Origin of the sequence: Citrobacter sp. Cb023, assembly GCF_030336805.1 — a bacterium.
Classification (GTDB): Bacteria; Pseudomonadota; Gammaproteobacteria; order Enterobacterales; family Enterobacteriaceae; genus Citrobacter; species Citrobacter braakii.
In genome coordinates this window covers 115,343-163,253 of the sequence record NZ_JAOWCV010000038.1, presented here as the reverse complement: position 1 = coordinate 163,253, position 47,911 = coordinate 115,343, and the positions used below count along the sequence as shown (strand labels likewise).

Here is a 47,911-nt window from a genome sequence, read left to right as displayed (position 1 = left end):
AGGAACAGGTTTTCCCACGGTTGCCATGCGACGCTGCTCATGCCGCTTTACCATGGCATTTTATTTTCTGGATCTCAGATTCCAGATCCGCAAGAAAGCTCTTAACTTCAGATTCGATTTCTCGCGCAAGTTCTTCATCGAAATTAATACGCTTCTTGAAATACGCGAGATCAGGCGGCAAGCGATCATCGAAACTAACGAAATCACACCATTTCCGCCCGGTGCACATCATCTGTGCATGCATTTGCAGCATGTACTGGCGCTTTGGCTCACCTGTTTTCAGCGTTTCAAGATGGGTCCAAGTGTTGGGGCATTTGATTTCGATAAGCCCGTCGTCGTTAACAAGTCCGTCCGGGCTGGCTGCGAATCCATAGATGGCTGGGTGATCGATGAGTCCAACTTCAGTGATTTCAGCATCGAACTCATTTAGCGCATACATCTCACGGGCTACTGGCTCCAGTTCGGTACCTCGCATCATCGCGGCATTCGAAAACCCTTCCTCCATCTTCCCGGTCAGCCGTTGGCAAATCAGATCTGCCATGTAGTTCTGGCGGCTGGCGGAGTAGCCAGACTTAGTACGGGCCATGACATCAGCCAGGCGACTGGCTGTGACCTTGCCGCAGCGCGCAGCAAACCATTCAGGGGTGCGTTGTTCCATCATTCAGCCTCCATCTCTGCGACATTGACAGGTTCGGCACTGTCGACTGCAAGACTCATGTCATACATGCGGCGCTTCTCAACTGCGCCGATCACCTGTTTCTCTTCTCCGCTTAACGCCACCCAGAACTCCTGATACTTGACGGTACCAAGACGCGCGGCAGACTCACCTTTTGCGATTAGTTCCGGGCGACGGCTATCTGATTCATGGCCCACGTGAACCTCTGCCGTTGTTCCTTCAATAACTCTCTCTGCCTCGTCCTGATCGAAGATGCCAGCGAAACCAAAGGCCAGGCGCGCGCACTGGATAAGCGTCTTGTGGCGAAGCATGCGGGTAGGGTGGGACTGCCAGGGTTGAGTATTACGTTTACATTCGCCCATGTACTCGGTGACGATGGTCGGGTGCTTACGGTCTTTGCGGTAAATCTTGCAGGTGCATGCGCCTTCTTCTTTGTCGTAAGAGAATTCCATGCCGTCAAACTGCGGGTGCTCGTTGATAATACGCGCCCATCCATCGACGCCGACTACCGGGACAATCCCGCCTTTATCGGGGAAGGCGTAAATCTCTTTGGTCCATGGGTTCAGACCGTACTGGTTGGCGACGATCAGCAGGGCTGTAAACTGTTCGTCCGTTACGTTGCCACCTTTAAACGCTGTATTCTTCAGCGTATTCATCAGGTCTGTACCGGCATCCATTCCGAGGCGTGCTGCCAGTTTCCCGGCCATGGTGGAAAGTGCAGTGCTCATTGTTAATCCCCTCAAAAATTAAAACGGGCAGCCGGTACGGTGTTCCCAGTCGTGCTCCGCCTGGGCGTAAGCAACTGCCGAAATGAAATCGTTGTAGACCTCGCCAGCTTTATCGCTGCGAAGTCCTTCGTATGGGCTGGAATCAATCGGGACCGTGAAGTGGAAGAGGCCGGACGGCTCTTTTGGCATCATGTCAATGATTTGCTGCGCCCGGTCGTCGATCCACTTCTCTTTCTCTTCGGTGAGTTTCTGCTCAACCCATCGCCGATCTTCGATGCGGTCGTAAGTGAGGAATGCGTTCATGATTGCCTCAGTAATGGATTTTCGCGCAAGGGATCAGGTCATCTTTCAGAGCGGTAAGCACTTCGATAGCCTGTTCGCGGGTTAAGCTGGTGTGGCTGGTGAGCGCGTTAACGATGTTGGTGCCGACCGTCTTGCGGTGCTTCACGTCAGCTTCACGCTTTGCCTTCTCATCAGCGATGCGCTTCTCTTCGGCCTGGCGGGCTTCTTCTGCCTGTTTTGCTTTGAGGCGTTCAGCTTCAACTGCCGCGGCCTTTTCACGTTCCGCCCTGGCTTCTGTTTCCTGCTTCTCCCGCGCCGCCCGCTGCTCCGCTTCAATGCGCTGGCGTTCCGCAGCTTCAGCACGTGCTTTTTCTTCAGCTTCGCGGCGTGCCGCAGCTTCAATCTCTGCTTTGTGCTTCGCTTCGGCATCGCGGCGGGCCTGTTCTGCCGCTTCCTGCTTCAGTCGCTCGTCACGCTCACGTTGAGCCTGTTCCGCCAGTCTGCGCTGCTCTTCGCGGTCACGGTCAAACTTGTCATTCATCAGCAGAGCCATTTCGTGGTCTGCTTCGATTTTCGCGGCTCGCTGGCGGTCAAACTCTTCGTTCATTTCCAGCGCTTCGGCGTGCAGCGCGTTCATGGCTTCTTCTGACTTAATGCGTTCCTGTTCTGCTTCCCATTCGGTTAGTGGACGACGGGTCGCGTCGCGCAGCTCGTCACAGGCATCAACGAACCGCTTAATCTCGGCCTCAGCAGGGCGCACAGCCTCTTTCAGACGCTTCAGGTACTCGCGCCCCGGCTTTTCGATTGCCGTCTTGCTGCGTGATACCGACGCCGCCAGAGATGCCACGCGGTCACGACCTTTCTTCGTGCTCAGATCCGGTACTTCGTTAACAGCCTGGCGGATCTGCTCAAGGTAAGCATCAAGGCCGCCCGCTACGTAAAGCACTGGAGCCTGCTCTGGCTTGATTTCGATGACAGTTAAATCCGTTACTTCACTCATGGTCTCTCCTGAAATTTGGTTGTGCGCTTCCCGTCTGCGATAGCTGGACGAGTAGGGGGATGTGTTTGGAATTAGTGTTGGATAGGGTTTCCGTGACCGTCTAGAAGTACGTCAATCACGCAGTCAGTGAGCCGGATAATCTCTGCATCTGTGTGCAGGTACACCCATTTTCGCTCCTGGATGACTGCTGATACGCGATAAGTTCGGCCCTCATGCAATGCCATCATTCCAGGCATCACGCACTGGCGAATCATTGGTGTCGTTCCGTAGTGTGAAATCATGATTTACCCTCCACCTGCTGCAATAACCCGGCAATGCGCATCTGCCAGCGGTTCATTGTGATTTTCTCGCGAGGTTTATCGACTGATGAGAGTTGCCACTCGTTGTCGTTGAGTTTTGATGCGTGGTACTGCTTGCCGTTGTGGGTGACTGTCATGATTCAGCCTCCAGATGACCTTTCCTGCGAAGCCACTCAATTACTTCATCAGCGTCAAGGCGCTCCAGAATGTCTCTGGTATGCCCAGCTTCCTCTGCCGAATCTATGTAGTCATCAAGCTCAATGCTTTCGAAAACCGTCTTATCACCAATAGCTTCGAGAAGTTCATGTACGTCAACTGAGTCAATCTCGACGTTAACCACGTCCCACTTGCTACCGCTTATCGTGGCGCTTTTACATTTAAATTCGATATCAATTGTCATAATCATCTCCGCGCTTAAGCCGCGCCGCTGAGCTAAAGACCTCTGCATGCAATTTTCATCGCTGCAAGAAATTAAGCGGTGGATAGCCGCCATTCATAACTGAGCGTCCTCTGAGAAGCCGCTGAGGTATGAAAAAAGCCGCTTGTTAGGCGGCTCTGAGTTTTTTGACAAAATTCATACAGGCGGTGGGACTGCAAGTCTTCCATGTTGTTTTATGCTGCATCCTCCTGCTTGGCGGGTAATAAGCCACAGTTCCATTCGGTGTCCTGAATATCAGAGTGTTTTCGCCTTCCTCAAACTCAACCCCATTGCGCTGAAAGAACGATTTCATCCCATCGTGAGCAGAGTTTCTCGCAATCCTTCTCCGCTCTTTTAGCTCTGGCTTCATGTCGCGCCAAAACTCTCCCATCGTGTAATCATCGTCTTCCATCGCCTTACCCTCTGTTTGTATCGTGAGCTAATAAAAAGGCCGCCTAAGCGACCTGTGAATAATCTGATGGAGATAAGCTATCTTTGCTTACCATCTCGTAACGCTTGCCGAGAAAGTCCGAGCGCTCTTCAATGGAAAGCTCCCAAACCGGAATGAGTATTTTCTGGCAGAACAGACCGGTATCCATCGCATCCTGAGCTTTAGCAAAATACATAAAGCTACCAGCCAACTCATTTTTTACCCGCGATACCTGATCTGCTGTGCGGTAGCAGACCTTATAATTTGGAGCCAGAACCTTTCCCATTGCCTCACCTCATAAGTTAATTAACGCGCCGTAACCGATTTGCTGCTGCGATGACCCGCGGCGTAAAGCGCCACATCTGGCAAGCATGCAGATCCGCCTGTGTTGCTGTCACGAAGACTACCGAGCGAAGTGGCGCGGTCTACTCGTGACGGACATCCGCTAAGAATTTCACCAATGCGATTAGCGAAGTGTTTCTCAGCTGCTTTCTTTGCATTGAACGCCGCAAGGCGACGCGCCTGATTTCTGTTCATGATGGTTCCCCTTGTGAGTTCTTTGGTGGTGTGGCGGTCGATGCTTATCTTCGACTTGTCTCGCTGGACTGCACTTCACCACACCCCGAAGAACTCTCTCCGGCCTCAGATTCTGAGGACTAAATTGTTAATGAGCAGCCTGACTTCCTGTCTGGCGCGGCGGGTAACTCTTGTTGCCGCATCGATGTTTCGTTTCGATGGGGTAACTATAAAACTATGGTTGTATCGCTGTCAACAACTAGGGTTGTAATATTTTGTGGGTTGGTTGTTTTGTGGTTGTAATTTAAAGGAAAATAATTTTATTGAGGTAATAAAAAAGCCCCATGAAGGGGCTTTAGAATGGGGAAATATCAGTTACCAGAGTGTAGACGACCAGAATACGCGACCTATTATTTCCACGCTTGCTATCTCAGCTTCCTCGTCAGGCCACTCAGCAGAGTTATAACTACGAATAGTTAATGTCTCTGGTCCGGTTCTGTAGAGAAGTTTCAGGCGCTTCCAGCCGCCCTGGTTAATTGCATACAGCTTCCCATCGACAATCTTTTTGTCGTTGCAGTTTACAGCTACTGTTGTTCCTTCTGGGATCACCGGCTCCATGCTATTCCCATGAGCAGGAAAGCAGAGAACGCCAGATCCATCAGAATTGATGCCTTTGCGTCTTAATGTTGACTTAGAAAAACGAAGCATAAATCCGTTGTAGTCCTCATCAGATAAGCTTCCGTCACCACACGCAAATTCAATATCTTTGAGGAATGGCACTTCCACTTCATCACGGCTAAGAGGGGTTTCATTGTCCCATGGATCAACGGGCTTCCAATCCATTTCTGGAGGGATATCTGAATCAGGATGATGTGGCGTACTTCCATCGCCCTTCATCGGCCCAACTTCCTCTGCGAGCCATTCAGGGCGCACACCTAAAGCTCGAGAGATCTCGATAATCTTAGTTGAGCTTTTGGCGTTCCCAGACGTTAGCTTTTGAATTGCGGCTTGGCTCACACCAGCCAACTTAGCCAGATTCATCTGAGTCATGCCAGCTTCGCGCATGGCAACTTTTAAGCGTTCTGCAAGTGTCATTTTCATGCCGTGAAAATACAACCTAGGTTTTGTTAGGTCAAACAACCAAAGTAGTTGCAAAATAACAACCAAGGTTTTATATTGTTTAACAGGATACAACGGAGGTGGTTTTATGAATCCTGTAATTAAAACCGCCATTGCCATTGTCGGCACGCAGAAGGAATTAGCCAAAGCGTGCGGAGTTAGTCAGGCAGCTGTTCAGAAATGGCTGCACGGCAAGGCAAAGGTGGCCCCACAAAATGTTGCATCCCTTGTTGATGCAACTGGAGGGAAGGTTAAGGCGTATCAAATTCGACCAGACCTTCCAGGCTTGTTCCCAAATCCGGAAAAAGCCGCTTAGTAATACCGCTCTTTAAAAATCAGCCCCTCAGAAGCTGAGGAAAACTACAAAAGCGCATCGCATGGTGCGCACCTATTTAACTATTTCAACACCAAGGAATTTAACAAATGGATGACTTAACAACACGCAACAAAACCAGCGCTCGCAACATTGAGAGTTGGATCTTAGACCGCATCGCCATTCTTGGCACAACACGTGTAGCTGAGCACATGGGCGTAAACAAATCATCGGTATCTCAGTGGAAGCAACACTACATACCGCGCATGGCTGCACTACTCGAATTCATCGGTTACTCGATTACTGACGACGACATTTCACGCGTGGTTGTGGGATTGGCTGACTTGCTGGAAGAGAGAATGTGCGGAAAGAAAAATCGCCCGGCGGCAACCGAGCGATCAGAACAGCTAACGATTGATTTTTAACGTCTCAATCAGGAGTTAATTATACATGAAACAGTTCAGTCCTGACCAGGATAAACCACACAAAAACATACTGCGTGATCGCTATCTTTCCAGCTTCAAACAGCCTGGTCGATTTCGGGCTGAATTGGAGAAGGTAAAGCAAATGCTGAAGGATAAAGGTCATGAGTAACGTATCCAACTTAGCCGAAGCCAGAGAGGCCAGAAGGCTCCAGCAGCCGCGTACACAAGGCGGTAAGGGGTTTGCCTTGCTGCACCGTAAAATCATGGATGTGCCGTTCTACAAAGACCCCGAGGCGGCCCATTTGTGGATTCATCTTCTTCTTCGCGCCAACCATGAGCAAACAGAAGTATCAACTGATGTAGGCAATGTTATTTGTGAGCGCGGAGAATTTATAACTGGAAGGAATTCACTTGCTTCTGAAACTGGATTGTCTGCTGATCGCGTCAAAGCGCTGCTCAGAAAGTTTCAGAATTTAGGCATGATAACCACCAAGTCAAACAACCGTTTTACTGTTTTGAGAGTGGTTAAATACGACGAATATCAGTCAAATTTTTGTCCAGCCAGTGTCCAGCCAGTGTCCAGCGCAAAGCCAGTAGCATCAACGCCTAGCGGCGATATATGTCCAGCCGATGTCCAGCCAGTGTCCACAGATAACAATATATTAAATAACTTACTACCTAACGGTAGTAAGTATGTCGCCCCCGCCAAGGAGAAAACTGATGAAAAGACAAACCGTCTTTCCTGTGAAGAAGTCTGGAACACCTTGCGGGAATGTGTACCGGATGCAAGAGGCTGGAATGCCATCACCCCTAAGCGCCGTCAGCTGATCCAGAAGTTCTGGAGAGAGGCAAAACCTATTGCTAAGCAATTTGGTGATGCTGAGCCATTCGGCATGACAGCATTCCGCCAGTATCTGAACTACCTGCATACATCCTGCAGGTGGATGTTCGAATCTCGACCTGACCAGAAGACTGGCAAAACCTGGCAGAAGCGTAATTACGAATTCATCCTGAACTCAGAGCTTTACGCACAGGTTCGAGAAGGAGATCGCGATGACCGCTGACCTAATGACAATTCCTCACAACCCAGAAGCCGAGCAAAGCGTTATCGGTGGACTGTTACTGGATGACGACAGTAGCGAGCGTGTCCAGAGAGTTCTTACAATGCTCAAGCCCGAGTCGTTTTACAACAGAGCTCACCAGATTCTCTTCGCTGAAATGCGTCAGATGTTCCGCGATAACAAGCCGGTAGATGGCCTGACAGTTTTCGATTCACTGGAAAGCAAGGGACTTACCGAGCAGGTAGGTGGTTTCGCTTACATCGCTCAGATCGCCAAGAACACACCAAGCGCCGCAAACATCGTTGCTTACGCCGCATCGGTTCGTGAATCAGCCATGGAGCGTTACGGCATCCAGCGCATGAACGAGGCTACAGAATTGCTCTACGCCAGAAACGGCATGAGCGCTACGGAGAAGTACGAAGCCATCCAGAGCATATTCACCCAACTGACTGACCATTCAAAGACCGGTAGTCGCAGAGGGCTTCGCTCATTTGGTGATGTCATGGAGGACTGGGTAACAGATCTGGAAAAACGCTTCGACCCATCCGGAGAGCAGCGCGGAATGAGTACCGGTATCCCATCACTCGATCGGATGCTTGCACCGAAAGGACTGGTTAAAGGTTCGCTATTCGTCATCGGTGCCCGTCCGAAGATGGGTAAGACGACGCTTTACGGTCAGATGGCTATCAACTGCGCCGTGAGAGAACGCAAGCCAGCCCTGATGTTCAGCCTTGAAATGCCAGGCGATCAGATTCTTGAAAAGCTTGTCGGTCAGAAGTCAGGGGTTAACCCGAGCATTTTCTATATGCCGGTAACCGACGATGCTGACGATCAATACCAGGGTGATTATGACGGTGATTTCAAGAAAGCCATGGCGACCGCCGGGAGACTAAGTGAAATCGACATGCTCTACATCGACGACACGCCCGGTTTATCACTGGCGCACATCGTTAGCGAAAGCCGCCGAATCAAGCGAGAGAAAGGCGTTGTCGGGATGATTCTTGTGGATTACCTGACGCTCATGACCGCCGAGAAAGCCGACCGTAACGACCTTGCATACGGGATGATCACCAAAGGCCTCAAGAACCTCGCCAAAGAGCTTGGCTGCGTCGTTGTGCTGCTAACTCAGCTGAACCGTGAACTCGAGAAGCGCGTCAACAAGCGGCCTTTACCAAGCGATTCCAGAGACACAGGCCAGATTGAGCAGGATTGTGATTACTGGGTAGGTATTCACCGAGAAGGCGCATTTGATGACAGCGTTCCGGCAGGTGAAACCGAGTTAATTCTGAGGCTAAACCGTCATGGAAATACCGGAACCGTCTACTGCAACCAATACAACGGCGCTATCTACGACACTGACCAGCAATCCGCAGCAGCAATGAGGCGCGGACGAGAAACCCAACCGAAAAAGAAAGGTGGCTTCTGATGGAAAAAGAATTACGCAACACCCGGGAAATCATCGAGCAAGAGTACGGAGAATTTCCTGAAACCATCCTCCACGCCGAACTATGCCGCGCATGTGCTCGTGTAGACGGTCGCAGCATCAAGAAATCACTCAAGGCCTTTGCTATGGCCCGTATCGAAAAGGTTGAGAGCAAGCCACTCAAAGGCGCACTGGAGCAGATGGCATCCAGCATGTTCCCAGAGACAGAGATAGCCCGTATACGCTCCTGCGTAGGTCGCATGGAGTCGGCACTGGTTAAGACATTCGGAGTGAAGAGAGCATGAGCTGCATTCGAATACCTAACGGAATTATCTGCACGTATCCAACTTACCGTTTGCGCCTTGAAGACGGAACCTGCGTTTTCATGTCATGGCATGGCTGCTGCGGACCAGAGTTTTATCGAGACAAAAATGAGCGTCGTTGGATTGATGAATGGTGGGAAAACCCACTCATTGTAAAAGCACTCGATTGGTTTACTGGCAGAGGAAATCGAGCATGACTGAAGCCTACATAGCAGAGCTATCTGCAAGCGTGGCCGTGATAGTCGGTCTTTTTTATGCAATACGCAAAAACATCGATTAACAGGCCTGCTTAGCGGGCCTTTTTTATGAGGGTAGGATTATGAGCGTTAAACGTTATTGGTCATACGCTGGCGGTGATTCCTCAATGCAGGAAACTGAAACTGGCAACTACGTAAAGTATGAAGACTACGCATCACTTGAAAGAAAAAACATTGAACTGGCAGTACAGCTCGCTAACTCCGAGAGTAAGTGCGGGGAGCTGTCTGTGGTAGTTGCTGAGAACGCGGCGCTGAAGACTGCGGCAAAAGAAACTCTGGCTCATTGGGCTGCTGCTGAAGCAGGGGAAATGGAGCTGATGATGGATAAGTGCATGCCAGCCTTGCGTGATGCCTACTGCGAAACCCCAGCGACCGACACTTTCCTGGCTGAAGTGCGGGCCCGTGAACTTGATAGCTTGGCTGGCGTGGCTGAAACAATGTTGGTCAAGCTCTCCAATCAGCGGTGTTCATCAGATATGCATGAAGTCGTTGGCTGGAAAATGGTTCTCCAGCAGGCCAGCAATCGCGCCGCCCAACTTCGCAAAGGAGCCGCGCTATGAGCACTGGAATTGAACTCATGCAGCATGCGCTGGGCATCAGTGAGCGTAATCGCACGCCATACCGTAATTATTTCCTCGCAGGCGAAGGGCATACGGATAACGAGAAGTGGGAAGAACTGGTATCTGATGGTTTAGCTACCTCCCGTCCCGCGCCTGATTTCGTAGGCGGCGGAACGCTTTATCACGTCACAGAAAAAGGTGAAGCAACGGCAATTTCTGCACTGCCAGAGCCAAAGAAACGTACTCGATACGAAGAATATCTTGATGCTGATAGCTGCCAGCCCTTCAGTGAATGGTTGTTGGGATATCGACTTCCTGAAGTCGAATACAGCCGTGATGGAAAATGCCGAATGTTTCGCTGCTCATACGACACGGCTTATGGCTACCCACGACGTGATATTGAAGGTGAGTGGTGCGACACCAAAAAAGCAGCGAAGGCCAGCTACAAAGAAGCGCTGCGCAAATCGAAACTGGAGGCAGCCCAATGACAGCACTCAACAAACAGGCGCTGCGTGAAGCGGCAGAGAATGCGACAGCAGGGCAATGGGTTGTTGAACTCGGCGATGAGGTTTACGCCGTTGATGGCGATGACAGCGAGCAAATCGCCATGGTGTTCAGTGACAACGGACGGAGTGATGCTGCATTCATAGCCGCAGCAAGTCCCGTAGCAGTGCTGTCTCTGCTGGATGAAAACCTCCAACTACAGCGCGACAAGGGTTCCCTTGAAGCAGTTGCGATTGCTATGCGTGACGATATGAGGGAAGCGCGTGAAAAGCTGGAAGCAGCAGAGAACAACCTCATTGATAGCGAATGTCATGCTGCTGAACTGGAAGAATCTCTACGTGATAAACAGGCGTTACTTGAGGCGCTGGATAACTCCCTCTGCGAACTCCTACCCGGTACTCAGTACATGGACCCTCCAGATGGTGGCAGCGTTACGCCGCTGGAGCAAGTGCGACGGATGGTTGATGACTATCGGGACAGGATTGCAGTGCTGTCTGCCAGTCATAGCAAGCTGAGAGATACGATGGCGGGCATACACAACACAATCCGAATGGATGGCGGCTATACGCCACTGGCAGCAATCCTTAACGCCGCTAAACGCGCACATGAAGAATCAGCCACCGCCGCTGGCATTGGCGTGAAGGGGGAGTGAGATGGCACTGACGAAAAAACAACGCGCAGAGCTACGCATGAAGTTTGGCGGACGATGCGCTTATTGCGGATGCGCACTTGGCGATAAGTGGCATGCTGACCATGTGAAGCCAGTGTTGCGCCACATGAATGGAAGCGGAATGATTCATGCGGAGAACGACACTGAAGAGAATATGGTTCCGGCGTGTCATCCATGCAATCTGCACAAGCACTGCAATAGCCTGGAGGACTATCGGAGAATTATCGGCGATGGTCGTCGCGAGTTCCTTGTATCCGGGAAAGGAAAAGCGCTGGTTCGTATGGGATTGGTTGAAATGAAATCTGACCCAGTGGTGTTCTGGTTTGAAAAATATCAAGAAGGGGCTACGGCATGACAACTAACCACCCGGCGAACGGTCCTGTATCACTCGATCGCCTGCACCAGATAAGCGAAATACTCAGCAAAGCAGCAGCACAAAGCGATGGCAGCAATCTCGGCTACGCAATGGCTGATGCTGTGAAGGTGATTGATGGGGCGATTGCAGCGAGGAATGTAGAGACTATCTATCAGGTAATGTATGGAGAGTGCTGGCGCGATATTACCGAGGAGCAATACCACGACCATGCTATTCACGAATCACCGATTCGTATTGTCTACACCGCCCCGCCAGCGCAGTTAGTGCCGGAAGAAGTTAGCTGGGAAGATGTCCCGGAGGAAATAACAGAAGACAACATGGAGGTTGCTCTGGCATGGGCTCATGGGTTCAACCACTGCCGCACCGCCATGCTTCAGGCTGGCAACTCTCCGGTAGCTCCGGATACATGGATTCCAGTAAGTGAGCGGATGCCTGAGCGAGATATTGACGTTCAGGTTTACTGCGCTGATAAGAAAGAGCAGATGGTTGGATACATGGAGCGCAATGAAGCAGATGGATGGTTTAGGTTTGCATCGCTTCCGAATGGTGGTGGCGTTTATTGCAAACCAACTCACTGGATGGAACTGCCAGCAGCACCGAAGCAGGAGGTGAATCATGGCTAACCTTCAACTGGCTGTTAACGGTGAATACTTCGACCAGATGAAGTCAGGCGAGAAGACGGAAGAGTATCGACTGGTTAATAAATACTGGTGTCGCAGGCTATCGCATGGTCACAACCAAAAGCTACCTCGACGATTTGATCGCCTTATTATCACCCGCGGATACCCAAAGCGTGATGATATGAGTAGGCGTATCGATGTCCCATATTCTGGATATGAAGTGAAGGTGATAACTCACCCTCACTTCGGGCCGGAGCCGGTTAAAGTGTTCGCTATCAAGGTGAATATTTAATACTGGCGCAACGTCAAGCAACATTACTCACCCTCAAAATTAGTGTTATAATTAGGTCGCAGTCGGATTGAGCACCCGGTTGTGACCTCTGCATCTGATTGGGAAATTAGATGCGAAACACAAAGAGTACGACCTACCTTATGCCGTCAGCGTTATCCAATGCTGAGGGTTTTCTGCATTCTGCGCAACCTCTCGGAGGTGGCGTATGAACCTGCAAAAAGACGGCATCAAGCTACATCGTGGCAATCTGAATGCTATCACCCAGCATCTGCGCCCACTCCTGAACGACGGGCAATGCTTCCGTCTTCAACTCAAGCCGTGGCGTGAAAAGCGCAGCCTTTCGCAAAATAGCCTTAGCCACGTTTGGTACGAGGAAATTAGTGCGTATCTGATCGCTTCCGGCCGCACCGACGCCACCAAGGAATGGGTAAAGCGCAACCTCAAAAAGACCTTTCTCGGGTACGAAGACGTTGAATACACCGACTTCACTACCGGAGAGAAAACGGTAGAGCGCCAGCTCCGCCACACCTCCGATCTTGATACTGGCGACATGCACCATTTCATGTGCCAGGTGGAGCGGTGGTGCGCGCAATTCGGCCTCGTCCTGACCATCCCTCAAAGCAGCGAGTTTCAGGTGCTGCGCGAAAAACAAGACCAGTAAGGAAAGCATATGGCACTCAAAAGAGATAAACACGACTCCATTTTTTCTGAGCTGGTTCGCGAGCGCGCTAACTGGTGCTGTGAAAGTTGCGGACGTGATTTCAGCACTAACCGCGCATCACTCCATTGCTCACACATCAACGGACGCCGCCATACCTCTACCCGCTGGCATCCCCTCAATGCGTTGGCCCACTGCGTTGGCTGTCATCGTCGTCTGGGAGAGGAGCCTATCCAGTTCGCCCGCCACGCTGAGTATGAATACGGCGTAATGACGGTGGAGCAGGTGGCCCGCGCCGCTCTACACCCGATGAAGATTAAACCGTGGCAGAAAGAGGAGATGTATCAGCACTACAAGCAGGAGCTGGCAAGACTGAAAGCCCTCCGCATCACCGGCATGCTTGGCCGTATCGAGTTCACCGCGCCTGACTGGTATCAGCAGGGGATTACTTTGCGTATGGGAGAGGCAGCATGAACAAAATCCATTACCCATGTGAAACGGCAGCGATCTTCCAGGACGTTCTGTTTGTCATGCGAGTTAACCATTACTCAGAGCTTCTGTGCGCAGCTGACAGAGCTGCAGAGTTCTATCTCAACTACTTCCCTTACGCGACGCTCGAAAACATCCGTGACGGCATCCTGTATAGCTTCGGTGGCCTGTATCTGAATGACTACGAGCTGATCAGGGAGGCAGCATGAGCTTTGAATTGATATTCAACCTCGCAATCTGGATGGGACTTTTATTTGGTTGGCTGCCCTATATGCACTTGAAGCACCTAAAGAGGATGAGGGCTTACAGAGCGATAAATAAGGGCCGGCGTTTTTCCGAAAAGTATCGGCTGCTGAAGAGGATTAGCTGACATGCGCCTCTCAGAGTTTCAGAAATACCAGGCCGAAAGCGTCATGCGCGCCAAACAGCCTCCAGTGGCAAAGCACAGCCAGACTAAACAACCTCAGAAGGAAGCCGCTTAATGAACGTTCAATATCTGCAGTATGTGCGTGAACAGCTGATCGTTGCGACTGCCGATCTGAGTGGTGCCACTAAAGGCCAGCTGGTCGCCTTTGCTGAAAACGCCATGTTCACTGCCACGCCCCGTAGCCGCTCCCGTGTGAAGGTGATTAACCCAGAGAACGGTAAGCTGATCAACCCTAGTAATCCGCCGATCCCAGGGCAGCAGTCCCGCGCTAAGGGGTCACACATTCCTCTGGTTCAGCCGGTCGAATACTCCACCGCGTCGTGGCGTCGGGCGGTCCTGTCGCTTGAGGAACACCAGAAAGCGTGGCTGCTCTGGAATTACAGCGAGAACGTGCGCTGGGAGAACCAGGTGGCAATTACTCAGTGGGCATGGGGTGAGTTCAGGGCGCGGCTGGGCGTGAAGAAGGTGGCCGGCAAGACGATGGACAGGTTGAAGGCTCTGATCTGGCTGGCGGCGCAGGATGTTAAGGCTGAACTGGCCGGACGTGACGTTTACGAGTACCAGGCGTTGGCCGAACTGGTAGGCGTGGCTAAATCAACCTTTACGGAAACCTATCTGCCGCACTGGCTGGCAATGCGGAGCAGTTTCACACGGCTCGATAGTCAGTCTCTCATTTCGGTAACGCGATCACGTTCACAACAAAAGGCGACAAATTACGACCAAAGTATTGCAAAACCGAACTGAAACGCATATATTTCATGTAAATCTGATATCGTCGCCATAGCTTTGGTTGTCGACTGAATTACACAAAAGAGCCTCGGTTAATAGCCGGGGCTTTTTCGTATCTGGAATACCCACTATCTGGGACTATAAGCGCATAGCGCAACGCAGCACCCATCGATTGGCGGACCAGAACCCGCCTTTTTTACTCAGGCCGCAGACAATCACCCTCAGATGCCACGTAGCCCTCGTGTCTGACGGCCTTCTCTACACATGGACCACCTATGTCTGAACCTCTAACCATTGCTGGCGGTGTAACGTCCGCAACAATCGGAGTGACGTTCGCATCTCTGTTCCCCGAGGCAACGCCCGGCGTAATGCTGTGCGCGCTGGCTGGCGCAGCAATGTACGTTCTGACATCCGATCCACACCAACTGTGGAAGCAGTTCCTGTTCGCCGTCATCAGCTTTGTCGGTGGGGTGTTCTTCTCGGTACCGATGGCGAAGATACTGGCCGGGGTGATTAACACCGCCCTTGGCCTGTTGCAGCCTCCGGTGAGCATCGAAGTATCCCCGAATATTGGCGCGCTGGTTTCCGCTTCCATCTCTGTCGCAGTCCTGCTTCGCATCCTCGCCAAATCAAAACGGGGGAAAATGCCGGGACTGGAGGAGGAAGGTAAATGACATGGCAAGCCATCGTTCTTGATGTAAACGCCATTATCTGCGCGCTTATCGCCATCAGGCTGCTGTTCTTCAGTAAGAACGGAAAGCGACACCGTCCTGCCGTGGCATGGATGGCGTACATGATGATCCTCGCCGCCGGTTTTACGGCATTCCGCATCCTCTACGGGAAATACCTGCAGGTTGACCCGGGCGAGCTGATGCTGAACATCGCTATCTGCATCGCCGTGTGGCGCTCCGGCGGCAATCTCGCAAAAGTATTCCAGAAGGCCGGGCAATGACTAAAAATTTCAAATTCTCTCAGCGCAGCGAGAACAACCTTAAAGGCGTCAATCCTGACCTGGTGAAAGTGATTCGCCGCGCGCTGGAAATCACACCGGTAGACTTCATCGTTATTGAAGGGCTGAGAACTCAGGCCCGGCAGAAAGAGCTGGTCGCTACCGGGAAATCTCAGACGATGAACAGCCGTCACCTGACCGGTCACGCCGTCGACATCATCCCGGTCAACACCACCTGGAAGATTGAAGAGTTCCACCCTCTGCTCAAAGCGGTTAAGCAGGCAGCTGACGAGCAGGGCCTGAAACTCCGCTTCGGCATCAACTGGAAGAATGACCCGGCGCTGCCTATCGAAACCAAATTCATCGACGCGCCTCACGTTGAGATCCCCGCATGAACATCAGCCTGAAGTCGCTGATAGTACCGGGAGTGATTCTCCTGCTGGCTCTGGCGTCGTGGCTGTCGTATGCCAGCTACAAAAGCGAGAAGAAACGCGCTGATGATGCAGAGCAAAGTCTGTCACTGGCAAACGCCACCATCACCGATATGACAACCCGACAGCGCGATGTTGCTGCTCTGGATGCCAAATACACTCAGGACTTAGCTGATGCGAAAAAGCAGCTTGATGATTTGCAGCGTTGCGTTAGCGATGGCAAGTGTGGGCTGCGCATCAACGCAAAATGTCCCTCGAACGGAGCGACCGGCTCCGGCAGCCTGGGCGATGCTTCCGGCCCCAGACTTACAGACTCCGCTCAACGGGATTATTTCACCCTCAGAGAGCGAATCGAAATAGTGACAAAGCAGGTTGGCTATTTGCAGGACTACATCAATACGCAGTGCAAATGATTTGTGTAACCCCGAAAGGATGGTGATCACATCTTGCTGGCGGGTAAGCCGTAAGTGGCGTAGCAACATCGTGAGATGGTGGCGACCGCTGCGACAAGAATTCACCCCATGCGCTGTATCGTCGCAGTATCCCCCACATTAACCATGACCGCTGGCTGACGGGCCTCTCCTTAGCGCGAGTGTGTGGAGATAATCAATAACGATGCATACCGGGTTTTTCGGCGACTGTTCGCTGGTTTATCCCTCATTGCTCGCCATCTCGATGCGGGGGTAGAAGAAATCGAGAGTGTTTTACAGAGTTTTCTACCAAGAAGGCTCGATAAAGCAGAGTTTATTTTATGTGCGCCTACGGGCGGGATATCAACTAACCAGTGGAATATTCCAATATGGCAGAGATAGAAGAAAAAAGGCCATATCCTCCGGTTAACTTCATCGCCTCCGACAACTGGCAGCCATACACGCGACTTATTCCTGCCAATGAGGTACATGAGTGGATAAACCGGCAAATCCTCAGCGATACCGGCAGCATCCACAACCCTGACCATGAGCATTTGCTTGAAGCTGACCTCTGCTTTATGTGGGCGTCTGAATCATTCGCGAAGAAAGGGCGGTATGTCCTCGGTCAAGCCGAGCAAGTAATGCTCCGCGCCGGTGGATGGCAGAAGGCAAGAATGGAACAGCAGATGTATGAATGGTTTGGGCGCATCCCGAAGTTCATCATCACGTTGGCCGCCGATTATTGTTCACAATGCAGCGACCTCGAGTTCTGCGCATTGGTAGAGCATGAGCTTTACCACATTGCCCAGTCCACTGATGATTTCGGCGCACCTAAGTTCAATAAGGAGACTGGGCAGCCAGTTCTCACATTGCGCGGCCACGATGTTGAAGAGTTCGTTGGTGTCGTACGTAGATACGGGGCGAGCACTGAAGTGAAAGAGCTGGTTGACGCAGCCAATCAACCTGCAGAGGTGGCAAAACTTAACATCGCCAGAGCGTGCGGGACGTGCATGCTGAAACTGGCTTAAATACTGGACTGTATAAGACGAGTGGTGATTTATGGCTTCATTAAAACCTGATGTGAAAGCCTTCATCATTCAGTCGCTTGCGTGTTATGACACGCCATCGCAGGTGGTCGAGGCTGTCCAAAAAGAATTCGGGATCAATATAACCCGGCAACAGGCCGAATCTCACGACCATACGAAGGCCAGCGGTAAGACGCTCGCAAAAAAGTGGGTCGAACTTTTCAACGCAACTCGCGAACGATTCCAGAATGAGATTTCAGATATTCCAATCGCCAATAAGGCGTATCGCCTTCGCGTGCTCGACCGTATGGCTACGCGCGCCGAGGGCATGAAGAACCTCGCGCTAACTGCCGAGATTATCGAGCAGGCGGCGAAAGAATGCGGCGACGCTTATACCAATAAGCATAAGTTTGAACATTCCGGACCGAATGGTGGCGCTATCCAGACGATCACCATGAGCAAAGAGGAATACAAATCCGCACGGCAGGAGATGATGGAGGATGACGACTGCTGAGCAAAGGGCATTTGCCCGTAAGGTTGAATGCGAAGAGGACGGGCTCTATTACGCTCGCTACTTCTTCAAGCAGCGCACCGGCGGCAAGATGATTGTCGCGCCACACCACAAGGTGATTCAGCAAACACTGGATCGCGTCATTGATGGTGAGATTCAACGCCTGATCATTAACGTTCCACCTGGCTACACGAAAACGGAACTGGCGACCATCAATATGATGGGCCGAGGGCTGGCGCTGAACTGCCGGGCCCGTTTCATGCACCTGTCCTATTCGCATAACCTGGCGCTGCTGAACTCATCCACAGCGCGCGGCATGATTAAGTCGCAGGCGTACCAGTCCATGTGGCCGATGTTGTTGCGCGATGACGCCGACAGCAAGGCGATGTGGTGGACTGAGAATGGCGGGGGCGTTTATGCGTCGTCAGCTGCCGGGCAGGTTACCGGGTTCCGTGCTGGCCATATGGAGCCAGGCTGGCAGGGCGCACTGATTATCGATGACCCCGTCAAGCCGGATGATGCTTATTCCGAGATCGTCCGCGACGGCGTCAACAACCGTTTCAACGAGACAATCAAATCACGACTGGCGATCGAGACGACGCCGATGATAGTCATCATGCAGCGGATCCACTATCACGACCTGAGCGGCTACTTGCTGCGAGGCGGGAGTGGTGAGAAGTGGCATCATCTGAATCTGCCGGTGATTATCGACAATAGTCAGCCATACGCTGCGCAGTATCCTGAAAACACCCACGCCATACCGATTGACCATGGTCTGCCTGATGGCTGGTTGTGGCCGTTTAAGCACAATGAATCGCATCGCGTATCTCTGTTCTCTCACCGACGGACTGCTGAAGCGCAGTACATGCAGAAGCCTCGAAGGTTTAATGCTGAAGGCGCTCTGTGGACAGAAGTGATGATCAGCGCAGCACGCGAGCTGCAAATTCATTACGACAAAGTTCGCACCGTCGTAGCTATCGACCCGCAGGCGACCAACAGTGATGAAAGCGATGAAACCGGGATTGTTGTTGCCAGTTCATATGGCGCTGGTGACAAAAAACAATTTTCTGTGGATGGCGATTACAGTGGCAAATATTCTCCTGCAGGATGGGCCAAGAAAGCCATATCGGCTTATGAGCAACACGAAGCTGACGCGATAGTTATTGAGACTAACCAGGGCGGCGATATGGCGGAGGAGACACTCCGCAACGCCGGGTTCAAAGGTCGCATCATCCGTGTCCATGCCAGCAAAGGGAAATATGCTCGAGCTGAACCAATCTCAGCGCTATACGAACAGGGCCGCGTGGCAAACCATGGCAATCTCTACGTGCTGGAGAACCAGCTGATGGAATACATCCCCGCCACCGCGAAGAAATCACCTGACCGCCTCGATGCGATGGTTTACGCACTGACTGAACTGAATGGATCGCAACCTGTGGGGATGATGATTCCGAAACGCCTTCGCTAACCAAACGGACAAACCATGACTGACAAATTAACTCTCGCCGTCAACCATGCGTTGAACGATGCGCGGATGGCGCGCGCCCGTATGGGGCTGATGGCTCCGACGATGGGGCTGGACAATAAGCGCCATTCTGCATGGTGCGAGTATGGCTTCCCTGAGCAGGTAACCTACGAAAACCTCTATGCCCTGTACCGGCGCGGTGGTATCGCTCACGGTGCCGTTGAGAAGCTGGTGGGAAAATGCTGGCAGACTAACCCGGAAATCATCGAGGGTGACGATGCCGACGAGAGCGAAAACGAAACCGCCTGGGAAAACAAGTCAAAGCAGGTATTCAACAACCGGTTCTGGCGCTCATTTGCCGAGGCGGATCGTCGTCGCCTTGTCGGTCGTTATGCAGGCATCCTTCTGCACGTCCGCGATGAAAAAGACTGGAACCTTCCAGTTACCAAAGGGCGAGGGTTGCAGAAGGTTTCCGTGGCATGGGCCGGATCGCTAACGGTGAGCGAGTGGGACACTGGGCTGAACTCGAAGACTTACGGTCAGCCGAAAATGTGGCAGTACGCCGAACGCTTGCCGAATGGTTCAAGTCGCCGCGTCAACATCCACCCCGATCGCGTTTTCATCCTTGGTGATTACTCAGACGATGCTATTGGCTTCCTTGAGCCAGCATATAACGCCTTTGTGAGCCTGGAGAAGGTAGAGGGCGGTTCAGGTGAGTCATTCCTGAAGAACGCCGCTCGCCAGCTTAATGTCAATTTTGAGAAGGAAATCGACTTCAACAATCTTGCGTCTCTATATGGCGTGAGCATTGACGAGCTGCAGGATAAGTTTAACGACGTTGCCGGGGAAATGAACCGTGGTAACGATGTTCTGATGACAACCCAGGGGGCCACAGTCACACCGCTGGTCACTGCCGTTGCTGATCCGTCAGCGACCTATAACGTAAACCTGCAGACCGCCGCCGCCGGAGTTGATATCCCGACGCGCATACTGGTTGGTAACCAGCAGGCTGAGCGCTCCAGCACCGAAGACCAGAAATATTTCAATGCCCGCTGTCAGTCTCGCAGGGGGGGATTGTCCTTCGAAATAGAGGACTTCTGCGACAAGCTCATTGAGCTACAGGTTATTGATGCAGTGGTCCAGAAGGCAGTCATCTGGGATGACCTGAGCGCGCAAAGCGACTCCGAGAAACTTGATGCAGCCATCAAGATGGCGCAGATCAACAGTGCTTCAATCGCTACTGGCGAGCAGCCATTCACGGGAGAAGAAATCCGTACAGTGGCTGGGTATGAGGGATCTCCTGAGCCACTTCCAGAGGTAGATGATGACGAAGAAGAAAGCGAAGTCACCGATACTACCCAGCAACCTTAAAGATCCAACAGGCGCCGACCGCCTTGAGCGCGGAGCAATGAGTGAGTTCGCCAGGCGAATGAAGCGCATTGGTAAGGCCTACAACGATATTCTCGACCGCATCCCTGTATCACCATCAGTAAACCAGCGCTACACCTTCGACCTTGATTCCACTCAGCTATCAATGCTCCTCAGCAATGCTTCATTGCTGGTTGATGAGATTTTGGGCGCAGATAGCGAGACGGGGTTCTGGTTCTGGACTGAATACGTTAACCCGGCTTATCAGCGCGGCACTGCGCAGGAGTTCGCCAATCTGTCACAGCAGTCTGCCGTGTACGCAGCTGGACAGGAAAGCGTATCGACAATCCTCCTGAGTGAGCCGTACCGGCGCAGGCTGATTCTGGTTCGGGCGCGAACCTTCGAGGAAATGAAGAACCTCAGCGCCACTGTGAAAGCCGACATGGCGAGGATACTGACCGATGGGCTTGGGCGCGGACAGAACCCGCTGGAAATAGCGAAACGCATCACTGAGCAGACGGGAATTGAGTCTCGTCGGGCTAATCGTATTGCCCGGACGGAGATTACCACCGCGCTGCGCCGTGGGCGCCTGGACGAGGACGACGAAGCCAGGGAGCAATATGGCATCCGTACAAAGCAGATGCATATATCAGCGCTAAGCCCGACGACCCGTAGCACGCATGCCGCGCGCCACGCTCACCTGTACACCGCAGAAGAACAGCGGGAGTGGTGGGCTAAGGATGCAAACAGCGTGAACTGCAAATGCTCCACGATCGCGGTACTGGTCGATGAAAACGGCAAGCCGCTAAGCGACACCATCATCGATAAAGCTCAGAAAACATTTAACACAATGAAAGCCCGTGGCTACCAATGGGCTAAGGGTTAACACATGCCAATGCAGGTCAACATCACCACTAAGGTGAACAGCCAGTCTATCCGGCGCGAAACATACAACGGGCGTGAGCATCTTGTGTTGCCGAGCTATACGCTGCCGGCGAACGTCGTCATGAATGGCGGGCTGTACACAGAAGATGAAATCAACGCGCACTATCAGGGGCTGGAAGGCACTCTTGCGCCTCTGGGGCATCCTCAGGTTAACGGCCAGTTCGTGTCTGCATTCTCTCCTGAAGGGCTTTGCACCGGATTCGTAGGTGCGTGGAACCGCAACGTTAAAAAGTCCGGCAATCGGATCTACGTAGAGAAATGGGTGGATGTGGCCCGCGCTGAAGAGTCGGAAGGCGGGCGAGAGCTGCTTGAGCGAGTAGCAGCTATAGAGCGTGGCGATGACGTACCGCCCATTCATACCAGCGTGGCCGCTTTCCTCGACCAGCTTGAACCGAACGAACAGCAACGCGCTACCGGCGCTGACTGGGTGGCGAAAATTCACAGCATGGACCACGACGCGATCCTGCTGCACGAAGTTGGAGCCGCTACGCCGGAGCAGGGCGTTGGCCTGATGGTTAACGCAGATCTGGCGCAGCCGCTTAAGGCGAACTCCGGCGCGCTGGTGGGTGAATCCTACCGGGAGCGCGAACAGCGTCTCGATCGCGCAGCCAAAGCGAAGTTTGCGGCGGGCACGGATGAATACGCCTGGGTTGCTGACTTCACTGACTCGCAAGCGGTAATCATCCGCAACGGGGGCACCGCTGAGGTGTTTGGCTACAAGTCGGAGGGCGGAGTTATCACCTTCGACGATAGCGGCACCGCAGTAGCGCGCCAGGAATCGTGGGTGGCCGTCGTGGCCAACAAATTCAAAGCTCTATTCACACCGCAGGAACAGCCTGCACCAAACCACAAAACGGAGGGCGACATGCCTTTAACCAAAGAAGAACTGGAACAAATCGGCAGCATGATCGGCCAGGCTGTTGCGACCAACACGGAAGCGGCTATTAAGCCTCTCGCGGAGAAGGTTGATGCGCTACAGGCAAACCATCAGCAACTGGCAGACACCCTCACGGCGAATTCCCGCGCTGAAGAGAAAGCAAAGCGTGAAGCTGTAGCCGCCAAGCATGGCGATATCGTCGCTAACGCACTTTCAGGCGATGCGCTGGATGCGATGTTCAAGACGCTGGGCGAAGCTGCACCGCTGGGCACCAACAATGCTCAGCAGCACAAAGAAACCGGCGCACCTGCCGCAGACGAACACTTCAAGTAAGGAGCCGGAATAATGCCTCGTTATCGTCGCGTTAATATCGACGGTCAGTCTCTGTACAAGACCGAAACCCGCACTACGGCCGCCGCGCTGCTTCCGGGCACCGCCGCAACCATCAACTCATCCGATAAATTCGCTCAGGCCACCGCGCTAACCGGCCGCCTGTACATCATCGATGTCGGTTATCACCAGGGATTAACCATCACCGAATCAATCCCTGCCGGGGATTCGGCAGTAGGTAACTACGTCGAAGAAGGTCGTGAGCTGGCGCTGCGCTGCCTGCCTGGTGCGTATAAAAAAGACAGCCCGATCAAGCTGGGCACTGCCGGTCAGTTTACCCTGGCAACCGATGACACTGATTCAGTGATCGGATACAGCCAGGATGAATACACCATCGCGGCCAGCACCACCGACTTCATCCGCGTGCGCATGCGCGTTGGCACTGCCGCCGCAGCTGGCGCGTAACAAAAGGACAAAAACATATGTACTTCTCAAAAGAGACGCTGGCGACTAACTCCCGCCTTGGCGGGCACTGGAGTGAGCTGTGGGCAAACCGCAACATGTGGAACCTACAGAACGATTCCATCATTGCAGCTAACCGCGCGATGATGACTGCTGACATGCTGGCCTGTAACGCAGTTGGCGGTTTCTCCCGTGACTTCTGGGCTGAGATTGACCGTCAGGTTCTCCAACTGCGCGATCAAGAAATCGGCATGGAAATCGTGAACGACCTGATCGGCGTTCAGACGGTGCTGCCGGTCGGTAAAACCGCCAAGCTGTATAACGTGGTTGGCGACATCGCTGATGACGTGTCAGTAAGCATCGATGGCCAGGCTCCGTTCTCCTTCGACCACACTGACTACGCGAGCGACGGTGACCCGATTCCGGTGTTCACTGCTGGCTACGGTGTTAACTGGCGTCATGCTGCTGGCCTTAACTCTGTAGGCATTGATCTGGTGCTGGATTCGCAGATGGCGAAGATGCGCAAGTTCAACCAGAAGCGCGTCAACTACTACCTGAACGGCGATTCAAAAATTCAGGTTCAGTCCTATCCTGCGCAGGGCATCAAGAACCACCGAAACACCAAGAAGATCAACCTCGGCTCCGGTGCTGGTGGCGCGAATATCGACCTTACTACTGCCGACATGACGGCGCTCTTTGCGTTCTTCGGTAAAGGCGCATTCGGTACTACCGCCCGCACGAACAAAGTCGCCGCATACGATGTGATGTGGGTTTCTCCGGAAATCTGGGCAAATCTGGCTCAGCCGTACGTGGTTAACGGCGTTGTAAGCGGAACTGTATTGCAGGCGGTGCTGCCGTTCGCACCGGTGAAAGAAATCCGTATGAGCTTCGCGTTGTCCGGTAACGAGTTTATCGCGTACGTTCGTCGCCGTGACGTGATCTCTCCACTGGTGGGTATGGCCGTAGGTGTTGTTCCGCTGCCGCGCCAACTGCCTAACGTTAACTACAACTTCCAGATCATGTCTGCTGAAGGTCTGCAAATTACCGCAGACGATCAGGGCCTGTCTGGCGTTGTCTACGGCGCTAACCTGGCGTAAGGAAACAGCATGGCTAAATACGAAGTAGTGCGCCCATGGTTCGGCGTGAAGGTAGGGCAGGTGGTGGAGTTGAAAGAACTGCACCCGGCGCTGAAGTCTAACGTCCGTCTCATGAATGGCGAGGCAGGCGGAGAACTTACCCCGTCGACGCCTGATGCCGGTACTGGTGAGAAATCTCGCAAAGAGATTATTCAGGACCGCCTTACTGAGCTGGGCATTGAGTTCAAGGGCACCTTGGGCGCTGAAAAGCTCAGTGAGCTGTTGCCAGATGGCGAGCTCGAAAAGCTGTTCCCTGCTGAATAACAGCCGCCTCTAAGGCGGTTTTTTTATGCCCTCTTCGGAGGGCTTATCAGAGGCTCGCATGATTACCACAGTACAGGCCAAGGAATATCTGGAGTCAGTCGGTATCACGCTGCCTGATTTCATCCTGCAGGCTCTTTTAGAGCAGGCTGGCAGCATTCAGGAGTGTCTGGATGCGCATTACCGTCCCGCAACCGCTCTGCTAATACAGTCCTACCTGCTGGGGCTAATGGCGCTGGGTCAGGGTGACAAGTACATCAGTTCTCAGACAGGGCCCAACGGCGCATCACGCTCATTTCGGTACCTGTCTTTTGCTGACCGATGGAAAGCCTCTCTGGGGCTTCTGAGGGGACTAGATAAGTATGGATGCGCTACAAGCCTGATCCCGCCTGATCCGACTAACACCGCTTTTGCTGGCATCTGGATTGGCAAGGGTGGCTGTTTTTGCCGAAATAACGACTAATTTGCTGTTTATGTATACAGTGAGTGGTAAAATAAACAAGCCGAATCATGCGCTAACATGAGTTCGGCTCTAACCACATCGTCGTTATGGAGGTAACGAGCATGGCTGAATCTATTCTATCTGAATACTTCTCATATGACCCGAGTTCGCCATCATTTCTTAGGTGGAAAATAAATATTGGCCTAAGAATAAAGGCTGGTGATGAAGTGGGTTGCATTAGTTCTTATGGTTATTACCGGACAAAGCTTCACGGAAAGGAAATTGCCGCCCATCGCATTGTTTGGCAGCTCCACAATGGAGAAATACCTGTGGGTATGCAGATTGATCACATTGATGGGGTAAGGACAAATAATGATATTGAAAACTTAAGGCTAGCCAGCGTCTCAGAGAACCTTCAAAACCAAAAGCGCAGCTCCAAAAACACAACCGGCGTTAAGGGGTTGAGTTGGAACAAGGCCGATAGAGCGTGGCGTGGAAGTATTCAAGTGAAGGGTGTGAGAAATCATTTTTCATCTAAATCACGCAGCGAAGTAGAGGAGTGGCTCAGCAAAACCAGGTCATCACTTCACGGAGAGTTCGCTAGAGAATTTTGATACTAAATAATCCCGCTTCGGCGGGTTTTTTGTTGGAGACCGCTGATGTGGATATCCGTTAAGCAGCGATTGCCTGAGCCGTTCGTTAAGGTCTGGGTGATGACCAACAGTGGTAAGCGCGTTACCGGCTATGTCAAAAGCAACGGTGACTGGTATCTGTTGTGCAGGAAGGTGGCAGCGGAGAACCCGGAGGTGATCCGGTGGGAGGATAATAATGTCAGTTACGGCTAATTGGTGTTACACAAACATCGCGACTGTTTATCCTCGCGTCTATGACGACTGGAACAACACCTGGACAAACGGAACTCCATACCTGATTGACTGCACCTGGACGGCAAACAATGAAGTTGCTGTAGATGCCAGTGGGAAAGAGTTCACCACGAACCTGATTTTCTTCACTGAACTGAAGCGTAACGGTGTCGATGCGACCATGCCGAAGCGCGACTGGTACATCGCAAGAGGTGACACAACAGCGCAGGCCGATCCGCTGAAGGCTGGCGCCAATGTCATCAAAGCGGTGACCGAATGGGATATGTCGCCATTCGGCGAGGAGCCGGATTATAAGGTTATGACGTGAGGTGATTTATGTTCTCGCTTGGATTAGCTTGTTTTGCCCTGGGTTTTTCTTGCTGCGCTGCATTTATTCAAATAATCAGGTGGTGGTATGCCCGTTAAAGGTATCAAGCGTGTTCAGATGAACACCCGCAAGGTGCTGGCAGAAATTGCCGGGCCACGCACAGAAAGAGTGCTGACCGAGGTCATGATTGTAGGATCGTCTCATGCAGCACTACTTACTCCCATTGACACCTCCACGCTCATCAACAGCCAGTACAGAAAGCTTGAACCTATATCTGGAGGGATGCAGGGAAAGGTTGGGTACACGGCTGCATACGCTGCCGCCGTTCATGGCATGTCAGGGAAGCTAAAAGGTCAGCCACGTGAACATTTTGGCAGAACTCGCGCCGGAAAAGAATTCGGTGGTGGAACGGGGAAAGGCAATTATTGGGATCCTGATGCTGAACCTGGGTTCCTGACCAAAGGCTTCGAGCGTGACGGCCTCAACGAGATTAAGGCCATCATCAAGCAAGGATACAAAGTATGACGCGTAGCGAAGTGTATGATGCGCTGAGGGCGTGGCTGCAGTCGCATGGCTTTGATGTTGGTTATCGTGTTCAGAAGCGTTTCTGGAACGAGCTGGAGAATACAGAGGGGGAAAGATATCTTGTCATCCAGCAGAACGGGGGCGGTAAGCCAGAAGAAGCGATAACCCGCGATTATTTCCGCATCCTCCTCCTGTCAGGTCAGAACGACAGCAATATTAACCAGGTTGAAGACCGCGCCGACGCCATCCGCCAGGCGATGATCGACGACTACAAAACTGAGTGCATCATCTCGATGCAGCCAATCGGCGGCATCACCGCCATCAAAACAGAAGAGGGTCGTTACCTCTTCGACATTCCTTTTCAAACCATCATTTCCCGATAACACGGAGATAATTAATTATGGCCGGATGTGAATCAGGTGCATTCACAGGGCGCGATGTCGTCGTTTATTACGCGATTGGCTGCCCGGAACTACAACCCACCGCAAGCGCTTACCGTCGACTCGGCATGATGCGCGGCAAAACAGTAAATGCTGAATGGGAAACCGCAGATGCAACCGGCGATATGAGCGCCGCATTTACTCAGGAAAATCTTGTTACCTATAAGAATATTTCGTTCTCAGGTGACGGTGTTACCCGCAAAGAAGATGTGTACGCGCAGAATGCACTGAAGCGTCATGTCTATAATCCGCCGGCAGAGACCAGCAACCAGCCGTATGTGTGGTTCAAAATCATCTCCCCTAACGATATCACCGAAGGTCCGTTCATGGTGACGTCATGGGGCGATGAAGCGCCGCACGACGATGTCGCCACCTGGTCTATCGAAGCATCTAGTGCGGGCCAGGTGGATGTACGTGATGTCGGCGCCGTAATCACTATCACTACGCAGCCGCAGAACCGCACGCTCACGGTGGGCGATGCGCTCAATCTTTCGGTGGCAGCCAATGTCTCTGACAGCTCCACTCTGACCTATCAGTGGAAGAAGGGCGGAACTGACATCTCAGGTGCGACGAACGCTACCTACACGAAGGCCAGCGTCGTTACGGGTGATGCGGGTTCTTACTCCTGTCAGGTTACATCCTCAACCGCCGGCTCGGTAACCTCCAGCCCAGCTACTGTAACCGTGAACGCAGCCTAAACCCATGGGAGGCTTGGCCTCCCTCTTATTGAGAGTTTCCATGAAAGCAATCACCGATATCGGCCAGGCCGTCATTCGAGCAGGCGGCAAAGAGATATTCCTCAACCCTTCATTCCTGGCTATGTCCCGAATCGGCACGCCTGAGCAAATCGTTGATGCTTTCGTGAAAGTTCATGCAGGCCATTACCCAAAGCACAGAATTGCGGACCAGCAGATACTCAAAGCGGCTAATGCACGCTGCTTTGCAGACATGGCAGCAGCTGCAGCTAACGTAGTCAGGCATTGCTCTGAAGGCGACATTACTGAAATCATCGGCTCTTACTCAGTGACTACGGCGGGACGCCTCCTGTTTAAGCCTGGCTCGTTGCCAGTTGAAGACGTCATCCAGCTGGCTCGTCACCTGATTTTGCATGGCGTAATGGGTGATCAGCCGCCCGAAGAGTTCGAGAGCAAGAAAGGCGAGTACAGCGATAAATTCGATGCCCGTACATTCGTTTATACCGCAGTTGCCCACCTCGGGATGAGTGAGGCAGACGCCTGGAACATGACGATGACCAGCTTCCGGGCTGCCATGAATGCCAAGTTCCCGCAGAAGGATAAAGGGAAGGTGCCAACCCAGGAGAAATACGACGAAGTTATGGACTGGGCAGAACAGATGCTGGCGATGGATGCGCAGAGGCATGGTCCGCATTAACAACCTACGAAATGAAACGATAAGCCCTGCGTCCGTGGGGCTTTTTTGCATCCGCAATAAACCCACCGCGCTTCACACGCGCACGTTATAATCCCAGAGCCTACAGAAAGCGAGCCTGAGAGTTAGTTGTACTCTGGGCTGCTATCTCTGTGTGACAGGCTCACTTTCTATAGGTAAACGTCATGCACTATCCAACCGTATCTGTAAACGGAGTTTCCGTTCGCGTTGATGACGAAGGGCGCTACAACCTCAATGATCTTCACGCTGCCGCAGTGGCTGAGGGCAAAGCCACGGAATCACAGAGGCCAAGTAACTTCATCAAAAGTGGGCAAATTAAAAAGTTTGCGCAAGAACTGACCAAAGCTACAAAAATAGCTTCGGTCAAGATTATCAAAGGTGGTGCTCAGCCTGGTATATGGGGGTTAGAGTTGGTGGCGATTCGCTATGCCGCATGGCTTAGTGTTGAATTCGAAATAAAAGTGTACCAAACCTTTCAGATGGTGATCCGAAATGGCATCAGTGCCATGTCCCGCCTGAACAAAATTGACCACATCATCAATACTGAAACCAAGCAGATCAGCCAATGCGCCAGCCAGATGGCCCGGTGGGGCGTTGGCGGACGCAAAAAGCTACTCCATGCAGCGCGTGATCGCGTTGCTGATGAGGTGCAGATGTATTTGCCGGGTATTTACTGAGAAAAAGAAGCCGCCAGAAAACTGACGGCCATCAGAGATCCGCAATGGCGCGGAAAATCGGTGATAGAGCATTTGAAAAACCACAAAGATTTAGGGGGTGGTTGTCGTTTACTCATTTAGTTTAAGGATATAGGATAATACCTAAAAAGGTGTAGATGGATAAGGGAATGAAAAAACTACCAATTATTGTGATCTGTGCTTGGCTTCTTGTTGGTTGTTCAGGAATTTTGGAAAAGCAGGAACCAATATGCGAGGGCGTGGCGATGTTAGGTGGACAGAATACCATCGTGCAGATTTATGGTATCCGTAACGTAGCCAACCAGACCCAGTATCGCGCCGGCTATCCGTTCAACTGGCAGTGGGTATCAAAGAACAATTTCTCCAGCACTACCTGCGACAAGAAGCCAGAGATTCGTAACGACCTTCCAACCAAATCTGCCTGATTGAAGCGCACATCCAAACCCGCTTAACTGCGGGTTTTGTCTTCGCCATGGATGGATGATCAGTTTATATAGCGATGTTCCGCGTGATAAATTTACGGAAATACATTTCGTGGTGAATCAACGTGGAAGATGAAAAGCAGCGCCAAATGCAGCTTCAACTGACACTTCAGCGACGACTGGAGAAAGTCACTCCAGAGCTATTCTCTGAATATCTTTTCGAACGCGGCGTCAAAACAGTCATATGTCCAATTTGTGGTAGTGATGATATTTCTATCCCTAACGCCAGTTCGATGACTGTAGGGCCTGAAGGGTGTGAAAGCAGCACTTATGCCATCCCAGTCAAACTCGACACAGAAGGGCCACCATACTCATTGGTGAAATATGAGTATCGATTGATATGCAAAAACTGTGCTTATTCGATGCATTTTGCAACGTGGCCGGTATTGAAATGGGTGGAGCAGAAGCTTTCAGATTCAGGGAAAGGGACTAATGAATAGCAAGATGGATGACAATATTCACGTTGTAGACTTCCCAAAACATGGTGGTGGCGGTAGCGGCGGTGACGGAGGCGATATGTACACACGCGAGAGACTTGCAAGACTTGAAGCCACAGACGAACTGCGAGAGCGAAACATCCGAGGTATTGAATCCGAGCTGAAAAGCATCAACCAAAACCTTTCATCAATGGAAAAGCGGTTCATTGATAAGATCGACGACAACCAAAAATGGCTGGTTGGCCTTTTGGTATCGGCAATACTTGTCCCCTTGTTCATTGCCCTAGTCACTAAGTGACATGTAACTAGTTTTGTCGTCTCCCGATCCCTGCTACTCTTTTGGCACATTTATCAAAGGGGATAGGGATATGAAGAGGTTGCTTTCGATTGCTATTTTGGCGATGGCGCTATCAGGCTGCGGGCAAGATACTGCAACAGACAAAGTAGAAAAGTTCATAAAAAGCAAAGACATTAGTATGCTTTCAAAAAGCAAGATTTCACAGTGTTCAGAAAATTTCGTCAAGAATTTTCATTACTTTGATGAAAACACCTTACCATCAACCAATAAGTATTACGAACTGAGTGAATACCTATACGGAAAAGTGAAATTTGAACCAGTGAGTGAGAAGTCAGTCGGTGATGCCACCGAGGTAATGATGAAGGTTAGTATTCCAAAGCCAATAGAGGATGCAAAATCATTCATTTTTGCTGATGAAAGTAACGCTTCCAGTGAAGAAATATCAGCACTAAACAATTTGCTTGCTCTCTATAAACGAGGCGACTTGAAAGATATGCAATACACAACCTTCGATATGAAATGGGTAGTGCTTTCAGATGGGATAGATCCGAACTTTACACCCGAACAGATAAAAATCTGCTCACAAAAATAATAACGACCCCGGCCTCCCGGGGTTTTTTATTGCCCGGAGAAAATGAAATGGCCGAGAACGTAGGCGATATTGAATATGTAATTAAGGCTGATACGGCTCAGTTGCTACGCGCTGACAAGCAGGTGCGGAACGTAACCGACGGGATGGAAGGCGGGTTCAACCGCGCAGACAAGGCTGCATCATCGCTGAGCTCCTCCTTCGGCAGCCTAAGCCGGGTTGCCACTTCTCTTATGGCAATTTTGTCTGTGCAGCAGGTGGCTCAATACGCTGACGCGTGGACGACTCTCAATAACAAACTGGCAAACGCCCTTCGGCCTAGCGAGCAACTGGTTGACGTTACTGAGCGAGTATTTAATATCACTCAGCAAACTCGCGGCAGCCTCGACGCTACAGCTTCTTTGTATGCAAGGCTGGAGCGAGCAACCAGGGAATATGGAACCAGCGCTGATGATCTGGCTAAGCTAACTACCATCATCAACCAGGGGTTTGTTGTCTCCGGTGCGACCGCTCAGGAAGCAGAAAACGCTATTATCCAGTTGTCTCAAGGGCTGGCATCAGGTGCGCTGCGCGGTGAAGAATTCAACTCTGTGAATGAGCAGGGGAACCGCCTGATAGTGGCGCTTGCTGACTCTATGGGGGTTGGCATTGGACAGATGCGCCAGATGGCCGCCGCCGGGAAGTTGACTACTGATGTTGTGGTTAAGGGGTTGCTTTCACAGGGCGTGACGATCGGCAATGAGTTCGCCAATACCACCGCAACTATCAGCCAGGCTTTGCAGGTTGCCGGTAACAATATCACTAAGTTCTTTGGTGAGAACTCTACGGTAAAAACCGGTACGGCGATTTTCAATGACGCCGTAATCAGCGTCAGTGAGAACATCGGAGCTTTGAGCGCCATTCTGACTGGTGTCGCAGCGGTAATGGGAAGTCGTTACGTTGGCGCTCTGACTATGGCGACCGCTGCAAAAGTTAAGGCTGCTGTGGCTTCAAGAAATCAGTCAGCCGCTGAAATGCAGGCCGCACAGGCGGCGGCAAACAAAGCTACAGCAGATCTCCGCGCTGCCGCCGTCGCAAAAGAACGTGCGCTGGATGAAATCCGCCTTGCGGAAATGATGCAGCAGACAGCCGTTAGTGCAACGAACGCTGCCGCTGCTGAGCAGCGTTTATCTGCGGCCCGTATAGCAGCAGCTGGAGCTGTTGATAATTACAATCGCGCTCTGGCAGCAAATAAGGCGGCACAGGCTGGATTGTCTACCGGGGCTGGTTTGGTTAGCCGAGGATTGTCTCTCATCGGTGGTCCCGCTGGCGCAGCGATGCTCGCGGCCAGTGCGATTCTATATTTCTCTCAGCGAGCCAAAGAGGCCAAAGACGACGCAAATAACCTGGCTGATAGCGTCAATGATCTGAGCGCCAAATTCCAGACCATGTCGCATACCGAGCTTGCAGCAACCATTGGCAAGTTAAGCCAGAACCTGCCGACCCTTAGCGATGCGGTAGCCGACGCACAGAAAGAATTTAACGACGCTACAGCTGCTGTTCAGAGGCAAGAAAGGGAGATCGCTAACTGGGGAACGAACACTACTAGAGGCCGTCAGGCTGCTGAAGCCTTAGGTGGTGCCCAGGATAAATTAGCGATAGCAACTCTCGAGCTTGAACGTGCTCAGAATCGCCTTAGTCAGACCCAAAATGCCATTAACATTGGACATGCCACTCTCAATGGCACCATGCGACAAGGCCTACCGCTTCTCCAGAGAGAAGGCGAGGAAGCGGGTATCACCGCTGGCATGATGGGCAAGCTTGGAGACATGATTAACTTTGCCGCAAAAGCGAAGGAGAAATTCAACTCCAGCAGTTTGATGGTAGATCGCCCGAAAGATGCTCAGGACTACCTTGATAAACTTCAGGACCAGGTGACACTCCAGAGCGAGCTTAACGACCGCAAGCGAGCGCAGTTGAAGGCTGAGCAGGATATAAGGAAGTTATACGCCGGAAGCGCTAATGATGAAAAATCGAAGTTGCAGATGGAAAGGGATGTGGCCTTGGCTCGTGAAAGGGCTGCTGCCGAATACGACGCACAGCAAGCTCAGCAGAAAGGGAAAAAGGAAACAAAAGACGCCGCATCCGAAGCATCCAGGGCAGCCAACCAGCAGGAAGCCGTTGCCCAAAAACTTGCCAATCTTAAGCAGCAAACAGACCTCGCAGCCGATTCTACAAAAGAATTAAGCCGCGAACAGGCAGTTCTCGCAGCCCAGCAATCACTTGGGAAAGGCGCAACTCAAGAGCAGATCGCGCTGGCTGGTAAATATCGCGGGGAAATTTGGGATACAGCAAATGCCCTTAAAGCCCAGGCCGCTGCTGAAAAACTACTACCGGAAGCCAAAGAGAATGCTAGCTACAAACAGGATGTTGAAGACCTTAAAACCGCTCTGGCCGCCAAGAAGATAAGTCAGGAGCAATTCAACGAAACATCTCTGCGTATCGAGCAGCAGCATCAGGCTAACCTGGCAAAAATCCGGGCCCAGCAGGCAGTAACACCTCAGCAATCTGCAATTGGTGAAATCGACCCGGTTCAGCAATTAGCAAATCAGCACGCACAGGAACTGGCTCTCATCCAGCAGTTTGAAACGCAAAAGGGCCAGATCACTCAGCGTGGTCTCGAACTGATGAATGCTGCCAATACTCAATACGAGCAGGCCCGTATCGCTGCGCAATGGGAAATCTATCGCAACCAGAGCACTACCAACCAGCTCATGGCTGACGCTGTAGATTCGCTTCAGGGCGGAGCGACCAATGCCATAACCGGGCTGATTAACGGCACTCAGAGCCTTCAACAATCACTGGCTAACATCGGCACTACCATCCTTAACAGTGTGGTTGGCAGCTTTGTTCAGATGGGCGTGGAGTGGGTTAAGAGTCAGTTAATGGGGCAAGCTGCAGCCGCTGCATCACTGGCATCGACTATGGCACAGGCTACCGCTGCTGCCTCTGCATGGGCGCCAGCCGCAATGAGCGCATCAATCGCCACATACGGCAGCGCGGCAGGGGTAGGCCAGGCTGCGTATGCTCAGTCTTTGGTTGCTGCTAAGGCAATGGCTCTTGCAGGTGGTCGCCGTTACGGCGGCACGGTATCAGCCGGCAACGCCTATCGCATCAACGAAGATGGACGCTCTGAAATCTTCCAGACAGCAGGTGGGCAGCAGGCATTCATCCCGAACCAGTCAGGAAAGATCATTCCTGCTGATAAGGTTGGAGGTGGCGGTGGAGTGGTGCAGCACATCACCTTCGAAATCAACACCACTGGCGGCATAGACGATGCGACCATGGCTAAGATGGCGCAGATGATGAAGCAGGTCAGCCTCAATACCATCCGCGACCAACAACGTCCTAACGGGTTACTACGGAGGTAATCGTGCCAGAAATATTCACATGGACACCGCAGAAAGCCTACTCCGTTGAGCGAACGCCGAGCGTAGCCGTTATTAAACTCGGTGACGGTTACGAACAGAGACAGGTGAAGGGCATCAACCCGCTAATGGATAAATACTCGCTCACCTTTCGCGGTGTCAGCGGCTCTTGCCGTGGCAATCCAGCGAAGGATGCTGAGACATTTCTCAAAGAGCGAATGGCAGTAGAGGCGTTCTACTGGACGCCATCCGATACGGGGGTACAGAAGCTTTTTGTCTGCCGCTCTTGGAATATGACAAAGACCGGGCCGTTGTTTGAACTAACGGCCACGTTTGAACAAGTGCCACGATAAGCCACCTCCGGGTGGCTTTTTTAATGGGAGTTTGCCGTGCGCGACATACCTGCAAATTTAATTATCGACAGTGTAGACGCCGGAGTTGGCGCATTCATCGATTTGTTCGAAGCTGACCTGCAACCCTTTGGTGGTGACCTTATCCGGTTCCATTCTGGCACAAATGGCTATTACGGGAACGTTATCTGGAAAGGTAACCAGTATCAGGCGTACCCGATAGCAGTGGAAGGATTCGAGTCAAAGAACGAAGGAACATATGCCCGCCCGTCAATGGCGGTGGCGAACGTTACCGGCTTATTGACGGGTATCAACCATGACTTTGATGACATGCTTGGCGTGGTTATCACCAGGCGTCAGGTGCCGGTTAAGTACCTGGATGCGGTGAATTTCCCGAACGGTAACCCTGATGCCGATCCAACTCAGGAAGCAGTTTCCCGCTACGTCGTTGAAGAAATGACGGAAGAGACGTTCGAACAGGTGACCTACACGCTAGCGACACCGATTGACTGCGATAACGCCATTATCCCGGCTCGCACTATTCTGGCAGACGTGTGCCAGTGGCAGTATCGCGGCGTCGGGTGTGGATATGACGGGCCTCCTGTTGCAGATGAGCGCGACAATCCAACCACGGACCCGGCGAAAGACAAGTGCTCTCACCGCCGTAGCGGCTGCCGCTTCCGTTATCCGCGACCGGAACCAATGCCAATCAGCAGCTTCCCCGGATCTCAGAAGGTTTCCTGATGCAAGAGTTACTCGAATATGCGGCATCGTCGCAGGATGAGGTGTGCGGCTTAATCCTTGATGACGATCGGCTGTTCCGCTGTCGCAACGTGCACACCGATCCTGGCAAGCATTTCCGCATCAGTGATGATGACTGGTTGGAAGCCGAGGAAGCAGGAGAGGTGACGACGGTATTTCACTCGCACCCGCAAAACGTACCGTTCCTGTCAGGCGCTGATCGCCAGATGCAAGAGGTTACAGGGATTCCGTGGTGGCTGGCGTGCGATGGCAGAATTCTGAAATTCAGGCCCGTTCCATTCCTGCTGGGGCGAAGGTTCGAACATGGCGTCATGGACTGCTACACCCTTTTCAGGGACGCATATCACCTGTGCGGCATTGACCTGCCTGATTTTGAGCGCACTAACGGATGGTGGTTGCGTGGCGAAAATCTCTATCTGAAAAACATGCCGCTCAATGGCTTCCGCCAGGTATCGCCGGGGGAGGCGCAACCAGGAGACGTCATCATCAGAAAACCATTCCCCGGCGCTGATCCGTGCCACGCAATGATTCTCCTTGATGACAACATGGTGCTTCATCACGACCATGCCGGGCATCTGAGCCGGAGAGAGTCCATGCGCCCGGCATACGTTAAGCAGACGCATTCCATATGGAGACACGAACAGTGCTCATCTTTAAATTTGCAGGCAATTTACGCCGATTTTACCGCCAAATATCCCTGAACGTAGACACGCCGGCGCAGGGGCTGCGCCTGCTTCTTGCCCAGAATCACGAATTCAAAAAAGCATTCCTCAATACAAAACTTCGACTCCGAATAGCGGGCGAGGATGTTGAGGTATCGGCTATGCACTGGCATCTGGATCGCCACCTGAAAGACGGCTCTGTGGTCCTGTTTGTGCCGGTAGTTGAAGGCGCTATCACCGCCGCTGCTGCTGCATGGATTGCGGTAGCCGTTAGTGTGGCGTCAATTGCGTACTCGGTCTATATGTCCCGCAACATGAAAACTAAAACGTCAGCAGAATCGGCAGAAAATAACACACTGACTAACAACTCCTTTACCAGTGCAGAGAACCGTGTCGGGCAGGGTCGCCCTGTACCGATCCTGCTAGGAGAAATGGAGGTTGGTTCGAACGTCATTTCTCTCGGCATTGACACAAGTAACAACCAGGACTGGACAGAATCAATCAGCTAAGGTGGCGCTATGTCTTCAGGCGGTGGTAAAGCATCAACCCCCAAACTCCTCGATGATAACCTCAAATCCAAACAGTTTTACCGGGTGCTAGACCTTATCAGTGAAGGTCCGATTTACGGACCGATAGATCAGTCACATCTGTCTTCATTCAAATTGAACAAAACGCCGGTTACTGACGCCAACGGAAACGTTAGCGTTAACGGCGTCAGCGTAGCATGGAGGCCGGGATCTGAAACGCAGTCGCCAATTAATGGCTTCTCTGCAATTGAAGCAACAACCATCGTTAATACGGAAGTCACCTACGATACGCCACTGGTACGCACCATAACCGATCAGGATGTAACCCGCGTTCGTTTCAACGTTGGTGTCACCGGGCTGGTAGAGCAGGACACCAAAGGAAACCAGAAGAACACTTCAGTCACTTTGGTTCTGGAGACCAGGACGGCAGCAACTGGCTGGGTAATAGTTAAAAATGTCACTATTACTGGCAAGATTTCCGGCGAGTATCTGGAAGCGCATCTGATTGATGCGCCAGAAACCAAACCGTTCGATATTCGTGTCAGACGCATTACACCGGACAGCACCAGTGATTTGCTGTCAAACGGCACCATCTGGAACAGCTACAGCGAGATCACTGACGATAACCTGAACTATCCGTTTTCTGCTATTGCGGGGGCGGTTATCGACCGTGACCAGTACACCGATACCCCAAGCAGGACATACCATCTTCGTGGCCTGATTGTGGACGTTCCTGACAACTACGATCCGATCACCAGAACCTATTCAGGCCTGTGGACTGGCGGATTCAAAAAAGCGTGGACTAACAACCCGGCGTGGCTGTTCCGTGAGTTAGCAAAGAATACCCGTTTTGGCCTGGCGAAACGCGCCGGTTATATCGATGTAGATGACGGCGCGCTCTATGTTCTCTCACGGTATTGCGATCAACTTGTTAATGACGGCTACGGCGGTCAGGAACCAAGAATGACGCTGAATGCTTATATTACCGAGCAGGCGAGTGCGCGTGACATTCTTGACAAGATAGCGAGCATGTTTCGCGGTATAGCGCTGTGGGACGGGATGCGCCTGTCCGTCATGCTTGATGCGCCACAGGACCCGATTGCGACAATAACAAATGCTAACGTAGTTGATGGCGAGTTCAAACGTAGCTCCGTGAAGCGTTCAGAGAAATACAATGCCGTTGTTGTGTCATGGACTGACCCGGATAACGGCTGGGAGCAGGTGAAAGAGTATGTTTCCGACGATGAGATGATCGCACGTGGAAACTATAACGAAACGACCATTGAGGCATTTGGGTGTACGTCCCGAGGACAGGCATGGCGAGCAGGGAAATGGCTGCTGGAAACAGCGAAGCGCGAGAGCAGCAGACTGTCATTCCAGATGGCGCGCGATGCTATCCACTTCACGCCGGGTGACATCGTTGAAATCATGGATAACAACTATGCTGGTGCACGTCTTGGTGGCCGCATTATGTCGCATGCAGGTAACAAAATTACCGTTGATGCGGTTGATTCGTCTCTGATATCAGAAGGCGACACCATGTCGATCATGGGCAGTGACGGGAAGTTCGTTAAGTTTGAAATTGGCAGTATTGCTGACAATATAGTGACGTTGAAAACAACGCCAGCATGGATTCGTGACGGTACTGTATTTGCCATTTCTACCAGCAACGTTTCTACCAGGCTATTCCGCATCCTGAGCGTTGCAGAGACGGATAACAATTCTGTCTACAGCATCACTGCATCGCAACATGATCCGAACAAACAGGCCATTGTTGATGAAGGTGCTGTGTTTGATGTTCCAAGCGATACGCTGAACGGTTACCGCGTACCTAACGTGGAGAACCTGCGCATCATCAACACCAACTCTGAGACTGTACAGGTTACTGCAACATGGGAGACGGCAACAACTACCAAAAAGCTGATGTTTGAAGTGTATGTGTACACCGATGACGGGAAAGTGGTTGCGCAGTACGAAACAGACCAGTTCCGCTATGAGTTTTTTGGTCTGAATGCCGGTAGCTACACGCTGGGTGTTCGTGGTCGTAATGAAAACGGGATGAAAGGCGCAGAGACACAAATCAGCATGGTTATCGGCGCACCACCTGCGCCATCCAGTGTTATCTGGACGCCAGGCTTGTTCTCTGCTGACCTGGTTCCTGTTATGCGCATTACGGCAACGACCGACACCTCGTTTGAATTCTGGTATTCCGGGCTGAAGCAGATAGAAAATCCCGCAGACATTGAAGATCAGACTCAGTTCCTTGGGCGCTCTAACCAGTGGACCCTTCATGGTCTACAGGCTGATAAAACATATTACGTTTATGTTCGCACCAGGAATGCTTTCGGGGTATCTGAATTTGTTGAAGCATCCGGGCAGGCGTCATCTGATATTCCAGGGATGATAGAGCTTATTGATGAGCAGATACGAGAGTCAGATGCGTTTAAAAATGTTCAGGAGGGTGTTGATACTAATCTGGAAGGTATCATGTCAAATGCGCTGGCAAACCACGGAACCGTGGAACACCAGTGGGCTCAGTATGGGGAGGTCCGGGCTGATATATTGGTTGTAAAAACCACGGTAGCTACTGCTGAAAAGGGATTGGCTGATTTATCCACCTATGTTCAGGCTCAAATTGGCCCGAACGGAGAGTTAACGGCGGCGGTAAATGAAAAGCTTACTGCTCAGGTTGAAGATAATGGTAATGCTAAAGCTTCATATACTCTTAATCTTGGCATTAAAAGAAATGATGTTCTCTATAACGCTGGTTTTGGTATATCCATTGAGCCCTCAGGAAGCACCTATAAATCGACTGTGGTTTTTGCTGCTGATCAATTTGGTATTTATTCAGGAAGTGACCCTGGTAATTATAAGGCTGCATTCCTGACCTCTAATGGTCAGGTATTTATTAACGAAGCATTTATTGATTATGCGTCATTCACTTTGGCGAAAGTTGGCTCATGGTATTCAGCTAATTACGTAGCAGGACAGACAGGGACGATCATGAAATCAGATGGTACGTTTGAGATGAATGGCAGCGATGGGCTCGGGGGCAGGAAGATTACCAACCTTACAGACAGTATCAAAGATGAAAATGGAGTACTGCGTGTCCAGCTCGGAAAACTAACGGGGGTATTCTGATGACATGGGGAATTCAGACATGGGACGCTAACGGTGTCCCGAATAACTATGGCATTAAACCTGTAACCGTGGTGGGAATCATCGATCTTGCTTTAGGTCAGAAAACGGGAAGCTACCAGTTCAACCTCGAGCCCGGTTTAAATGTCGGTTTTGCGGTTGGCACTCTGGAGGATAAAGGGACAATAAGTTACACAGATAAAAGAAATATTATTGCATCTGGAAACACCATAACAATACAGCCTTCAGGTAGTGATGGGATTAATGATTACCCAGCAGTCAAAGTGCAGTTAATCGTTTTTGCGGAGACTGCGTAGATGGCTAAATATGGCGCATTGATTTCATTACCTAACGGGAACCCTTTTATCACGCCTGATTCCACACCAATGACGCTTTACCGGAAAGTCACTGTAAACTCGACTTTGGGGGGGAATTTTAACAGTGCTTCGGCGTCTGTTACTATCGACGGTCAGAAGGGAGGGATTGCATTTGCAAGAACCAGCGCCCCGGCGAAGATATCTGCTTCAAAAAGTGGCAATACGTTCAGTGTTGATGCGTCTAATTACAGGGGATCGGCTTTTGTCCTTGAGGCCTATTTTTTTGCCATATATCCGCTTACCCTTCCGGCCTGGGGTGTGGCTATATGGGATGCCGAAGGGACACTGGTACTTACGAATGAGTCCCGGGTATTAAGCGACCTTACAACTATTGGTTCACCAGGTGCTGTAAGTGGTGGGCTTAACATTGATACATACATGGCAGGCAAATGGGCCGTAAATCCGATGGGGCTGGGATCTGTCATCCTCCATGCGGGTTCTGCACCAGGTGGACAGCCAATATTTCAGTCCGTTGATGTGGGGACTGGTTGCCATGACGACAGTGGTGGTACAAGAATTAGGGGGCAAAGTTCAACCACAGCGAGTGGGGCCTCGATCGGATCAACGAATAGTGGCATTGTGATAACGGCGATAAACACAGCTGCATATGATTAAACTGATCGATTTAAACGATCAATTTTAGAATATTGATCTATTAAAACTATTTTTATTATTCAATGCTATTGGTTATTTTTTGTTTAAATAATTAACCTTGGTGTCGAAATGAAAAATATAATAATTCCGGTTATTGTCTGTCTGGTGCTTTCAGCGTGTTCAGGACCTGTTCTTGAGAAACAGAAACCGGTTTGTCAGGCTGAGTTTGTGTCTGGCGGGCTGCCCCAGTCGGTACACATTTACGGTGTGCGAAAAGTTGCTAATCAGACTGAGTACAGGGCCGGCTATCCATTTAACTGGCGATGGGTGAATAAAAATAACTTCACCCGTTCGAATTGCCCTCAATGAAATACCAAAAATAACCCGCTCCGGCGGGTTTTTTATTATCTGAATTCAGGAGATATCCATGTCAGCAGGAACATTAACCCTGACGAATAACTCTGATGTTATTACAGGCAGCGGCACCGCATTTACAACTGAACTGGTAGTTGGTGACTTTATTGTTGTTACGGTCGGCGGTATTACTTACACACTGCCAGTAAAGACGATCGACAGCGACACTCAAATCACCCTGATTAGCAGGTATCCCGGCCCGACACAAGCATCCTCTGCGTGGAATGTCGTTCCAAGAGCCACCCAGAACCAGGTGACCGCTGCGCTGGTTGCGCAGACAACTGAGGCGCTTCGCGGTCTTAATTACGACAAGCAGAACTGGCAACTGGTGTTCAGCACCGGTGGTGATATTACTGTGATGCTGCCTGACGGCTCTCAGTTTTCCGGACCAAGCTGGAAAAAGATAACCGACCTGCTTAAAGAAATAGACCCCGACCACCTGCAGTCCCTGGCTGACCAGATATCAGCTGATGCGGGACAAGTTGCTGTCGATAAAACGGCCGCAGCGGCAAGCGCATCAACAGCTTCAACAGCAGCATCGACTGCAACCACGAAAGCGGGAGAGGCGGCTACCAGTGCTTCAGTTGCAACCACGAAAGCCGGAGAGGCAGCCACCAGTGCATCGACCGCAACCACAAAAGCGGGAGAGGCGGCTACCAGTGCGCAGCAGGCCCATGACACAGCAGCTGCACTCGGTAATTTATCCGACTTCTCTCAGTGCATAGCATCAGTAAATACCGCGACATTCGCCATTAGTATGAAAGGCGATATTTCCGCACCAACGACGGTTATTACAGAAACCACACCGGCAATCAAAGCCGCGCCCTTTAATATAAAGCATATCTACTCCGGGAGCCTGGTATTTGCGCCTGCGGGGATGGCAACCATACAGAAAACAGGAGGTACTGGAAGCCAGTTTACATTAAACATGGCGTTCGGTGGTTACATTGGGTCTGCAGGGACGGCAGACTCAGCAGGCCCAATGTTGACCTGCTCTGATGGTAATTCCTATACAAAGTACTGGCTGTTTGCGAATGGTTCCGGAGGAATCAATACCGCAAATGGGGCGATATTGCCGTCAGGTTCGGATCGACGCCTGAAAAAAGAAGCAACTGCGGCACAAACAGGTGCCCTGGACCGTGTCAGCCGGATAGAGCCTTACGAGTTCACATGGCGAGGGGATGGCCGACGAGACCGCGGGGTTATAGCCCAGCAGCTCCAGGAAGTGGACCCACTATATGTGTTTGAGGCGGGAGGTGAGGACCCGGAAAACCCTATCCTTAACGTGTCGTATCTGGCCCTGGTGTCTGACTTGATCGGGGCAGTACACGAGTTGAAAGCAGAACTTGACACGTTGAAAAAGTAAGCAATATACCACCTGAAAAACAGGACTAGTGTGCCTGACGAATCGTTAAAAAACCGTAGCCATTGAATGGAAAGTTCAGGCTACGGGTCGATTCATAACATGATTAGAGTGCGCGCCTCGCTTCATATTACTCAGAAATAAGCCAGAACTCAGCCTCTTCAAACATTTCCTGAACAGTACGGATTATCTGTTCTTTCTCATGCTTGCTGGCATCAGTGTTGATCGCCGGCAGTGTCATCATCGGTTTAACCCGAACATCAGCATCGGGGAAAATCCGGTGAACCCTCTTACTCAATTCGCCCAGAATGATATCTTTTGCACCGGGCAGACCATCAAAATTCCTTTTGTCATAAACGAGTTCCACGAACATTACTCATTGCTCCTTTACTGGATGTATATACAGTATTTATACTGTGTTTTTATCCGGTATTCAAGAGAGGGCGTAAACATGGGATTCCCTTCACCTGCGGCTGATTATGTTGAAAAAAGTATTTCCCTCGATCAGCAGCTAATCAGCCAGCCATCTGCGACTTATTTCATGCGGGCATCGCGTTCACATGTCAGGGAAGGAATACTCCAGGGGGCGTTGCTTGTTGTGGATGCGTCACTTACTGCGTGTGATGGCTCACTGCTGGTATGTGCAATAGACGGGGAGTTCAGGATTAAGCAATATCGGACTCATCCTCAACCCCACCTCGTTAATCTGGAGAACGGGAGAAGGGAAGCGCTGCCAGTAGATGATGATGGTTACAGTTCTGCGCCCGCTATATTCGGAGTGATCACGTACATCATTAATGATGCCAGGAACGCGGAGTTTGATGACTGCCCGGTGATGTAATCACATTGGCTGTATCAGTTCGGAGTCCTGGTTTTTCACATTCCCAACGGCACGCGCCACGGCGTGCCACATAAATTTATCAGACAATAGAATTTTGGTTAGAGGGACAAAAGCGGGATGCACAAAACTTTGCATTGGTTCGTAGGGTGTTGTGTGTTTTTCGAAGATGGGGCATGGATGGGGCAAAAAATTAGCGCAAAACAACTCAAAACCTCGGAAGGTGGTGATTCGTCTTGCGCTAACACTCTGCTTTACGACTGCTTTCTGCTCACTTCGACGCACTATAAATTAATAGTGCCGCCTATCCTGAACAAACCTTCATGGGCGGACTGAGCCGCCCATCGATTAGCAGGCGTTAAGGGTTAAGACTTTTTCGCCTGATACATCTCATCGGAGTGGTTGTCATCTTCCACCCAGAAGTTAATGTTGAATTGCGCATCGTCGCTTAATTCAACGCGATGCCAGTACTGCGGTGGGCTGGTCGCGAACTGACCGGCATTAATCACCACTTTCACTTCAGGTTCTTTTGCGTCTTCATTGGCAAAGCCATAATACGTTACCGTACCTTCCATCACGCAGAGCTGTCCAAACACGCCTGCTGCGGTGTTATGGTGAGAAAGAAGTGCTGCCGGGACGTTGTCTTTGGTAAAGAAGGGAGTAGAGCGTTTTACTTTCCAGTTTGCCGGGATGCGTAAATGGGACATCAGACATCTCCTTGGTGTGGCATCTATAAGATGCATTTAATATACATCTTATAGATGCCAGCAGGCAATGAATTTAAGGCAAAAAAAACGCTCCCGAAGGAGCGTCTCTGTTAGCGACCGAAGAGGTCACGTTTTTTCGGTTTAAACGGCTGTGCTATGACTACCAGCACGGCGACCACCAGGTAAGCGGCGAAGATCCCCAACAGCCACTGTGGCATTTCCAGGGTTAAAAAAGACCACTGGCGTTCAGCACAGTCACCGGATGCTAAAAACACCTGCGGCAGCCATTTGTCCAGCGGCAGCCAGCTCGGGAAGCGTGCGGCAAAATCACAGGTCATAAACGGTGATGGGTGCAACTGAATCATGGTGTGCTCATACGCTAACTGCAGTCCGCGCCAGGCACTGTAAATCCAGATAATCATCGCCACATAGCGCAGCGGCGTTTTTGGTGCGATAGCCCCCACCAGCCCCGCGCCCATCACACCAAATAATGCGCTACGTTCGTAAATACACAACACGCAAGGTTTTAGCAGCATGACGTGCTGGAACCACAGCGCGACAAGCTCCAGCGCAAAGGCGGTTAACGCCAACAATAACCATGCACCACGACCTCGGGAGCACTGGTTTAAAAATCGCAACATAATAATTTCCCTGCAACATGCGTAGAGAGCGCAGTTTAAACCAATTCAATTTATGCGCCACTAGCAGGAATTGAAAATTTGAGTAATCGGATAATTATCATGCAAAAAGTCAAACCGGGCAGTGATTTGCCCGGTAAATTGTTATGAAAGTGTAGCTAACCAGCCCGCCTGGGTCATCCACTCAGTCACCGGAACAAGCGTGAACTCGACGCAAAGCAGACCAACCAGCGTCAGGACGAGAGTATAAGGCAGAGCCATCCACACCATGCGGCCATAAGAGAGTCGAATCAATGGTGCCAGCGCGGAGGTCAGCAGGAACAGGAATGCCGCCTGGCCGTTTGGCGTAGCAACGGAAGGCAGGTTAGTCCCGGTATTGATCGCCACCGCTAACAGCTCAAATTGGTTAAGGCTGATGGTCCCATGTTCCAACGCGGCTTTGGCTTCGTTAATGTAGATGGTGCCGACAAACACGTTATCAGAGATAGAAGACAGCAGGCCGTTAAAGAGATAGAACAGCGTCAGTTGAGCATGTTCAGAGGACTGCAAAACAAACTGAATAATCGGTGAAAAGAGCTGTTGATCGATAATAACCGCAACGATAGAGAAGAACACGGTCAGCAGGGCGGTGAAAGGCAGCGACTCGGTAAACGCTTTACCAATCGCGTGTTCGTCAGTAACGCCGGTCAACGACGTGGCCAGGATAATGACGGACAGACCAATTAATCCGACTTCCGCCAGATGCAGGGCCAGGGCAACCACCAGCCAGATACCGATAATCGCCTGGACAATCAGTTTGATTTTTTCCTGACGAGTACGCTGCTGACGGCTTTGATCGTCAAACTGTTGCAGGACATCGCGGACGGTCTCCGGCAGCGTTTCGCCATAGCCAAACCAGCGCAATTTCTCAACCAGCATGCAGGTTAACAGGCCGCAAATCAGCACCGGGACGGTGACCGGCGACATGCGCAGGAAAAAGTCACCAAAATGCCAGCCAGCCGCTTTGGCGATAATCAGGTTTTGCGGTTCGCCGACCATAGTCATTACGCCGCCTAACGCTGTACCGACACCCGCATGCATCATCAGGCTGCGCAGAAAACCACGGAACTGCTCCAGTACGACCTTATTGTGCTGATCGATATGGCTATCATCGAGCATATTGTTGTCTTCCGTGCGGGAAGAGGCGAAGCGATGGTAAATACCATAAAAACCAACCGCTACGCTGATTACCACGGCAACGACTGTCAGTGCATCCAGGAATGCAGAAAGGAAGGCGGCGGCAACGCAAAATGCCAGCGACAGCAGCATCTTGGAGCGAATCGTAAGCAGTAGGCGGGTGAAAATAAACAGCAGCAACTGCTTCATAAAGTAGATGCCAGCCACCATAAACATCAGCAGCAATAGCACCTCAAGGTTAGCGGCAACCTCTTCACGCACATGTGTGGCGCTGGTCATGCCGATGATGACCGCCTCGATGGCTAGCAGCCCGCCTGGTAGCAGCGGGTAACATTTTAACGCCATCGCCAGCGTAAAAATGAACTCGGCCACCAACAGCCAGCCCGCAATAAAGGGATTGATGAAAAATATAACCGGGTTAACGACTAAGAATACGAGTAGTGCAAGTTTGTACCAGTCAGGTGATTGACCTAAAAAATTGCGCCACATAGCGCGGCCCCATGATAGCTCCATGGTGATTTCCCTACCTTTAAAAATGAAATCATGTTTTTATGTTTGACCGCAAAGCTTAGCGGGAGGAGGGAGTACAGGCAAGCTATTCACGCGACGGACAAGGCTGGCTGTGCTTCAGCGTAATCTGGAAAATGAAGCCTTGATCCACTTTTTCTTCATTGCGTCAGCTATCAGCCATGTAGCCCGTCTGGTATGATAACTGTAACTATGTTTTGCTGTGTAATGGAATTATCACTATGGTCATTAAGGCGCAAAGCCCGGCTGGGTTCGCGGAAGAGTACATCATTGAAAGTATCTGGAATAACCGCTTCCCACCTGGCACTATTTTGCCTGCTGAACGTGAACTCTCTGAACTGATTGGAGTGACACGTACCACGTTACGCGAGGTATTACAGCGTCTGGCGCGGGACGGCTGGTTGACCATTCAACACGGCAAGCCGACGAAGGTGAATAACTTCTGGGAAACCTCCGGGCTAAATATCCTTGAAACGCTGGCGCGTCTCGATCACGAGAGCGTGCCGCAGCTTATTGATAATCTGCTGTCCGTGCGTACCAACATCTCGACGATCTTTGTTCGTACCGCGTTTCGCCAGCATCCTGATAAAGCGCAGGAGGTTCTGGCAACGGCAAATCAGGTGGCCGACCATGCTGATGCGTTCGCCGATCTGGACTATAACATTTTCCGCGGTCTGGCATTTGCCTCTGGCAATCCGATTTACGGTTTGATCCTCAATGGAATGAAGGGATTATATACCCGCATTGGCCGCCATTATTTCGCCAATCCGGAAGCCCGCGCGCTGGCGCTGAGCTTTTACCGTAAGCTGTCAGAACTTTGTGATCAGGGTGCTCATGAGCAGGTATATGAAACGGTGCGTCGCTATGGTCACGACAGCGGCGAGATTTGGCATCGTATGCAGAAAAACCTGCCGGGCGATTTAGCTATTCAGGGGCGCTAATCGCAGCTTATCCGGCCTACGAAATGCATTGTAGGCCGGATAAGACGTTTTCGCGTCGCCATCCGGCAATAAGATTTACAGACCGTTCATCCTCGGCGGGCAACGCTCCAGCAGTTCCACACTGCCGTCTTCATTCTGCTGCTCCAGCATCACGTCAAAACCCCAGAGCCGGTGCACATGCTTGAGCACCTCTTTGCGTCCTTTATCCAGCGGAG

The 47,911-nt window shown here is 51.5% G+C and carries 71 protein-coding genes and 1 pseudogene (1 of these 72 only partly in view); 55 read left to right on the top strand and 17 right to left on the bottom strand.

Features of this window, described 5'->3' with window-relative positions; translation table 11 throughout:
• Window positions 1-37: 37 nt before the first annotated feature.
• From OGW44_RS14470 to OGW44_RS14420, 11 genes are all read right to left on the bottom strand, one after another.
• The gene (locus OGW44_RS14470) at window positions 38-661 is read right to left on the bottom strand and encodes a lambda exonuclease family protein (protein ID WP_069219605.1); all 624 of its coding nucleotides are present in this window, start codon (window positions 659-661) and stop codon (window positions 38-40) included.
• Window positions 658-1,404 (bottom strand): phage recombination protein Bet, encoded by a 747-nt coding sequence (gene bet, locus OGW44_RS14465; protein ID WP_069219606.1) that lies wholly within the window; start codon window positions 1,402-1,404, stop codon window positions 658-660. Before bet ends, OGW44_RS14470 begins: the two co-directional genes overlap by 4 nt.
• Window positions 1,405-1,422: 18 nt before the next feature.
• The gene (gamL, locus tag OGW44_RS14460; protein ID WP_069219607.1) at window positions 1,423-1,707 is read right to left on the bottom strand and encodes a host nuclease inhibitor GamL; all 285 of its coding nucleotides are present in this window, start codon (window positions 1,705-1,707) and stop codon (window positions 1,423-1,425) included.
• A 7-nt stretch (window positions 1,708-1,714) separates the two neighbouring features.
• On the bottom strand, window positions 1,715-2,686 hold the full coding sequence (locus OGW44_RS14455) for a hypothetical protein (protein ID WP_185655150.1): 972 nt from the start codon (window positions 2,684-2,686) through the stop codon (window positions 1,715-1,717).
• A 71-nt stretch (window positions 2,687-2,757) separates the two neighbouring features.
• Window positions 2,758-2,967: a cell division protein FtsZ gene (locus tag OGW44_RS14450; RefSeq protein WP_137397858.1), complete on the bottom strand. Its 210-nt coding sequence runs from the start codon at window positions 2,965-2,967 to the stop codon at window positions 2,758-2,760.
• Complete coding sequence (locus OGW44_RS14445; protein ID WP_185655151.1) at window positions 2,964-3,122, bottom strand: hypothetical protein; 159 nt, start codon at window positions 3,120-3,122, stop codon at window positions 2,964-2,966. Before OGW44_RS14445 ends, OGW44_RS14450 begins: the two co-directional genes overlap by 4 nt.
• The gene (locus OGW44_RS14440; RefSeq protein WP_185655152.1) at window positions 3,119-3,385 is read right to left on the bottom strand and encodes a hypothetical protein; all 267 of its coding nucleotides are present in this window, start codon (window positions 3,383-3,385) and stop codon (window positions 3,119-3,121) included. Before OGW44_RS14440 ends, OGW44_RS14445 begins: the two co-directional genes overlap by 4 nt.
• Before the next feature lie 145 nt (window positions 3,386-3,530).
• The gene (locus tag OGW44_RS14435; RefSeq protein ID WP_185655153.1) at window positions 3,531-3,815 is read right to left on the bottom strand and encodes a hypothetical protein; all 285 of its coding nucleotides are present in this window, start codon (window positions 3,813-3,815) and stop codon (window positions 3,531-3,533) included.
• Between the two features lie 43 nt (window positions 3,816-3,858).
• Window positions 3,859-4,119: a hypothetical protein gene (locus tag OGW44_RS14430; protein ID WP_286454207.1), complete on the bottom strand. Its 261-nt coding sequence runs from the start codon at window positions 4,117-4,119 to the stop codon at window positions 3,859-3,861.
• Between the two features lie 20 nt (window positions 4,120-4,139).
• Window positions 4,140-4,370, bottom strand: coding sequence for a transcriptional antitermination N peptide (locus OGW44_RS14425; RefSeq protein ID WP_133085963.1), 231 nt, complete (start codon window positions 4,368-4,370; stop codon window positions 4,140-4,142).
• Between the two features lie 354 nt (window positions 4,371-4,724).
• On the bottom strand, window positions 4,725-5,450 hold the full coding sequence (locus OGW44_RS14420) for an XRE family transcriptional regulator (RefSeq protein WP_286454253.1): 726 nt from the start codon (window positions 5,448-5,450) through the stop codon (window positions 4,725-4,727).
• Window positions 5,451-5,556: 106 nt separating this feature from the next.
• Between OGW44_RS14420 and OGW44_RS14415 the strand changes: the two genes are divergently transcribed.
• From OGW44_RS14415 to OGW44_RS14155, 53 genes are all read left to right on the top strand, one after another.
• Window positions 5,557-5,784 (top strand): transcriptional regulator, encoded by a 228-nt coding sequence (locus tag OGW44_RS14415; RefSeq protein WP_048280695.1) that lies wholly within the window; start codon window positions 5,557-5,559, stop codon window positions 5,782-5,784.
• A 107-nt stretch (window positions 5,785-5,891) separates the two neighbouring features.
• Window positions 5,892-6,206: a CII family transcriptional regulator gene (locus OGW44_RS14410; RefSeq protein ID WP_286454203.1), complete on the top strand. Its 315-nt coding sequence runs from the start codon at window positions 5,892-5,894 to the stop codon at window positions 6,204-6,206.
• 25 nt (window positions 6,207-6,231) lie between these two features.
• A complete protein-coding gene (locus OGW44_RS14405; protein WP_196615259.1) occupies window positions 6,232-6,375 on the top strand; it encodes a DUF2740 family protein in 144 nt (47 codons plus the stop codon).
• Window positions 6,368-7,270, top strand: coding sequence for a DNA replication protein (locus OGW44_RS14400; RefSeq protein WP_286454201.1), 903 nt, complete (start codon window positions 6,368-6,370; stop codon window positions 7,268-7,270). Before OGW44_RS14405 ends, OGW44_RS14400 begins: the two co-directional genes overlap by 8 nt.
• A complete protein-coding gene (locus OGW44_RS14395; protein ID WP_286454200.1) occupies window positions 7,260-8,693 on the top strand; it encodes a DnaB-like helicase C-terminal domain-containing protein in 1,434 nt (477 codons plus the stop codon). The genes OGW44_RS14400 and OGW44_RS14395 overlap by 11 nt, the downstream gene beginning before the upstream one ends.
• Window positions 8,693-8,995, top strand: a complete 303-nt coding sequence (locus OGW44_RS14390; RefSeq protein ID WP_286454199.1) for a hypothetical protein — start codon at window positions 8,693-8,695, stop codon at window positions 8,993-8,995. The genes OGW44_RS14395 and OGW44_RS14390 overlap by 1 nt, the downstream gene beginning before the upstream one ends.
• A 337-nt stretch (window positions 8,996-9,332) precedes the next feature.
• Window positions 9,333-9,830: a hypothetical protein gene (locus tag OGW44_RS14385; protein WP_286454198.1), complete on the top strand. Its 498-nt coding sequence runs from the start codon at window positions 9,333-9,335 to the stop codon at window positions 9,828-9,830.
• Window positions 9,827-10,318: a hypothetical protein gene (locus tag OGW44_RS14380; protein ID WP_286454197.1), complete on the top strand. Its 492-nt coding sequence runs from the start codon at window positions 9,827-9,829 to the stop codon at window positions 10,316-10,318. The genes OGW44_RS14385 and OGW44_RS14380 overlap by 4 nt, the downstream gene beginning before the upstream one ends.
• Window positions 10,315-10,986 carry an ead/Ea22-like family protein gene (locus OGW44_RS14375; protein WP_286454195.1) on the top strand — a complete coding sequence of 224 codons (672 nt, stop codon included), beginning with the start codon at window positions 10,315-10,317 and terminating at the stop codon, window positions 10,984-10,986. The genes OGW44_RS14380 and OGW44_RS14375 overlap by 4 nt, the downstream gene beginning before the upstream one ends.
• A 1-nt stretch (window position 10,987) precedes the next feature.
• Window positions 10,988-11,359, top strand: coding sequence for an HNH endonuclease (locus OGW44_RS14370; RefSeq protein WP_286454194.1), 372 nt, complete (start codon window positions 10,988-10,990; stop codon window positions 11,357-11,359).
• Window positions 11,356-12,003, top strand: coding sequence for a DUF551 domain-containing protein (locus OGW44_RS14365; protein ID WP_286454193.1), 648 nt, complete (start codon window positions 11,356-11,358; stop codon window positions 12,001-12,003). The genes OGW44_RS14370 and OGW44_RS14365 overlap by 4 nt, the downstream gene beginning before the upstream one ends.
• Window positions 11,996-12,292, top strand: coding sequence for an ASCH domain-containing protein (locus OGW44_RS14360; protein WP_181533257.1), 297 nt, complete (start codon window positions 11,996-11,998; stop codon window positions 12,290-12,292). Before OGW44_RS14365 ends, OGW44_RS14360 begins: the two co-directional genes overlap by 8 nt.
• A 205-nt stretch (window positions 12,293-12,497) precedes the next feature.
• Entirely contained in the window at window positions 12,498-12,953 is a 456-nt protein-coding gene (locus OGW44_RS14355) for a YbcN family protein (RefSeq protein ID WP_286454191.1), read from the top strand.
• A 9-nt stretch (window positions 12,954-12,962) separates the two neighbouring features.
• Window positions 12,963-13,424 (top strand): hypothetical protein, encoded by a 462-nt coding sequence (locus OGW44_RS14350; RefSeq protein ID WP_286454190.1) that lies wholly within the window; start codon window positions 12,963-12,965, stop codon window positions 13,422-13,424.
• The gene (locus OGW44_RS14345; RefSeq protein WP_182269010.1) at window positions 13,421-13,648 is read left to right on the top strand and encodes a hypothetical protein; all 228 of its coding nucleotides are present in this window, start codon (window positions 13,421-13,423) and stop codon (window positions 13,646-13,648) included. The genes OGW44_RS14350 and OGW44_RS14345 overlap by 4 nt, the downstream gene beginning before the upstream one ends.
• A gap of 162 nt (window positions 13,649-13,810) precedes the next feature.
• Window positions 13,811-13,921: a PPVAKH motif-containing phage-derived small protein gene (locus OGW44_RS14340; protein ID WP_286454188.1), complete on the top strand. Its 111-nt coding sequence runs from the start codon at window positions 13,811-13,813 to the stop codon at window positions 13,919-13,921.
• The gene (locus OGW44_RS14335; protein WP_286454187.1) at window positions 13,921-14,610 is read left to right on the top strand and encodes a bacteriophage antitermination protein Q; all 690 of its coding nucleotides are present in this window, start codon (window positions 13,921-13,923) and stop codon (window positions 14,608-14,610) included. Before OGW44_RS14340 ends, OGW44_RS14335 begins: the two co-directional genes overlap by 1 nt.
• A 260-nt stretch (window positions 14,611-14,870) precedes the next feature.
• Window positions 14,871-15,269, top strand: a complete 399-nt coding sequence (locus OGW44_RS14330) for a putative holin (RefSeq protein WP_061353777.1) — start codon at window positions 14,871-14,873, stop codon at window positions 15,267-15,269.
• Window positions 15,266-15,547, top strand: a complete 282-nt coding sequence (locus tag OGW44_RS14325; RefSeq protein ID WP_286454186.1) for a phage holin family protein — start codon at window positions 15,266-15,268, stop codon at window positions 15,545-15,547. The genes OGW44_RS14330 and OGW44_RS14325 overlap by 4 nt, the downstream gene beginning before the upstream one ends.
• Window positions 15,544-15,939: a M15 family metallopeptidase gene (locus OGW44_RS14320; protein WP_286454184.1), complete on the top strand. Its 396-nt coding sequence runs from the start codon at window positions 15,544-15,546 to the stop codon at window positions 15,937-15,939. Before OGW44_RS14325 ends, OGW44_RS14320 begins: the two co-directional genes overlap by 4 nt.
• Window positions 15,936-16,388, top strand: a complete 453-nt coding sequence (locus OGW44_RS14315) for a lysis protein (RefSeq protein ID WP_286454183.1) — start codon at window positions 15,936-15,938, stop codon at window positions 16,386-16,388. The genes OGW44_RS14320 and OGW44_RS14315 overlap by 4 nt, the downstream gene beginning before the upstream one ends.
• A 386-nt stretch (window positions 16,389-16,774) precedes the next feature.
• Window positions 16,775-17,413, top strand: coding sequence for a putative metallopeptidase (locus tag OGW44_RS14310; RefSeq protein WP_137376308.1), 639 nt, complete (start codon window positions 16,775-16,777; stop codon window positions 17,411-17,413).
• Window positions 17,414-17,444: 31 nt separating this feature from the next.
• Complete coding sequence (locus OGW44_RS14305) at window positions 17,445-17,924, top strand: DUF2280 domain-containing protein (RefSeq protein ID WP_147186418.1); 480 nt, start codon at window positions 17,445-17,447, stop codon at window positions 17,922-17,924.
• Entirely contained in the window at window positions 17,911-19,389 is a 1,479-nt protein-coding gene (locus tag OGW44_RS14300) for a phage terminase large subunit family protein (RefSeq protein WP_286454180.1), read from the top strand. Before OGW44_RS14305 ends, OGW44_RS14300 begins: the two co-directional genes overlap by 14 nt.
• Before the next feature lie 15 nt (window positions 19,390-19,404).
• Complete coding sequence (locus tag OGW44_RS14295) at window positions 19,405-20,757, top strand: anti-CBASS protein Acb1 family protein (protein ID WP_286454179.1); 1,353 nt, start codon at window positions 19,405-19,407, stop codon at window positions 20,755-20,757.
• Complete coding sequence (locus OGW44_RS14290) at window positions 20,711-21,640, top strand: phage minor head protein (RefSeq protein WP_286454252.1); 930 nt, start codon at window positions 20,711-20,713, stop codon at window positions 21,638-21,640. The genes OGW44_RS14295 and OGW44_RS14290 overlap by 47 nt, the downstream gene beginning before the upstream one ends.
• 3 nt (window positions 21,641-21,643) lie before the next feature.
• A complete protein-coding gene (locus tag OGW44_RS14285; RefSeq protein ID WP_058647979.1) occupies window positions 21,644-22,909 on the top strand; it encodes a hypothetical protein in 1,266 nt (421 codons plus the stop codon).
• A gap of 12 nt (window positions 22,910-22,921) precedes the next feature.
• Window positions 22,922-23,371: a gp53 minor capsid family protein gene (locus OGW44_RS14280; RefSeq protein WP_032104699.1), complete on the top strand. Its 450-nt coding sequence runs from the start codon at window positions 22,922-22,924 to the stop codon at window positions 23,369-23,371.
• Window positions 23,372-23,388: 17 nt separating this feature from the next.
• A complete protein-coding gene (locus OGW44_RS14275) occupies window positions 23,389-24,465 on the top strand; it encodes a major capsid protein (protein ID WP_286454177.1) in 1,077 nt (358 codons plus the stop codon).
• Window positions 24,466-24,474: 9 nt separating this feature from the next.
• Complete coding sequence (locus tag OGW44_RS14270; protein ID WP_096218599.1) at window positions 24,475-24,768, top strand: hypothetical protein; 294 nt, start codon at window positions 24,475-24,477, stop codon at window positions 24,766-24,768.
• 58 nt (window positions 24,769-24,826) lie between these two features.
• Window positions 24,827-25,228: a DUF7370 family protein gene (locus OGW44_RS14265; RefSeq protein WP_286454176.1), complete on the top strand. Its 402-nt coding sequence runs from the start codon at window positions 24,827-24,829 to the stop codon at window positions 25,226-25,228.
• 101 nt (window positions 25,229-25,329) lie between these two features.
• Complete coding sequence (locus OGW44_RS14260; RefSeq protein ID WP_058660783.1) at window positions 25,330-25,821, top strand: HNH endonuclease; 492 nt, start codon at window positions 25,330-25,332, stop codon at window positions 25,819-25,821.
• A gap of 42 nt (window positions 25,822-25,863) precedes the next feature.
• Entirely contained in the window at window positions 25,864-26,052 is a 189-nt protein-coding gene (locus OGW44_RS14255; protein WP_286454251.1) for a DUF551 domain-containing protein, read from the top strand.
• On the top strand, window positions 26,036-26,398 hold the full coding sequence (locus OGW44_RS14250) for a hypothetical protein (RefSeq protein WP_286454174.1): 363 nt from the start codon (window positions 26,036-26,038) through the stop codon (window positions 26,396-26,398). Before OGW44_RS14255 ends, OGW44_RS14250 begins: the two co-directional genes overlap by 17 nt.
• Window positions 26,399-26,485: 87 nt before the next feature.
• Window positions 26,486-26,923: a hypothetical protein gene (locus OGW44_RS14245; protein ID WP_058679056.1), complete on the top strand. Its 438-nt coding sequence runs from the start codon at window positions 26,486-26,488 to the stop codon at window positions 26,921-26,923.
• Window positions 26,920-27,306, top strand: a complete 387-nt coding sequence (locus OGW44_RS14240) for a phage tail termination protein (protein WP_147186424.1) — start codon at window positions 26,920-26,922, stop codon at window positions 27,304-27,306. The genes OGW44_RS14245 and OGW44_RS14240 overlap by 4 nt, the downstream gene beginning before the upstream one ends.
• 17 nt (window positions 27,307-27,323) lie before the next feature.
• Entirely contained in the window at window positions 27,324-28,061 is a 738-nt protein-coding gene (locus tag OGW44_RS14235; protein ID WP_286454173.1) for a phage tail tube protein, read from the top strand.
• Between the two features lie 40 nt (window positions 28,062-28,101).
• The gene (locus tag OGW44_RS14230; protein ID WP_286454172.1) at window positions 28,102-28,755 is read left to right on the top strand and encodes a DUF6246 family protein; all 654 of its coding nucleotides are present in this window, start codon (window positions 28,102-28,104) and stop codon (window positions 28,753-28,755) included.
• Window positions 28,756-28,937: 182 nt separating this feature from the next.
• Window positions 28,938-29,450, top strand: coding sequence for a KilA-N domain-containing protein (locus OGW44_RS14225; protein ID WP_063153210.1), 513 nt, complete (start codon window positions 28,938-28,940; stop codon window positions 29,448-29,450).
• 167 nt (window positions 29,451-29,617) lie between these two features.
• Entirely contained in the window at window positions 29,618-29,893 is a 276-nt protein-coding gene (gene cor, locus OGW44_RS14220; protein ID WP_051479462.1) for a phage exclusion lipoprotein Cor, read from the top strand.
• Between the two features lie 122 nt (window positions 29,894-30,015).
• On the top strand, window positions 30,016-30,390 hold the full coding sequence (locus tag OGW44_RS14215; protein ID WP_042889549.1) for a hypothetical protein: 375 nt from the start codon (window positions 30,016-30,018) through the stop codon (window positions 30,388-30,390).
• A gap of 4 nt (window positions 30,391-30,394) precedes the next feature.
• On the top strand, window positions 30,395-30,685 hold the full coding sequence (locus OGW44_RS14210) for a hypothetical protein (protein WP_131657235.1): 291 nt from the start codon (window positions 30,395-30,397) through the stop codon (window positions 30,683-30,685).
• Between the two features lie 70 nt (window positions 30,686-30,755).
• On the top strand, window positions 30,756-31,277 hold the full coding sequence (locus OGW44_RS14205) for a hypothetical protein (RefSeq protein ID WP_148977733.1): 522 nt from the start codon (window positions 30,756-30,758) through the stop codon (window positions 31,275-31,277).
• 47 nt (window positions 31,278-31,324) lie between these two features.
• Window positions 31,325-34,684, top strand: coding sequence for a tape measure protein (locus OGW44_RS14200; RefSeq protein ID WP_286454169.1), 3,360 nt, complete (start codon window positions 31,325-31,327; stop codon window positions 34,682-34,684).
• 2 nt (window positions 34,685-34,686) lie between these two features.
• On the top strand, window positions 34,687-35,034 hold the full coding sequence (locus OGW44_RS14195) for a phage tail protein (RefSeq protein ID WP_286454168.1): 348 nt from the start codon (window positions 34,687-34,689) through the stop codon (window positions 35,032-35,034).
• A 36-nt stretch (window positions 35,035-35,070) separates the two neighbouring features.
• A complete protein-coding gene (locus OGW44_RS14190) occupies window positions 35,071-35,775 on the top strand; it encodes a phage minor tail protein L (protein WP_031608852.1) in 705 nt (234 codons plus the stop codon).
• The gene (locus OGW44_RS14185; protein WP_286454167.1) at window positions 35,775-36,494 is read left to right on the top strand and encodes a C40 family peptidase; all 720 of its coding nucleotides are present in this window, start codon (window positions 35,775-35,777) and stop codon (window positions 36,492-36,494) included. The genes OGW44_RS14190 and OGW44_RS14185 overlap by 1 nt, the downstream gene beginning before the upstream one ends.
• Window positions 36,437-36,964: a tail assembly protein gene (locus tag OGW44_RS14180; protein ID WP_196093794.1), complete on the top strand. Its 528-nt coding sequence runs from the start codon at window positions 36,437-36,439 to the stop codon at window positions 36,962-36,964. The genes OGW44_RS14185 and OGW44_RS14180 overlap by 58 nt, the downstream gene beginning before the upstream one ends.
• A gap of 9 nt (window positions 36,965-36,973) precedes the next feature.
• Window positions 36,974-40,123, top strand: a complete 3,150-nt coding sequence (locus OGW44_RS14175; protein ID WP_286454166.1) for a TipJ family phage tail tip protein — start codon at window positions 36,974-36,976, stop codon at window positions 40,121-40,123.
• Window positions 40,123-40,437, top strand: a complete 315-nt coding sequence (locus OGW44_RS14170) for a hypothetical protein (RefSeq protein WP_286454165.1) — start codon at window positions 40,123-40,125, stop codon at window positions 40,435-40,437. Before OGW44_RS14175 ends, OGW44_RS14170 begins: the two co-directional genes overlap by 1 nt.
• Window positions 40,438-41,112 carry a hypothetical protein gene (locus OGW44_RS14165; protein WP_286454164.1) on the top strand — a complete coding sequence of 225 codons (675 nt, stop codon included), beginning with the start codon at window positions 40,438-40,440 and terminating at the stop codon, window positions 41,110-41,112.
• A 108-nt stretch (window positions 41,113-41,220) separates the two neighbouring features.
• Window positions 41,221-41,460 (top strand): phage exclusion lipoprotein Cor, encoded by a 240-nt coding sequence (cor, locus tag OGW44_RS14160; protein WP_191228567.1) that lies wholly within the window; start codon window positions 41,221-41,223, stop codon window positions 41,458-41,460.
• A gap of 58 nt (window positions 41,461-41,518) precedes the next feature.
• Window positions 41,519-42,871 carry a tail fiber domain-containing protein gene (locus OGW44_RS14155; protein ID WP_286454163.1) on the top strand — a complete coding sequence of 451 codons (1,353 nt, stop codon included), beginning with the start codon at window positions 41,519-41,521 and terminating at the stop codon, window positions 42,869-42,871.
• 127 nt (window positions 42,872-42,998) lie between these two features.
• Here the strand turns inward: OGW44_RS14155 and OGW44_RS14150 are convergent, their stop codons facing one another.
• Window positions 42,999-43,241: a DinI-like family protein gene (locus OGW44_RS14150; RefSeq protein WP_286454162.1), complete on the bottom strand. Its 243-nt coding sequence runs from the start codon at window positions 43,239-43,241 to the stop codon at window positions 42,999-43,001.
• A 78-nt stretch (window positions 43,242-43,319) separates the two neighbouring features.
• Here OGW44_RS14150 and OGW44_RS14145 point away from each other — a divergent pair, with 78 nt between their 5' ends.
• On the top strand, window positions 43,320-43,709 hold the full coding sequence (locus tag OGW44_RS14145; protein ID WP_286454160.1) for a HumD family translesion DNA polymerase: 390 nt from the start codon (window positions 43,320-43,322) through the stop codon (window positions 43,707-43,709).
• Here the strand turns inward: OGW44_RS14145 and OGW44_RS25665 are convergent.
• The 4 genes and pseudogenes from OGW44_RS25665 to nhaB all read right to left on the bottom strand — a co-directional run.
• A pseudogene (locus tag OGW44_RS25665) lies at window positions 43,710-43,793 on the bottom strand (SOS response-associated peptidase); the annotation flags it as partial.
• A 278-nt stretch (window positions 43,794-44,071) separates the two neighbouring features.
• The gene (locus OGW44_RS14140; protein ID WP_016153372.1) at window positions 44,072-44,413 is read right to left on the bottom strand and encodes a TehB family protein; all 342 of its coding nucleotides are present in this window, start codon (window positions 44,411-44,413) and stop codon (window positions 44,072-44,074) included.
• A 110-nt stretch (window positions 44,414-44,523) separates the two neighbouring features.
• Window positions 44,524-45,054 (bottom strand): disulfide bond formation protein DsbB, encoded by a 531-nt coding sequence (dsbB, locus tag OGW44_RS14135; protein ID WP_003844060.1) that lies wholly within the window; start codon window positions 45,052-45,054, stop codon window positions 44,524-44,526.
• 141 nt (window positions 45,055-45,195) lie between these two features.
• On the bottom strand, window positions 45,196-46,740 hold the full coding sequence (gene nhaB, locus OGW44_RS14130; protein WP_029139569.1) for a Na(+)/H(+) antiporter NhaB: 1,545 nt from the start codon (window positions 46,738-46,740) through the stop codon (window positions 45,196-45,198).
• Window positions 46,741-46,976: 236 nt separating this feature from the next.
• On the opposite strand from nhaB, the gene fadR reads away from it, so the two are divergent.
• A complete protein-coding gene (fadR, locus tag OGW44_RS14125; protein ID WP_016153370.1) occupies window positions 46,977-47,696 on the top strand; it encodes a fatty acid metabolism transcriptional regulator FadR in 720 nt (239 codons plus the stop codon).
• Between the two features lie 75 nt (window positions 47,697-47,771).
• Here the strand turns inward: fadR and OGW44_RS14120 are convergent, their stop codons facing one another.
• On the bottom strand, window positions 47,772-47,911 hold the 3' portion of the coding sequence (locus tag OGW44_RS14120; protein WP_003833557.1) for a SpoVR family protein. 1,393 nt of this gene lie beyond the right edge of the window; 140 of the gene's 1,533 nt are visible here — the last part of the coding sequence; the start codon falls outside the window, past its right edge; its stop codon occupies window positions 47,772-47,774.

Excerpts from the sequence above, each read along its gene's own strand:
- OGW44_RS14470 (WP_069219605.1), bottom strand. The coding sequence starts at position 661 with ATGATGGAACAACGCACCCCTGAATGGTTTGCTGCGCGCTGCGGCAAG.
- bet (WP_069219606.1), bottom strand. The coding sequence starts at position 1,404 with ATGAGCACTGCACTTTCCACCATGGCCGGGAAACTGGCAGCACGCCTC.
- gamL (WP_069219607.1), bottom strand. The coding sequence starts at position 1,707 with ATGAACGCATTCCTCACTTACGACCGCATCGAAGATCGGCGATGGGTT.
- OGW44_RS14455 (WP_185655150.1), bottom strand. The coding sequence starts at position 2,686 with ATGAGTGAAGTAACGGATTTAACTGTCATCGAAATCAAGCCAGAGCAG.
- OGW44_RS14450 (WP_137397858.1), bottom strand. The coding sequence starts at position 2,967 with ATGATTTCACACTACGGAACGACACCAATGATTCGCCAGTGCGTGATG.
- OGW44_RS14445 (WP_185655151.1), bottom strand. The coding sequence starts at position 3,122 with ATGACAGTCACCCACAACGGCAAGCAGTACCACGCATCAAAACTCAAC.
- OGW44_RS14440 (WP_185655152.1), bottom strand. The coding sequence starts at position 3,385 with ATGACAATTGATATCGAATTTAAATGTAAAAGCGCCACGATAAGCGGT.
- OGW44_RS14435 (WP_185655153.1), bottom strand. The coding sequence starts at position 3,815 with ATGGAAGACGATGATTACACGATGGGAGAGTTTTGGCGCGACATGAAG.
- OGW44_RS14430 (WP_286454207.1), bottom strand. The coding sequence starts at position 4,119 with ATGGGAAAGGTTCTGGCTCCAAATTATAAGGTCTGCTACCGCACAGCA.
- OGW44_RS14425 (WP_133085963.1), bottom strand. The coding sequence starts at position 4,370 with ATGAACAGAAATCAGGCGCGTCGCCTTGCGGCGTTCAATGCAAAGAAA.
- OGW44_RS14420 (WP_286454253.1), bottom strand. The coding sequence starts at position 5,450 with ATGAAAATGACACTTGCAGAACGCTTAAAAGTTGCCATGCGCGAAGCT.
- OGW44_RS14415 (WP_048280695.1), top strand. The coding sequence starts at position 5,557 with ATGAATCCTGTAATTAAAACCGCCATTGCCATTGTCGGCACGCAGAAG.
- OGW44_RS14410 (WP_286454203.1), top strand. The coding sequence starts at position 5,892 with ATGGATGACTTAACAACACGCAACAAAACCAGCGCTCGCAACATTGAG.
- OGW44_RS14405 (WP_196615259.1), top strand. The coding sequence starts at position 6,232 with ATGAAACAGTTCAGTCCTGACCAGGATAAACCACACAAAAACATACTG.
- OGW44_RS14400 (WP_286454201.1), top strand. The coding sequence starts at position 6,368 with ATGAGTAACGTATCCAACTTAGCCGAAGCCAGAGAGGCCAGAAGGCTC.
- OGW44_RS14395 (WP_286454200.1), top strand. The coding sequence starts at position 7,260 with ATGACCGCTGACCTAATGACAATTCCTCACAACCCAGAAGCCGAGCAA.
- OGW44_RS14390 (WP_286454199.1), top strand. The coding sequence starts at position 8,693 with ATGGAAAAAGAATTACGCAACACCCGGGAAATCATCGAGCAAGAGTAC.
- OGW44_RS14385 (WP_286454198.1), top strand. The coding sequence starts at position 9,333 with ATGAGCGTTAAACGTTATTGGTCATACGCTGGCGGTGATTCCTCAATG.
- OGW44_RS14380 (WP_286454197.1), top strand. The coding sequence starts at position 9,827 with ATGAGCACTGGAATTGAACTCATGCAGCATGCGCTGGGCATCAGTGAG.
- OGW44_RS14375 (WP_286454195.1), top strand. The coding sequence starts at position 10,315 with ATGACAGCACTCAACAAACAGGCGCTGCGTGAAGCGGCAGAGAATGCG.
- OGW44_RS14370 (WP_286454194.1), top strand. The coding sequence starts at position 10,988 with ATGGCACTGACGAAAAAACAACGCGCAGAGCTACGCATGAAGTTTGGC.
- OGW44_RS14365 (WP_286454193.1), top strand. The coding sequence starts at position 11,356 with ATGACAACTAACCACCCGGCGAACGGTCCTGTATCACTCGATCGCCTG.
- OGW44_RS14360 (WP_181533257.1), top strand. The coding sequence starts at position 11,996 with ATGGCTAACCTTCAACTGGCTGTTAACGGTGAATACTTCGACCAGATG.
- OGW44_RS14355 (WP_286454191.1), top strand. The coding sequence starts at position 12,498 with ATGAACCTGCAAAAAGACGGCATCAAGCTACATCGTGGCAATCTGAAT.
- OGW44_RS14350 (WP_286454190.1), top strand. The coding sequence starts at position 12,963 with ATGGCACTCAAAAGAGATAAACACGACTCCATTTTTTCTGAGCTGGTT.
- OGW44_RS14345 (WP_182269010.1), top strand. The coding sequence starts at position 13,421 with ATGAACAAAATCCATTACCCATGTGAAACGGCAGCGATCTTCCAGGAC.
- OGW44_RS14340 (WP_286454188.1), top strand. The coding sequence starts at position 13,811 with ATGCGCCTCTCAGAGTTTCAGAAATACCAGGCCGAAAGCGTCATGCGC.
- OGW44_RS14335 (WP_286454187.1), top strand. The coding sequence starts at position 13,921 with ATGAACGTTCAATATCTGCAGTATGTGCGTGAACAGCTGATCGTTGCG.
- OGW44_RS14330 (WP_061353777.1), top strand. The coding sequence starts at position 14,871 with ATGTCTGAACCTCTAACCATTGCTGGCGGTGTAACGTCCGCAACAATC.
- OGW44_RS14325 (WP_286454186.1), top strand. The coding sequence starts at position 15,266 with ATGACATGGCAAGCCATCGTTCTTGATGTAAACGCCATTATCTGCGCG.
- OGW44_RS14320 (WP_286454184.1), top strand. The coding sequence starts at position 15,544 with ATGACTAAAAATTTCAAATTCTCTCAGCGCAGCGAGAACAACCTTAAA.
- OGW44_RS14315 (WP_286454183.1), top strand. The coding sequence starts at position 15,936 with ATGAACATCAGCCTGAAGTCGCTGATAGTACCGGGAGTGATTCTCCTG.
- OGW44_RS14310 (WP_137376308.1), top strand. The coding sequence starts at position 16,775 with ATGGCAGAGATAGAAGAAAAAAGGCCATATCCTCCGGTTAACTTCATC.
- OGW44_RS14305 (WP_147186418.1), top strand. The coding sequence starts at position 17,445 with ATGGCTTCATTAAAACCTGATGTGAAAGCCTTCATCATTCAGTCGCTT.
- OGW44_RS14300 (WP_286454180.1), top strand. The coding sequence starts at position 17,911 with ATGACGACTGCTGAGCAAAGGGCATTTGCCCGTAAGGTTGAATGCGAA.
- OGW44_RS14295 (WP_286454179.1), top strand. The coding sequence starts at position 19,405 with ATGACTGACAAATTAACTCTCGCCGTCAACCATGCGTTGAACGATGCG.
- OGW44_RS14290 (WP_286454252.1), top strand. The coding sequence starts at position 20,711 with ATGACGAAGAAGAAAGCGAAGTCACCGATACTACCCAGCAACCTTAAA.
- OGW44_RS14285 (WP_058647979.1), top strand. The coding sequence starts at position 21,644 with ATGCCAATGCAGGTCAACATCACCACTAAGGTGAACAGCCAGTCTATC.
- OGW44_RS14280 (WP_032104699.1), top strand. The coding sequence starts at position 22,922 with ATGCCTCGTTATCGTCGCGTTAATATCGACGGTCAGTCTCTGTACAAG.
- OGW44_RS14275 (WP_286454177.1), top strand. The coding sequence starts at position 23,389 with ATGTACTTCTCAAAAGAGACGCTGGCGACTAACTCCCGCCTTGGCGGG.
- OGW44_RS14270 (WP_096218599.1), top strand. The coding sequence starts at position 24,475 with ATGGCTAAATACGAAGTAGTGCGCCCATGGTTCGGCGTGAAGGTAGGG.
- OGW44_RS14265 (WP_286454176.1), top strand. The coding sequence starts at position 24,827 with ATGATTACCACAGTACAGGCCAAGGAATATCTGGAGTCAGTCGGTATC.
- OGW44_RS14260 (WP_058660783.1), top strand. The coding sequence starts at position 25,330 with ATGGCTGAATCTATTCTATCTGAATACTTCTCATATGACCCGAGTTCG.
- OGW44_RS14250 (WP_286454174.1), top strand. The coding sequence starts at position 26,036 with ATGTCAGTTACGGCTAATTGGTGTTACACAAACATCGCGACTGTTTAT.
- OGW44_RS14245 (WP_058679056.1), top strand. The coding sequence starts at position 26,486 with ATGCCCGTTAAAGGTATCAAGCGTGTTCAGATGAACACCCGCAAGGTG.
- OGW44_RS14240 (WP_147186424.1), top strand. The coding sequence starts at position 26,920 with ATGACGCGTAGCGAAGTGTATGATGCGCTGAGGGCGTGGCTGCAGTCG.
- OGW44_RS14235 (WP_286454173.1), top strand. The coding sequence starts at position 27,324 with ATGGCCGGATGTGAATCAGGTGCATTCACAGGGCGCGATGTCGTCGTT.
- OGW44_RS14230 (WP_286454172.1), top strand. The coding sequence starts at position 28,102 with ATGAAAGCAATCACCGATATCGGCCAGGCCGTCATTCGAGCAGGCGGC.
- OGW44_RS14225 (WP_063153210.1), top strand. The coding sequence starts at position 28,938 with ATGCACTATCCAACCGTATCTGTAAACGGAGTTTCCGTTCGCGTTGAT.
- cor (WP_051479462.1), top strand. The coding sequence starts at position 29,618 with ATGAAAAAACTACCAATTATTGTGATCTGTGCTTGGCTTCTTGTTGGT.
- OGW44_RS14210 (WP_131657235.1), top strand. The coding sequence starts at position 30,395 with ATGGATGACAATATTCACGTTGTAGACTTCCCAAAACATGGTGGTGGC.
- OGW44_RS14205 (WP_148977733.1), top strand. The coding sequence starts at position 30,756 with ATGAAGAGGTTGCTTTCGATTGCTATTTTGGCGATGGCGCTATCAGGC.
- OGW44_RS14200 (WP_286454169.1), top strand. The coding sequence starts at position 31,325 with ATGGCCGAGAACGTAGGCGATATTGAATATGTAATTAAGGCTGATACG.
- OGW44_RS14185 (WP_286454167.1), top strand. The coding sequence starts at position 35,775 with ATGCAAGAGTTACTCGAATATGCGGCATCGTCGCAGGATGAGGTGTGC.
- OGW44_RS14175 (WP_286454166.1), top strand. The coding sequence starts at position 36,974 with ATGTCTTCAGGCGGTGGTAAAGCATCAACCCCCAAACTCCTCGATGAT.
- OGW44_RS14170 (WP_286454165.1), top strand. The coding sequence starts at position 40,123 with ATGACATGGGGAATTCAGACATGGGACGCTAACGGTGTCCCGAATAAC.
- OGW44_RS14165 (WP_286454164.1), top strand. The coding sequence starts at position 40,438 with ATGGCTAAATATGGCGCATTGATTTCATTACCTAACGGGAACCCTTTT.
- cor (WP_191228567.1), top strand. The coding sequence starts at position 41,221 with ATGAAAAATATAATAATTCCGGTTATTGTCTGTCTGGTGCTTTCAGCG.
- OGW44_RS14155 (WP_286454163.1), top strand. The coding sequence starts at position 41,519 with ATGTCAGCAGGAACATTAACCCTGACGAATAACTCTGATGTTATTACA.
- OGW44_RS14150 (WP_286454162.1), bottom strand. The coding sequence starts at position 43,241 with ATGTTCGTGGAACTCGTTTATGACAAAAGGAATTTTGATGGTCTGCCC.
- OGW44_RS14145 (WP_286454160.1), top strand. The coding sequence starts at position 43,320 with ATGGGATTCCCTTCACCTGCGGCTGATTATGTTGAAAAAAGTATTTCC.
- OGW44_RS14140 (WP_016153372.1), bottom strand. The coding sequence starts at position 44,413 with ATGTCCCATTTACGCATCCCGGCAAACTGGAAAGTAAAACGCTCTACT.
- dsbB (WP_003844060.1), bottom strand. The coding sequence starts at position 45,054 with ATGTTGCGATTTTTAAACCAGTGCTCCCGAGGTCGTGGTGCATGGTTA.
- nhaB (WP_029139569.1), bottom strand. The coding sequence starts at position 46,740 with ATGGAGCTATCATGGGGCCGCGCTATGTGGCGCAATTTTTTAGGTCAA.
- fadR (WP_016153370.1), top strand. The coding sequence starts at position 46,977 with ATGGTCATTAAGGCGCAAAGCCCGGCTGGGTTCGCGGAAGAGTACATC.